This window comes from Cellulosimicrobium funkei (assembly GCF_004519295.1).
GTDB classification, from domain to species: domain Bacteria; phylum Actinomycetota; class Actinomycetes; order Actinomycetales; family Cellulomonadaceae; genus Cellulosimicrobium; species Cellulosimicrobium funkei.
This window is the reverse complement of record NZ_SOZH01000013.1, coordinates 1-56,571: the sequence shown is the minus strand read 5'-3', so window position 1 is coordinate 56,571 and position 56,571 is coordinate 1. Positions and strand designations below refer to the sequence as shown.

54 protein-coding genes and 4 tRNA genes (1 of these 58 only partly in view) are annotated in these 56,571 nt (G+C 75.6%); 32 read left to right on the top strand and 26 right to left on the bottom strand.

Annotated elements, in window-relative coordinates:
• The 10 genes from E1O70_RS19030 to E1O70_RS18985 all read left to right on the top strand — a co-directional run.
• Positions 1-4 carry the final stretch of a toxic anion resistance protein gene (locus E1O70_RS19030; RefSeq protein ID WP_061268561.1) on the top strand. 1,214 nt of this gene lie to the left of the window's left edge, so the window shows 4 of its 1,218 coding nt (coding positions 1,215-1,218); its start codon lies off the left edge, out of view; it ends in the stop codon at positions 2-4.
• Positions 5-57: 53 nt separating this feature from the next.
• Complete coding sequence (locus E1O70_RS19025) at positions 58-624, top strand: hypothetical protein (RefSeq protein ID WP_061268560.1); 567 nt, start codon at positions 58-60, stop codon at positions 622-624.
• Positions 621-2,300 (top strand): AAA family ATPase, encoded by a 1,680-nt coding sequence (locus tag E1O70_RS19020; protein WP_082774654.1) that lies wholly within the window; start codon positions 621-623, stop codon positions 2,298-2,300. Before E1O70_RS19025 ends, E1O70_RS19020 begins: the two co-directional genes overlap by 4 nt.
• Positions 2,297-3,655 carry a hypothetical protein gene (locus E1O70_RS19015; protein WP_061268559.1) on the top strand — a complete coding sequence of 453 codons (1,359 nt, stop codon included), beginning with the start codon at positions 2,297-2,299 and terminating at the stop codon, positions 3,653-3,655. The genes E1O70_RS19020 and E1O70_RS19015 overlap by 4 nt, the downstream gene beginning before the upstream one ends.
• The gene (locus tag E1O70_RS19010; RefSeq protein WP_061268558.1) at positions 3,652-4,692 is read left to right on the top strand and encodes a glutamate ABC transporter substrate-binding protein; all 1,041 of its coding nucleotides are present in this window, start codon (positions 3,652-3,654) and stop codon (positions 4,690-4,692) included. Before E1O70_RS19015 ends, E1O70_RS19010 begins: the two co-directional genes overlap by 4 nt.
• Positions 4,689-5,795, top strand: a complete 1,107-nt coding sequence (locus E1O70_RS19005) for a hypothetical protein (RefSeq protein ID WP_061268557.1) — start codon at positions 4,689-4,691, stop codon at positions 5,793-5,795. Before E1O70_RS19010 ends, E1O70_RS19005 begins: the two co-directional genes overlap by 4 nt.
• Positions 5,792-8,143: a serine/threonine-protein kinase gene (locus E1O70_RS19000; protein WP_061268556.1), complete on the top strand. Its 2,352-nt coding sequence runs from the start codon at positions 5,792-5,794 to the stop codon at positions 8,141-8,143. The genes E1O70_RS19005 and E1O70_RS19000 overlap by 4 nt, the downstream gene beginning before the upstream one ends.
• Entirely contained in the window at positions 8,140-9,438 is a 1,299-nt protein-coding gene (locus E1O70_RS18995; protein ID WP_082774653.1) for a PP2C family protein-serine/threonine phosphatase, read from the top strand. Before E1O70_RS19000 ends, E1O70_RS18995 begins: the two co-directional genes overlap by 4 nt.
• Positions 9,439-9,508: 70 nt before the next feature.
• Positions 9,509-10,792: a VWA domain-containing protein gene (locus tag E1O70_RS18990; RefSeq protein ID WP_061268555.1), complete on the top strand. Its 1,284-nt coding sequence runs from the start codon at positions 9,509-9,511 to the stop codon at positions 10,790-10,792.
• Positions 10,789-11,760 (top strand): FHA domain-containing protein, encoded by a 972-nt coding sequence (locus E1O70_RS18985; RefSeq protein ID WP_061268554.1) that lies wholly within the window; start codon positions 10,789-10,791, stop codon positions 11,758-11,760. The genes E1O70_RS18990 and E1O70_RS18985 overlap by 4 nt, the downstream gene beginning before the upstream one ends.
• Before the next feature lie 7 nt (positions 11,761-11,767).
• Here the strand turns inward: E1O70_RS18985 and E1O70_RS18980 are convergent, their stop codons facing one another.
• Entirely contained in the window at positions 11,768-12,253 is a 486-nt protein-coding gene (locus E1O70_RS18980) for an Hsp20/alpha crystallin family protein (protein WP_370670919.1), read from the bottom strand.
• Positions 12,254-12,590: 337 nt separating this feature from the next.
• Here E1O70_RS18980 and E1O70_RS18975 point away from each other — a divergent pair, with 337 nt between their 5' ends.
• From E1O70_RS18975 to E1O70_RS18955, 5 genes are all read left to right on the top strand, one after another.
• Positions 12,591-13,295: a biotin transporter BioY gene (locus tag E1O70_RS18975; RefSeq protein ID WP_082774652.1), complete on the top strand. Its 705-nt coding sequence runs from the start codon at positions 12,591-12,593 to the stop codon at positions 13,293-13,295.
• A gap of 20 nt (positions 13,296-13,315) precedes the next feature.
• The gene (locus E1O70_RS18970; RefSeq protein WP_061268553.1) at positions 13,316-14,713 is read left to right on the top strand and encodes a class I adenylate-forming enzyme family protein; all 1,398 of its coding nucleotides are present in this window, start codon (positions 13,316-13,318) and stop codon (positions 14,711-14,713) included.
• Positions 14,710-15,921 (top strand): thiolase family protein, encoded by a 1,212-nt coding sequence (locus E1O70_RS18965; protein ID WP_338077839.1) that lies wholly within the window; start codon positions 14,710-14,712, stop codon positions 15,919-15,921. The genes E1O70_RS18970 and E1O70_RS18965 overlap by 4 nt, the downstream gene beginning before the upstream one ends.
• A 104-nt stretch (positions 15,922-16,025) precedes the next feature.
• Positions 16,026-16,706, top strand: a complete 681-nt coding sequence (locus E1O70_RS18960) for an energy-coupling factor ABC transporter ATP-binding protein (protein WP_061268581.1) — start codon at positions 16,026-16,028, stop codon at positions 16,704-16,706.
• Positions 16,703-17,302 carry an energy-coupling factor transporter transmembrane component T family protein gene (locus tag E1O70_RS18955; protein ID WP_061268551.1) on the top strand — a complete coding sequence of 200 codons (600 nt, stop codon included), beginning with the start codon at positions 16,703-16,705 and terminating at the stop codon, positions 17,300-17,302. Before E1O70_RS18960 ends, E1O70_RS18955 begins: the two co-directional genes overlap by 4 nt.
• 110 nt (positions 17,303-17,412) lie before the next feature.
• Here the strand turns inward: E1O70_RS18955 and E1O70_RS18950 are convergent, their stop codons facing one another.
• Genes E1O70_RS18950 through E1O70_RS18940 form a run of 3 tightly spaced genes read right to left on the bottom strand, consistent with a single transcriptional unit; the run spans position 17,413 to position 20,140 of the window.
• Positions 17,413-18,735: an MFS transporter gene (locus E1O70_RS18950; protein WP_061268550.1), complete on the bottom strand. Its 1,323-nt coding sequence runs from the start codon at positions 18,733-18,735 to the stop codon at positions 17,413-17,415.
• Positions 18,732-19,355, bottom strand: a complete 624-nt coding sequence (locus tag E1O70_RS20210; protein WP_061268549.1) for an ArsR/SmtB family transcription factor — start codon at positions 19,353-19,355, stop codon at positions 18,732-18,734. The genes E1O70_RS18950 and E1O70_RS20210 overlap by 4 nt, the downstream gene beginning before the upstream one ends.
• 47 nt (positions 19,356-19,402) lie before the next feature.
• Positions 19,403-20,140, bottom strand: a complete 738-nt coding sequence (locus E1O70_RS18940; RefSeq protein ID WP_061268548.1) for a phosphatase PAP2 family protein — start codon at positions 20,138-20,140, stop codon at positions 19,403-19,405.
• 234 nt (positions 20,141-20,374) lie between these two features.
• On the opposite strand from E1O70_RS18940, the gene E1O70_RS20020 reads away from it, so the two are divergent.
• The 3 genes from E1O70_RS20020 to E1O70_RS18930 all read left to right on the top strand — a co-directional run bounded on the left by E1O70_RS20020 (position 20,375) and on the right by E1O70_RS18930 (position 21,519).
• Positions 20,375-20,515, top strand: coding sequence for a hypothetical protein (locus E1O70_RS20020; RefSeq protein ID WP_157446647.1), 141 nt, complete (start codon positions 20,375-20,377; stop codon positions 20,513-20,515).
• 134 nt (positions 20,516-20,649) lie between these two features.
• A complete protein-coding gene (gene orn, locus E1O70_RS18935) occupies positions 20,650-21,351 on the top strand; it encodes an oligoribonuclease (RefSeq protein ID WP_082774658.1) in 702 nt (233 codons plus the stop codon).
• Between the two features lie 92 nt (positions 21,352-21,443).
• Positions 21,444-21,519, top strand: a tRNA-His gene (locus E1O70_RS18930).
• Positions 21,520-21,604: 85 nt separating this feature from the next.
• On the opposite strand, the gene E1O70_RS18925 is transcribed toward E1O70_RS18930, so the two are convergent.
• Complete coding sequence (locus tag E1O70_RS18925; protein WP_061268547.1) at positions 21,605-22,246, bottom strand: LysE family translocator; 642 nt, start codon at positions 22,244-22,246, stop codon at positions 21,605-21,607.
• 230 nt (positions 22,247-22,476) lie between these two features.
• On the opposite strand from E1O70_RS18925, the gene E1O70_RS18920 reads away from it, so the two are divergent.
• The 4 genes from E1O70_RS18920 to E1O70_RS18905 all read left to right on the top strand — a co-directional run bounded on the left by E1O70_RS18920 (position 22,477) and on the right by E1O70_RS18905 (position 25,680).
• Positions 22,477-23,310, top strand: a complete 834-nt coding sequence (locus E1O70_RS18920) for an ABC transporter ATP-binding protein (RefSeq protein ID WP_061268546.1) — start codon at positions 22,477-22,479, stop codon at positions 23,308-23,310.
• Positions 23,307-23,948, top strand: coding sequence for an ABC transporter permease (locus E1O70_RS18915; RefSeq protein ID WP_043654098.1), 642 nt, complete (start codon positions 23,307-23,309; stop codon positions 23,946-23,948). Before E1O70_RS18920 ends, E1O70_RS18915 begins: the two co-directional genes overlap by 4 nt.
• Positions 23,945-24,676 carry an ABC transporter permease gene (locus E1O70_RS18910; RefSeq protein WP_061268545.1) on the top strand — a complete coding sequence of 244 codons (732 nt, stop codon included), beginning with the start codon at positions 23,945-23,947 and terminating at the stop codon, positions 24,674-24,676. Before E1O70_RS18915 ends, E1O70_RS18910 begins: the two co-directional genes overlap by 4 nt.
• Before the next feature lie 80 nt (positions 24,677-24,756).
• Entirely contained in the window at positions 24,757-25,680 is a 924-nt protein-coding gene (locus E1O70_RS18905) for an ABC transporter substrate-binding protein (RefSeq protein ID WP_061268544.1), read from the top strand.
• A 70-nt stretch (positions 25,681-25,750) separates the two neighbouring features.
• Here E1O70_RS18905 and E1O70_RS18900 read toward each other — a convergent pair whose 3' ends face one another.
• The 7 genes from E1O70_RS18900 to E1O70_RS18870 all read right to left on the bottom strand — a co-directional run bounded on the left by E1O70_RS18900 (position 25,751) and on the right by E1O70_RS18870 (position 33,410).
• Entirely contained in the window at positions 25,751-26,677 is a 927-nt protein-coding gene (locus E1O70_RS18900) for an ATP-grasp domain-containing protein (protein WP_061268543.1), read from the bottom strand.
• A gap of 59 nt (positions 26,678-26,736) precedes the next feature.
• Complete coding sequence (locus E1O70_RS18895; RefSeq protein WP_061268542.1) at positions 26,737-28,296, bottom strand: dihydrolipoyl dehydrogenase family protein; 1,560 nt, start codon at positions 28,294-28,296, stop codon at positions 26,737-26,739.
• A gap of 52 nt (positions 28,297-28,348) precedes the next feature.
• Positions 28,349-28,918 (bottom strand): AAA family ATPase, encoded by a 570-nt coding sequence (locus E1O70_RS18890; protein ID WP_240696771.1) that lies wholly within the window; start codon positions 28,916-28,918, stop codon positions 28,349-28,351.
• A 110-nt stretch (positions 28,919-29,028) separates the two neighbouring features.
• Positions 29,029-30,675 (bottom strand): solute symporter family protein, encoded by a 1,647-nt coding sequence (locus tag E1O70_RS18885; protein ID WP_021482756.1) that lies wholly within the window; start codon positions 30,673-30,675, stop codon positions 29,029-29,031.
• The gene (locus E1O70_RS18880; protein WP_021482757.1) at positions 30,672-31,022 is read right to left on the bottom strand and encodes a DUF485 domain-containing protein; all 351 of its coding nucleotides are present in this window, start codon (positions 31,020-31,022) and stop codon (positions 30,672-30,674) included. The genes E1O70_RS18885 and E1O70_RS18880 overlap by 4 nt, the downstream gene beginning before the upstream one ends.
• Positions 31,023-31,217: 195 nt before the next feature.
• Positions 31,218-32,033, bottom strand: a complete 816-nt coding sequence (gene trmB / locus E1O70_RS18875) for a tRNA (guanosine(46)-N7)-methyltransferase TrmB (RefSeq protein WP_370670918.1) — start codon at positions 32,031-32,033, stop codon at positions 31,218-31,220.
• Positions 32,034-32,090: 57 nt separating this feature from the next.
• Complete coding sequence (locus tag E1O70_RS18870; RefSeq protein ID WP_043654086.1) at positions 32,091-33,410, bottom strand: TrpB-like pyridoxal phosphate-dependent enzyme; 1,320 nt, start codon at positions 33,408-33,410, stop codon at positions 32,091-32,093.
• A 294-nt stretch (positions 33,411-33,704) separates the two neighbouring features.
• Between E1O70_RS18870 and E1O70_RS18865 the strand changes: the two genes are divergently transcribed.
• Positions 33,705-34,466 carry an SDR family NAD(P)-dependent oxidoreductase gene (locus tag E1O70_RS18865; protein ID WP_061268540.1) on the top strand — a complete coding sequence of 254 codons (762 nt, stop codon included), beginning with the start codon at positions 33,705-33,707 and terminating at the stop codon, positions 34,464-34,466.
• A gap of 123 nt (positions 34,467-34,589) precedes the next feature.
• Here the strand turns inward: E1O70_RS18865 and E1O70_RS18860 are convergent, their stop codons facing one another.
• From E1O70_RS18860 to E1O70_RS18845, 4 genes are all read right to left on the bottom strand, one after another.
• Entirely contained in the window at positions 34,590-38,330 is a 3,741-nt protein-coding gene (locus E1O70_RS18860) for a metallophosphoesterase family protein (protein WP_128957531.1), read from the bottom strand.
• Between the two features lie 364 nt (positions 38,331-38,694).
• Positions 38,695-38,767: transfer RNA gene (locus E1O70_RS18855), tRNA-Lys, on the bottom strand.
• 125 nt (positions 38,768-38,892) lie between these two features.
• Positions 38,893-38,968, bottom strand: a tRNA-Lys gene (locus E1O70_RS18850).
• A gap of 105 nt (positions 38,969-39,073) precedes the next feature.
• Positions 39,074-39,454: a GroES family chaperonin gene (locus tag E1O70_RS18845; protein WP_031316090.1), complete on the bottom strand. Its 381-nt coding sequence runs from the start codon at positions 39,452-39,454 to the stop codon at positions 39,074-39,076.
• Positions 39,455-39,527: 73 nt separating this feature from the next.
• On the opposite strand from E1O70_RS18845, the gene bcp reads away from it, so the two are divergent.
• Together bcp and E1O70_RS18835 are read left to right on the top strand one after the other, a co-directional pair.
• Entirely contained in the window at positions 39,528-40,004 is a 477-nt protein-coding gene (bcp, locus tag E1O70_RS18840; RefSeq protein WP_061268538.1) for a thioredoxin-dependent thiol peroxidase, read from the top strand.
• 92 nt (positions 40,005-40,096) lie between these two features.
• Positions 40,097-40,178, top strand: a tRNA-Leu gene (locus tag E1O70_RS18835).
• A gap of 260 nt (positions 40,179-40,438) precedes the next feature.
• On the opposite strand, the gene trxA is transcribed toward E1O70_RS18835, so the two are convergent.
• Entirely contained in the window at positions 40,439-40,822 is a 384-nt protein-coding gene (gene trxA, locus E1O70_RS18830) for a thioredoxin (protein WP_061268537.1), read from the bottom strand.
• Between the two features lie 114 nt (positions 40,823-40,936).
• Here trxA and E1O70_RS18825 point away from each other — a divergent pair, with 114 nt between their 5' ends.
• The 5 genes from E1O70_RS18825 (at position 40,937) to E1O70_RS18805 (ending at position 46,003) form a co-directional block, all read left to right on the top strand.
• Entirely contained in the window at positions 40,937-42,421 is a 1,485-nt protein-coding gene (locus tag E1O70_RS18825) for an MFS transporter (RefSeq protein ID WP_061268536.1), read from the top strand.
• The gene (locus E1O70_RS18820) at positions 42,414-44,015 is read left to right on the top strand and encodes an aminotransferase class V-fold PLP-dependent enzyme (RefSeq protein ID WP_082774657.1); all 1,602 of its coding nucleotides are present in this window, start codon (positions 42,414-42,416) and stop codon (positions 44,013-44,015) included. Before E1O70_RS18825 ends, E1O70_RS18820 begins: the two co-directional genes overlap by 8 nt.
• Positions 44,016-44,086: 71 nt before the next feature.
• Positions 44,087-44,656 carry an NUDIX hydrolase family protein gene (locus E1O70_RS18815; protein ID WP_009863909.1) on the top strand — a complete coding sequence of 190 codons (570 nt, stop codon included), beginning with the start codon at positions 44,087-44,089 and terminating at the stop codon, positions 44,654-44,656.
• The gene (locus E1O70_RS18810; RefSeq protein ID WP_061268535.1) at positions 44,653-45,315 is read left to right on the top strand and encodes a Pr6Pr family membrane protein; all 663 of its coding nucleotides are present in this window, start codon (positions 44,653-44,655) and stop codon (positions 45,313-45,315) included. The genes E1O70_RS18815 and E1O70_RS18810 overlap by 4 nt, the downstream gene beginning before the upstream one ends.
• A gap of 145 nt (positions 45,316-45,460) precedes the next feature.
• Positions 45,461-46,003 (top strand): flavodoxin domain-containing protein, encoded by a 543-nt coding sequence (locus tag E1O70_RS18805; RefSeq protein ID WP_061268534.1) that lies wholly within the window; start codon positions 45,461-45,463, stop codon positions 46,001-46,003.
• Between the two features lie 66 nt (positions 46,004-46,069).
• Here the strand turns inward: E1O70_RS18805 and E1O70_RS18800 are convergent, their stop codons facing one another.
• Entirely contained in the window at positions 46,070-47,701 is a 1,632-nt protein-coding gene (locus tag E1O70_RS18800; RefSeq protein WP_061268577.1) for an ABC-F family ATP-binding cassette domain-containing protein, read from the bottom strand.
• A 111-nt stretch (positions 47,702-47,812) separates the two neighbouring features.
• On the opposite strand from E1O70_RS18800, the gene E1O70_RS18795 reads away from it, so the two are divergent.
• Positions 47,813-48,262 (top strand): DUF3054 domain-containing protein, encoded by a 450-nt coding sequence (locus E1O70_RS18795; RefSeq protein ID WP_081896078.1) that lies wholly within the window; start codon positions 47,813-47,815, stop codon positions 48,260-48,262.
• Here the strand turns inward: E1O70_RS18795 and rdgB are convergent.
• The 6 genes from rdgB to clpS all read right to left on the bottom strand — a co-directional run bounded on the left by rdgB (position 48,251) and on the right by clpS (position 52,489).
• Positions 48,251-48,937, bottom strand: a complete 687-nt coding sequence (gene rdgB, locus E1O70_RS18790) for an RdgB/HAM1 family non-canonical purine NTP pyrophosphatase (RefSeq protein WP_061268533.1) — start codon at positions 48,935-48,937, stop codon at positions 48,251-48,253. The two genes, E1O70_RS18795 and rdgB, sit on opposite strands and share 12 nt — an antisense overlap.
• Complete coding sequence (rph, locus tag E1O70_RS18785) at positions 48,934-49,704, bottom strand: ribonuclease PH (RefSeq protein WP_043652567.1); 771 nt, start codon at positions 49,702-49,704, stop codon at positions 48,934-48,936. Before rph ends, rdgB begins: the two co-directional genes overlap by 4 nt.
• 95 nt (positions 49,705-49,799) lie before the next feature.
• Positions 49,800-50,630: an MBL fold metallo-hydrolase gene (locus E1O70_RS18780; RefSeq protein WP_061268532.1), complete on the bottom strand. Its 831-nt coding sequence runs from the start codon at positions 50,628-50,630 to the stop codon at positions 49,800-49,802.
• Positions 50,630-51,433 carry a glutamate racemase gene (gene murI / locus E1O70_RS18775; protein WP_031316087.1) on the bottom strand — a complete coding sequence of 268 codons (804 nt, stop codon included), beginning with the start codon at positions 51,431-51,433 and terminating at the stop codon, positions 50,630-50,632. The genes E1O70_RS18780 and murI overlap by 1 nt, the downstream gene beginning before the upstream one ends.
• An 88-nt stretch (positions 51,434-51,521) precedes the next feature.
• Positions 51,522-52,205, bottom strand: a complete 684-nt coding sequence (locus E1O70_RS18770) for a DUF2017 family protein (RefSeq protein WP_061268531.1) — start codon at positions 52,203-52,205, stop codon at positions 51,522-51,524.
• A complete protein-coding gene (gene clpS, locus E1O70_RS20205) occupies positions 52,202-52,489 on the bottom strand; it encodes an ATP-dependent Clp protease adapter ClpS (protein ID WP_218004297.1) in 288 nt (95 codons plus the stop codon). Before clpS ends, E1O70_RS18770 begins: the two co-directional genes overlap by 4 nt.
• A 113-nt stretch (positions 52,490-52,602) precedes the next feature.
• Between clpS and E1O70_RS18760 the strand changes: the two genes are divergently transcribed.
• Complete coding sequence (locus tag E1O70_RS18760) at positions 52,603-54,033, top strand: nicotinate phosphoribosyltransferase (RefSeq protein WP_061268529.1); 1,431 nt, start codon at positions 52,603-52,605, stop codon at positions 54,031-54,033.
• Between the two features lie 65 nt (positions 54,034-54,098).
• Here E1O70_RS18760 and E1O70_RS18755 read toward each other — a convergent pair whose 3' ends face one another.
• The gene (locus tag E1O70_RS18755; protein WP_061268528.1) at positions 54,099-55,952 is read right to left on the bottom strand and encodes a DEAD/DEAH box helicase; all 1,854 of its coding nucleotides are present in this window, start codon (positions 55,950-55,952) and stop codon (positions 54,099-54,101) included.
• Entirely contained in the window at positions 55,949-56,284 is a 336-nt protein-coding gene (locus tag E1O70_RS18750) for a DUF3039 domain-containing protein (protein WP_021482851.1), read from the bottom strand. The genes E1O70_RS18755 and E1O70_RS18750 overlap by 4 nt, the downstream gene beginning before the upstream one ends.
• Positions 56,285-56,571: the final 287 nt, after the last annotated feature.

Below are 56,571 nucleotides of genomic sequence, written 5' to 3'. Positions count from 1 at the left end.
GTGACGCGCTGTCTCTCGACCACCCCTCCCCGCACCACAGATCGGACCCCGAGCTAGATGGGCTGGTTCTCCGACGTGATCGGCCGCCTCGGCGGCCGGTCCTCCGCGCCCGAGCCCGAGCACGAGCTGCCGGCCCCGCCCACGTCGACCGACATCCTCGCGTCGGTCGAGCGGGTCGAGCAGCAGATCGAGGGGCGCGTGCCGCCCGCCGTGACGGCGCGCGTGCACCGCATCACCGGCACGGTCGAGGAGATGGTCCCGCGCCTCGACCGTCTCGGCGGCGGGTCGCAGCAGGCGCACACGGTCGTCGCGACGGCGACGAGCTACCTGCCCGAGGCCGTCGGCGCCTACCTGCGCCTGCCGCGCGACTTCGCCGACCGACGGGTCGTCGCGCAGGGCAAGACGTCGCTCATGCTGCTGTGCGACCAGCTCGACCTGCTCGGCGTGACGCTCGACAAGATCTCCGACGCCGTGTCGCGGGCCGACGCTGCGGCCCTCGTCGCGCACGGCGCGTTCCTCGCGGAGAAGTTCCGCGACTCGTCGATCGCGCTCGACCCCGGCGCGGGCCGGGGCACGCCGCAGCCGGGTCCGCCGTCGGAGCCCGGACGACTGGAGGCACCGTGACCACCCCGGACACCCCGACCCTCGCGGCGGCGCTCGACGCGCTGGACGCCGCCGCGCGTGCCGCGGGCGTCGACGAGGAGGCCGCCCGCGACGAGGGCGCGCGCCTCGCCGCGGCCGTCGCCGAGTCCTCCCCGGGCGCCCCGGCGGCGTGGCTCGCCGCGCTGGGCCACGACCCGGCGGCGACGGGCGCGTTCTTCACCGCGGCGTCGAGCGCCCGGCGCTGGCGCACGTCCCCGACCGACGTCCTCGCCGCCCTCGGGGCGGCGCGCTCGAAGCACGCGACGGCGTACGGGCAGGCGCTCGCCGACGTCGCCCGCGCGGCTGCGCGCCTCGGCTCCCCCGGCCCGCACGTCGCCGGGGCCGCCGCCGCGACCGCCGCCGTCCAGCAGGCCGGAGCCGGCCCGGTGGCCGCCCCTGCTGCGACCCACGCGCCAGCAGGCCCGACGCCCGCCGCGGGCGGCCCGCTCGCCGCTCGCCGCGCGACGGGCGGCGCGGACCCGTTCGACCTCGGCGACCTGCTCGCCGCGCAGGGCTCGCTCGACGCGCTGCGCCGCCCGGCGCCCGAGCTCCCGTCCGTCGCGTCGATCCTCGACGCGCTCGGTGCTCGCGGGACCGAGGGCGGAGCCGCGCCGTCCGGCACGACGCACGCCCCGGCGTCGGGCACGACGGCGGGCGCGACCGCCGGGAGCGCGGAGACGGCCACGGAGACCGCCGCGGAGGTGGCGGTCGAGGAGGAGCCCGCGCGCTCGATCGAGGAGCTGCTCGCCGAGCTCGACGCGCTCACGGGCCTCACGCGCGTCAAGGACGAGATCCACCGCCAGACCGAGCTGCTGCGCGTCGAGAAGCTGCGCACCGAGGCGGGCCTGACCCGCCCCACGCTCACGCGTCACCTCGTGTTCCTCGGCAACCCGGGCACGGGCAAGACGACGGTCGCGCGGCTCGTCGCGGGCATCTACCGCGCGCTCGGTCTGCTCGAGAAGGGCCACCTCGTCGAGGTCGACCGCTCGGAGCTCGTCGCGGGCTACCTCGGTCAGACTGCCGTGAAGACGTCGGAGGTCGTCACGACCGCGCTCGGCGGCGTCCTGTTCGTCGACGAGGCGTACGGGCTCGCGGAGGACCAGTACGGCGCCGAGGCGATCAACACGCTCGTCAAGGACATGGAGGACCACCGCGACGAGCTCGTGGTCATCGTGGCGGGCTACCCCGGCCCGATGGCCGACTTCCTCGCGACGAACCCCGGCCTCGAGTCGCGGTTCTCCACGACCATCACGTTCGAGGACTACGCCGACGCCGAGCTGCGCGACATCTTCGCGAGCATGGCCTCCCGGGCGGACTTCGAGCCGACCCCCGAGGCGCTCGACGTCTTCGCCCGGCTCGCCGCGGCGCAGCCGCGCACCGAGGGGTTCGGCAACGCCCGCTGGGCCCGCAACGTGCTCGACGCCGCGATCGCGCGCCACGCGTGGCGGCTCAAGGACGTCGCCGCCCCGACGATCGACGAGTTGCGCCTGCTCCTGCCCGTCGACCTCGTGGACGGCGAGGGCGCTCCCGCGCTCCTCGCGACGCTCGAGCCGCCCGCACCCGAGGACGCGCCGGCCGACCCGCCTGCCACCGAGACCACCGACGGCACCGACGACGCACCAGACACCGCACCCTCCAGCGCCGAGGAGAACGCATGACGACCACCCCGGTCCGCCCGGCGGGCCAGCAGATCGTCCCGGCCGGCGGCCCCGCGCCGGGCGGTGCCCTGACCGCCCCGGGCGGGGGCGCCGTCGTCCCGCAGGGGTCGCAGAGCGCCGCCGTGTCCCGTGCGCGCGGCGCGCTGCGACGGACGCCCGGCAAGCTGCGCCTCGTCATGGCGCTGTGCGTGCTCGCCGCGCTCGCGCTCGGCGTCCTCGGGTTCCAGGCCGGCAGCCTCCAGTCGCGCGCCCTCGCCGCGGCGAGCGAGGACGCGGCCCAGCTCGTCGGGGTCCAGGAGGTCCGCAACGCGCTCGTCGCCGCGGACGCGACCGCGACCGGGGCGTTCCTCGTCGGGGGCCTCGAGCCCGCCGACCAGCGCGCGCGGTACGACGAGCTCGTCGACCAGGCCGCGAACCGCCTCGCCACGCTCTCGGGCAGCAACGAGGCGGACGCCGCGCTGCTGGGCCAGGTGGCCGCCGACCTCACGGTCTACACGGGCCTCGTCGAGCAGGCGCGCGCCACCAACCGGCAGGGCTTCCCCGTCGGGTCCGCGTACCTCGACCAGGCCTCGACGATCCTGCGCGAGCAGATGCTCCCCGCGCTCGACGAGGTCGTGCTCGACGACGCCGACCGCGTCGCCGCGGACTTCTCGGGCGTGCGCAACGCGCTGTGGGTGCTCGCGGCCGGCCTGCTGGCCCTCGCCGTGCTCCTCGCGAGCCAGGTCTGGCTCGCGCGGCGCACGCACCGCGTGCTCAACGTGGGGCTCACCGTCGCCACGGCCGTGCTGCTCGTCGTGGGCGTCGTCTCGACGGTCCTGCTCTCCCAGGCGAGCGCCCGCGCGCACGACGTGCGGACCGGCCCGTACGCCGCGACGCTCGCCGCGTCGCAGGCCTACTCGCTCGCGAACGACGCGAAGTCCATGGAGGCGTTCACGCTCATCAAGCGCGGCTCGGGCCAGACGTACGAGGAGTCGTTCGTCGCCGCGACGGACGACGCGGCGGCACGCCTCGACACCGCGGCGTCCGAGGGCAACCTCGACGGGACGACGGCGCAGGCGCTCGACGCCTGGGTCGCGCGGCACGCCGAGATCCGCGCGCTCGACGACGCGGGCCAGTGGGACGACGCGGTCGCCCTCGCGACCGCGACCGACCCCGAGAGCCCCAACGCCGCGTTCGACGCGTTCTCGGCCGCGGCGCGCGACGACATCGAGACCCACGCCGCCGCGACGAGCGACCGCCTCGACGGCGCGGCGACGACGGCCACCGTCGCGGGCTGGCTGCTGCTCGCGGCAGGGCTCGTCGCGGCACTGCTCGCGTGGCGCGGCGTGACGGCACGACTGGAGGAGTACCGGTGACCACGACGCCCGCCCCCCACGCCCGGCCCGCCGGGACCCGCCGCACCGGCACGCGCGCGCGCCGCACCGGCGTCGTCACGACCGGGCTGGCCTCGGCGCTCGTCGCGCTGCTGACGCTCGGCGCGTGCTCCGGGCCGTCCGGCGCGGAGGACCTGCGCCTGACGACCACCCCGCAGGACGAGTCGGCCACGGAGTCCCCCGCGGCGCCCGCCGCACCGGCCGAGTGCGCCGACCCGCTCGCCTCGTACGCGCCCGAGGGCGCTCTGCCCGGCCCGGACGCCCTGCCCGGCGGCAGCACCATGGCCGCGATCCGCGACCGCGGCACGCTCGTCGTCGGCGTCTCCGCGGACACGCTGCTCATGGGCGCGCGGAACCCGCTGTCCGGCCAGATCGAGGGCTTCGACATCGACGTGCTGCACGAGGTCTCGCGCGCGATCTTCGGCGACCCCGACCGGCTGCAGTTCCGCGTCATCACGTCGGGGCAGCGGCTCGAGGTGCTCGAGAACGGCGAGGTCGACCTCGTCGCGCGCGCGTTCACCATCAACTGCGAGCGCTGGGAGTCCATCGCGTTCTCCGCGGAGTACTACCACGCGGGGCAGAAGGTGCTCGTCACGCGCGACTCGACCGCGAACGGGATCGCGGACCTCGAGGGCCAGCGCGTGTGCGCGCCCGAGGGCACGACGACGCTCACGCGCCTCGAGCAGTTCTCCGGCATCGAGCCCGTCCCGGCGACCACGCACACGCAGTGCCTCGTGCTGTTCCAGCAGGGCAAGGTCGACGCGATCACCGGCGACGACACGATCCTCGCGGGCTTCGCGGCCCAGGACCCGTACGCGAAGGTCGTCGGCGAGGCGATCAGCGACGAGCCCTACGGCATCGGCGTCCCGGCGCAGAACGTCGACATGGTGCGGTTCGTCAACGGCGTCCTGGAACAGATGAAGGCCGACGGGCGCTGGGCCGCGATCTACGGCGAGTGGCTCGGCGGCCTGGGCCCCGCCCCGACCCCGCCGGCCGCGGTGTACGGCCGCACGCCGTGACGCGCTCCCCCGCACCCGAGGCGCCGGGACGGCTCGGCGAGGCGATCCCCGCCGCCGACCTCCTGGCGTACCTCGGCGCGCTCGAGACCTGGCTCGACGAGCGCCGCACCGAGCTCGACCGTCTCGACGCCGCCGCGCAGGCCGCCGCGACGCCCGACGCCTACACCGCCGACCTCGTGCTCGCCCTGTCGCTGTGGCAGGCGATCCGCTCGCGCGCCGACGAGATCCGGCCCGTCTGGGACTCGGGCCGGGCCGACGCCGTCGCGCGCGAGAAGATCTCCCAGCTCCTGTGGGGCCGGCTCGACTCGGGCTCGGGCGCCGCGCTCGTCTCGCTCGTCGAGGCGGTCAAGCTGTGCGACGCGCTCGTCGTGCAGCTGCGCACGCGCCTGTCCTTCGACCCGCACACGGCCGACCAGGTCGCACGGCTGCGCGGCGTGCGCGCCGAGCTCGTGCGCTGCGAGGACCTCGCGGGCTCGGACGCCGACGCGCGCGGGCGCGTCGAGACCCTCCGCGGGCGCCTCGACCACCTCGTCGCGCAGGCTGCGCGCGGCGCCGACGTGTCGGGCCCGCTCGCGGAGCTCGAGACCGAGGTCGCGCGCGCCGAGCGCGACCTCATCGTCGCGTCCGCGCAGCGTCGTGAGCTGCGCCGGGACCGCGCCCGCACCGAGGAGCAGCGCGCCGCGCTCGAGGCGCGCGAGCCCGCCCTGCGCGAGCTCGTCGCGCGCTGCCGCCGCGAGATCGCGCACCCGCCGCGGCTCGCCGTCCCCGACGTCTCGCGCCTCGGCCCCGTGCCGGACTCGCGGTTCGAGCTCGACGCCTACGCGGCCCGGCTCGCGACCGTGGCCCGCGCCGTCGAGACCGTCGAGGACGCCTACACCCGTCCCCTGCGCGCGCGCGCCGAGCTGCGGTACAGCCTGGAGCGGCTCGCCGCGCGGGCCGACGTCAACGGCCGCTCGGCGTCCCCCACGGTGCGCTCGGGCCTCGCCGAGGCGCGCGAGGCCGTCGAGACGACGCCGTGCGACGTGACGCTCGCGCGGTTCCTCGTCGAGCAGTACCAGTTCCTCACCCGCGACCTGCCCACCCCGGAAGGAGCGTCGTCGTGACGACCACCGCGACCGTCCCGTGCTCGGAGCCCGGCTGCCCGGGCACCATCGAGGACGGCTACTGCAACGTCTGCGGCGCGCCCGCGGGCGGCTCCGGCACCACGCCGACGCCCGCCGCGAGCGGCATCACCGGCGTGCCCGCGCCCGGGAGCGCGGCCGCCGCCTCGCCGTCCGCCATGCTCGGCACCGGGTTCGTGCAGGGCCGCCCGGGCACCGCCGGGGCGGGCGACCCCGACGCCGAGCGCTCCACGCGCACCGGCCGCACGAGCTCGAGCCGCCTCGCGTCGACCGCGCTCGGCTCCGCGCGCACCGCCGCGACCGGCTCCAAGGCGACCCGCCGCGTCGGAACGTCCTCGACGCGCCTGCGCGGGCGTGGCCTCGGCGCGGGCCTCACGACGGTCCCGTCGGTGCCCGTCCGGGACCCGCTGCAGTCCGTCATGGCCGTGCCCGAGGTCGCCGAGCGCAAGCGCTTCTGCCCCGCGTGCGGCGAGAAGGTCGGCCGCGGGCGCGACGGCCAGCCCGGCCGCACCTCCGGGTTCTGCCCCCACTGCGGCAACCGCTTCGACTTCACCCCGCAGCTGAAGCCGGGCGACCTCGTGGGCGGCCAGTACGAGGTCGTGGGCTGCCTCGCGCACGGCGGCCTCGGCTGGATCTACCTCGCGCGCGACCAGAACGTGTCCGGCCGGTGGGTCGTGCTCAAGGGCCTGCTCAACTCCGGCGACCCCGACGCGTACGCGGCGGCGATCTCGGAGCGCCAGTTCCTCGCGGAGGTCGAGCACCCGCTCATCGTCGAGATCTACAACTTCGCGATGCACGACGGAGCCGGCTACACCGTCATGGAGTACGTCGGCGGCGAGTCGCTCAAGGAGATCCTCCAGCAGCGCCGGGAGGACAACAACGGGGTCATCGACCCGATGCCCGTGGACCAGGCCCTCGCCTACGTGCTCGCGATCCTGCCCGCGTTCGCGTACCTGCACGACCACAACCTGCTGTTCTGCGACTTCAAGCCGGAGAACGTCATCCAGCAGGGCGACGGCGTGAAGCTCATCGACCTCGGCGGCGTGCGCCGCACCGACGACCTCACCTCCGCCATCTTCGGCACGGTCGGCTATCAAGCGCCCGAGGTCGCGGAGGTCGGGCCGTCGGTCGCCTCCGACATCTACACGATCGGACGCACCCTCGCGACGCTCGTCCTCGACTTCCGCGGGAACACGACGACGTACGTCGCGTCGCTCCCGCCCGTCGCGGACACCCCGGTGTTCCAGCAGTACGACTCGTTCTACCGCCTGCTCGCCAAGGCGTGCGCGCTCGACCCGGCCGACCGGTTCGCGACCGCCGACGAGATGCGCACCCAGCTCCTCGGCGTCCTGCGGGAGGTCGTGGCGGCGGACGCCGGCCCGGGCAACCCGGCGCTGCACTCGGCGGCCTCGGTCCTGTTCGAGGCGCCGGTCGCGGACGTCGCGTCCCGCCCGCTCGCCTGGGACGAGCTGCCGACGTTGCGGCGCGACGACCACGACCCCATGGCGAGCTGGCTCGCCGGGGTCAACGTCGTGGACCCGGACGCGCGCCTCGCCGCGCTCGCCGACGCGCCCGAGGACACGGTCGAGGTGCGCCTCGCCCGGGCGCGCGCCGCGATCGAGGCGGAGCGGTTCGACGTGCTGCGCGACACGATCGCGACCATCCTCGCGGACGACCCGTGGGAGTGGCGCGCCGCGTGGATCGGGGGCCTCGGCGAGCTCGCGCAGGGCGACCCGGTCGCGGCGCGCGCGTCGTTCAACGCCGTGTACGGGCAGGTGCCGGGCGAGCTCGCGCCCAAGCTCGCGCTCGCCGCGGCCTGCGAGCTGAGCGGCGAGCCCGACATCGCCGAGTCGCTCTACGTGATCTGCGCGCGCACCGACGCGAACTACACCGCGCCGGCCGCGTTCGGGCTCATGCGCGTGCGCGAGGCGCGCGGCGACCTCGACGGCGCGCTGCACGCGCTCGACCTCGTCGGCCCGACGCGCGGGTCGTACGTCGAGTCCCGCACGCTCCGCGCGCACCTGCTCGCCGCCTCGGGCCGCGGGCTGCCCGCGCTCGCCGACGCCATGGCGAGCGTCTCGACCGTCGCGATCGCGCCGCGCGAGCGGGCCGAGCTCGCGGTGCGCGTCCTGCGCTCCGCGCTCGACACCGTGACCACCTCCGGCCCGGAGCCGACCACGCGCATCGCGGGCGTGCCCGCCGACGAGCCCGCGCTGCGCGACGCGCTCGAGGGCGCGTACCGCGAGCTCGCGTCGCTCACCGACTCGCGGGACGAGCGCATCACGCTCGTGGACCGCGCGAACGAGGTGCGCCGGTGGACGATCCGATGAGCGACTCCCCCGCGCCCGCGCCCGCACCGGTGCCCGGCGGCACGGTCGCGGAGCCTAGCGGCGTGCTCGCCTGCCCGGCGTGCGGGGAACCGTCGCCCGAGGGCGCCCGGTTCTGCGAGGCGTGCGGCACCCCGCTCGCCCCGCTCCCGACCGCGACGGGCTCGGACGCCGGGACCGGAGCTGCCGCGGACCTCGCGACCGACGCCGCGACGGACCCCGCAGCAGCCGGGACCGGGGACGGCGGGCCCGGGTCCGACGACCAGACCGCCGCCGGGACCACCGAGCCGTCGGGCGAGGCCTCCGCCGAGACCGACGGCGACGGCACCGAGAGCGGCGCGCGCCCCTGCGTGCGCTGCGGCGGCCGGGTCGCCGAGGACGGGTACTGCACCGAGTGCGGCGAGCCCGCGGCGTCGGAGCGCGACCACTGGGCCGAGCGGCCCGCGAGCTGGGTCGCCGGCGTGTGCGACCGAGGTGTGCGGCACTCGCGCAACGAGGACGCGATGGCCCTGGCGGCGAGCCCGTCCGCGACCGCCGAGCGGGCGTTCGCGGCGCTCGTCGTGTGCGACGGCGTGTCCTCCGCGCCCGACTCCGACGTCGCGAGCCTCGCCGCGGCGCGCGCCGCGCGCGACGTGCTCGCGGCGCGCGGCCCCGACGGTCCCGACCCCGTGACCGGCGAGGCCTCGGCGCGCATGGGCGCGTGGTCCGCGCTCCTCGGCGACGCGTCGCGCGCCGCGCAGGACGCGATCCTCGCGACCGTCGGCACGATGGCCGACCGCGAGAACCCGCCGTCGTGCACGTTCGTCGCGGCCGTCCTCGACGGGCCGCTCGTCGTGGCGGGCTGGGTGGGCGACTCGCGCGCCTACTGGATCCCGGACGACGGCGACGCGCACCAGCTCAGCGTGGACGACTCGTGGGCGCAGGAGATGATCGCGCAGGGCGTGCCGCGCGCCCAGGCGGAGACGTCGCCGCAGGCGCACGCCATCACGCGCTGGCTCGGCCCCGACGCCCCCGACCCGGTGGCCCGCACGGCCGCGACCCTGCCCGACCGCGACGGCTGGCTGCTCGTGTGCTCGGACGGCCTGTGGAACTACTGCTCCCCCGCGGCCGACCTGGCAGCCCTCGTGCGCAGCACGCAGGACCGCGTCGGCGACGACCCGCAGGTGCTCGCGGGCGCGCTCGTCGACTGGGCGAACGCCCAGGGCGGCCGGGACAACATCACGGCGACGCTCGCCCGGTTCTCCCGGGCGTCGTCCGCGACCCCGCCGCCGCCCCCGGCGGACCCCGCCACCGCCTGACGCGCACCGCGCGTCGGGCCCCGACGACCCGATAGCCTGCACGAACACCCGCACCACCGAAGGAGCCCCCATGGCCGAGTTCGCCGCCGAGGTCTACCAGAACGAGTTCCTGTCCGAGGGCGCGACGGACGTCCACGCGATCGTCACCGTGACGTGCCGCGGCGCCGGGAGCGCGGGGAGCGCCGGCGGCGCGGGCGGGGTGGCCGAGATCATCATGGTCGACACGTCGGGGTCGATGTCGGGGCGCAACATCGAGGCCGCGAAGCACGCGGCCCAGGTCGCGGTCGACCAGATCCTCGACGGCACGTGGTTCGCGATCGTCGGCGGCAGCCACGTCGCGAACCGTGCGTTCCCCTACCCGAACGCCCGCATGGCCATGGTGCAGATGGAGCCGGGCGCGCGCGCCGAGGCGAAGCGCGCGATCTCGATGCTCACGCCCGGCGGCGGCACGGCGATGAGCACGTGGCTGCGCCTCGCGGACCAGCTCTTCGCGACGGTGCCGCAGGCGACGCAGCGGCACGCGATCCTGCTCACCGACGGCAAGAACGAGTCCGAGCCCCGCGCCAATCTCTCGGCCGCGGTGCGGGACGTCACGGGCCACTTCCAGTGCGACGCGCGCGGCGTCGGCTCGCGCTGGCAGGTCGACGAGCTGCGCGAGATCTCCACCGCGCTGCTCGGCACGGTGGACCTCATCGCGGACCCGAACGAGATCGCCGCCGACTTCGAGAAGCTCATGCAGGCGTCCATGGCGCGCGGCGTCGCCTCGGCCGACCTGCGCGTGTGGGCCCCGCAGGGCTCGCAGGTGCTGTTCGTGCGCCAGGTCGCCCCGACCGTCGCGGACCTCACGCACCGCCGGGCCGAGGTCAACCCGCTCACGGGCGCGTACCCGACCGGGTCGTGGGGCGACGAGTCGCGCGACTACCACGTCGCGGTGCGCGTGGCCTCGAAGCCCGTCGGCTCCGAGCAGCTCGCGGCGCGCGTCCAGCTCGCCGTGAACGGCGAGGTCGTGTCCTCGGGCCTGGTCAAGGCGAAGTGGTCCGACGACGAGTCGCTCACCACGCGCATCAACCCCGAGGTCGCGCACTACACCGGCCAGACCGAGCTCGCCGCGGCGATCCAGGAGGGCCTCGCGGCCAAGGCGTCGGGCGACGAGGCGACGGCGACCGTCAAGCTCGGCCGCGCCGTCCAGCTCGCGCAGCAGACGGGGAACGAGGAGGCGACGTCGCGCCTGCGCAAGGTCGTCGAGATCGACGACGAGGAGCACGGCACCGTGCGGCTCAAGCGCAACACCTCGACGCTCGACGAGATGGCGCTCGACACCGCCTCGACGAAGACGACGCGGGTGCGTCGGTGAGCGCCGTCGTCTGCCCCAACGGGCACCCCTCGGAGTCGACCGACTACTGCGACGTGTGCGGCGAGCCCATCGCCGCGGCGTCGGCACCCGCGGCGCCCGCGGCGGGCGCGGCGTCTCCTGCTCCGGGCGGGGCCTCCGCACCGGCTCGGGCCCTCGAGTGCCCGAACTGCGGCTCGCCCGCTCCTGCCGGCGCGCTGTTCTGCGAGAACTGCGGCTACGACTTCACCACCGGCGCCCTGCCCGACCCGGTGGAGCCTGCGTCGGCGCTCTCGCTCGACCCGCCGTCGCGCCCCACGCCGGCCACCCCGGCCGCACCCGCCGCTCCCCCTGCCGCACCGGAGGCGAGCCTCGCGTCGGGCGTGACGCCGCCCCCGCTCCCGGCTCCGGCCGCGTCCCCGGCGTCCGCGGCCACCCCGCCGCCGGGCGCCTCCGCGCCGCTCGAGGCTCCGGCGTCGACGCCGGCCACCGGGACGGGCACGGGCGAGCAGCCCGCCGGTGCGTCTGCGGACCCGGCCGGCCCCGCGCCGTCGGGCGCGCACCTGCCGACGCCGCCCGTGCCCGGGCCGGACCAGTGGGTCGTCGAGATCTGGATCGACCCGGACTGGTACGCGGCCCAGCAGCCCGAGGACCCCATGCCGTCGGCGGGCCTGCCGGGGCTCGTCGTGCTGCGCGAGCGCAGCGTGCTCGTGGGGCGCCCGTCGGTCTCGCGCGGCATCCACCCGCAGGTCGACTGCGGCGCGGACACCGGGGTCTCGCGACGGCACTGCCAGCTCAGCACGGACGGGCAGCGCTGGTGGGTCGAGGACCTGCAGTCCTCGAACGGCACCTACGTGAGCCCCGCGGGCGAACCGCTCCCGACGGACCCGATCCCCGCCGGCCAGCGACGCGAGCTGGCCGACGGGGACCGCGTGTACCTCGGGGCGTGGACGCGCCTCGTCGTCCGCAAGGCGCTCCCGGGCGAGGCGTGAGCCGGGCTCAGCCCTCGGACGTCTGAGGCTCGGCCTCGGCCGTGATCTGGGTCGCCGCGCCGCCCGCGCGGTGCGCGACCTCGATCCGGCGGGGCCGGGCCTCCTCGGCCACCGGGATCGTCAGCGTCAGCACGCCGTCCTCGTACGACGCCGTGATCTTGTCGAGCGCCAGGCCGCGCCCCACCGTGAGCTGGCGCGCGTACGTGCCGGACGGCCGCTCCCGGGCGAGCCACTGGACGTCCGGGTCGGTCTGCGGGCTGCGCTCGGCGCGGATGGTCAGCGTGCGGTCCTCGACGGACACGTCGATCGTGCCCGGGTCGACGCCCGGGAGGTCCATCGTCAGCACGTAGTGGTCCCCGGCGCGGAACAGGTCGAGCGGCATGCCGCCCGAGGCCGCCGAGGCGGCGGTCGCGCGGGCGCCGGACGCGAGCTGGCCGACCAGACGGTCCATCGCGTCGAAGGTGCTCGTGAAGGGGTCGGTCATCGCAGCCACACCTCTCACCTCCTCGTCGCACGGTCCCGGACGGTCCGGGACCGGTCGGTGCTCCCGCGAGGCAGGCACCCCGCGGGCGGCTACAGCTCCTGTTTTAGCACTCTCCCCCCGAGAGTGCCAAGAGGTGCGACGAGCCGTGTCGACCGGCCGGGCAGGCCGCGTTGTGCGGCTCCCACACCGACCCCGCACCCGCGCCCGGCGCGGTTGGAGGATCCCTCCAACGCCTTGTGCGATCCGTGCACGGCGGGCCGCGGAGGTGGTCGCGAGCGCCGTCGCCCGAGGGCCGCCGTCCCGGCCAGAGTGGACACGCCCGACCACCGACATCAGGGAGCCCGCGATGACCGACGCCCGCACGGAGACGCCCGCCGCCACCCCGTCCGCCACGGCGCCCACCGCCCCGGACGCGCCGCGCGGCGCACCGCGGGACGTGCCCGACCGTCGCCGCGGCCGGTTCGCGCTCGACGCCGGCGACGCCGCGCGGGTCGCGACGTTCGCCGCGCTCCTGGCCGCGCTCGGCCTGCCCGGATCGATCGCGCTGTTCGGCAACGCGGTGCCCGTGACGCTCCAGACGCTCGGCGTCATGCTCGCGGGGGCGATCCTCGGCGCGTGGCGCGGTTCGCTCGCCGTCGCGACCTTCCTCGCGCTCGCCGCGGCCGGGCTCCCCGTCCTCGCGGGCGGGCGTGGCGGGCTCGGGGCGTTCGTCGGGCCGTCCGCGGGCTACCTCGTCGGGTTCCTCGCCGGCGCGGCCGTCGTCGGCCTGCTCGTCGACCGGCTCCGGCGCGTCACGTTCGCGCCCGTGCTCCTCGCGTGCGTCGTCGGCGGGATCGCGGTCGTCTACGCCGTCGGCATCCCGGTGCAGGCGCTCGGCACGGGCGTGCCGTTGCCCACGACCGCGCAGCTCTCGCTCGCGTTCCTGCCCGGCGACCTGCTCAAGGCGCTCGCCGCAGCCGCGATCACGGTGGGCGTCGTGCGGGCCTACCCCGCGGCCCGTCCGGTCGGGCGCACCAGCCGCGCCGCGGCCGACGGCCGCCCCGCCTCCTGAACACCTGCGAGAGTGTCCGCGTGCCCGTCGCCCACCAGGTCCTGACGCACGCCGCCGACCCGGCCGCGCGCGACCGTCCCGCCCTGCGCACGCCCGAGCGGTCGCGCACCTACGCCGCGCTCGCCGCGGACGTGCGCGCGGGCGCGACGCACCTGCGCGCGTCGGGTACGCGACCGGGCGACCTCGTCGCCGTGTCGCTGCCGGACCCGCTCGACCTGCTCACGGCGATGCTGGCCGTCGACCACCTGGGCGCGACGCCGCTCGTGTGCGACGCCGCCTGGCCGCGCGCCCACCGCGCCGAGGTGCTGCGCACGCTCGCGCCGCGCACGTTCGTCGAGGTGCCGCTGCCGCGCGGGACCGGCACCGCTGACGGCGCAGAGCCCGCGCCGCCGCACGTCCCCGGCCCCGACGACCTCGCGTGGGCCGGGTTCTCGTCGGGGAGCACCGGCCGCCCGCGCGCGGTCGTGCGCACGCGCGCGTCGTGGGCGGGGTCGTTCGACGCGGTCACCCGTCTCCTCGGGCTGCGACCCACCGACGCGGTCCTCGTCCCCGGCCCGCTCGCGTCGTCGCTGTACTGCTTCGCCGCCGTGCACACGCTCGCCGTCGGGGCGTGCGCCGTCCTCACCCGCACGCCGGCCGCGACGACGGCGGCGCTCGCGACGAGCGACGTCGTGCACCTCGTGCCGCAGGTCCTCGACGACGTGCTCGACGCCGTCGCCGCGGGCGCGCCCTCGCGGCTGCGGCACGCGGTCGTCGGCGGGGCGTCGCTCGCGCCCGGGGCGCGGGAGCGGGCGCGGGACCTCGGCGTCGACCTGCTCGCGTACTACGGCGCCGTCGAGCTGTCGTTCGTCGCCTACGACCCCGACGGGTCGGGGCTGCGCGCGTTCCCCGGCGTGGACCTGGCGGTCCGTCCGCTGCCGTCGGCGAGCGTCGGCGAGGTGTGGGTGCGCTCGCCGTGGGTGTCGCGCGGCTACCTCGCGCGCGCCACGGGACCGCTGCGGCGCGACGGCGCGTGGCACACCGTCGGGGACCTCGCCGACCCGGGGCCGGAGCCGCTCGTGCTGCGCGGCCGGGGCGACGGCGCGATCCTCTCGGGCGGGTCGACGGTCGTGCCCGAGGACGTCGAGGTCGTGCTGCGGGCCGTGCCCGGGGTGCGCGACGTCGTCGTGCTCGGCACGGCGCACCGGCGCCTCGGGGCGGTCGTGACGGCCGTCGTGGAGTGCGACGACCGGTCGGGGCTGCGCGCGCACCTCGAGCGGGTCGCCCGCGCGGCGCTCGCGCCGGCCCAGCGACCGCGGCGCTGGTACGGCACGCGCGCGCTGCCGAGGACGCCGTCGGGCAAGTCCGCGCGCGGCGCGGTGAGCGAAGCCCTGGGCGGGACGGACCTCGCGCGGTCGGGCCTGGAGCCGCTGCGGTGAGCCGGCGGATGTTCGGGGCGACGAACGGCGCGCCCGACGCGACGCCCGTGGTGGTCGCCGCGCGCCGCACGTGGGTCGGCTCCGCGGGCCACGGGCACCGGGCGCTCACCGAGGTGGACCTCGCGGCCGCGGCGCTGCGCCCGACCCTCGACGACGCGCGGGCGCACGGCGTCGACGGTGACGTTGCGGACGTCGTGCTCGGGTGCTGCACGGGCCCCGGCGGGGACGTCGCGCGCGTCGCGGCGCTCGCCGCCGGAGCGGGCGTCGGCGTGCCGGGGCTCACCGTCGACCGGCAGTGCGCGTCGGGCCTCGCGGCCGTGCTCGGCGCGGCGCAGCAGGTCCGCGCGGGCGAGGCGGCGCTCGTCCTCGCGGGCGGCACCGAGAGCGCGACGCGCTCGCCCGCGCGGGCCCACCGCACGCCCTGGGGCGACGTCCCGTACGCGCGCGCGGCGTTCGCGCCCGTGCCGTGGGCCGACCCGGGGATGGGCGCGGCGGCCGACGAGCTCGCCCGACGACGCGGCGTGACCCGCGAGCGCCAGGAGGCGTACGCGGTGCGCAGCCACGCGCGCGCCCGCGCGGCGCACGACGCCGGGCGGTTCGCCGCGGAGACCGTGCGCGTCGGCCCGCCGGGCCGTGCCCTGGAGCGCGACGAGCGCGCGCGCCGCCTCGACCCGGCCGTCGTCGCGCGGCTCTCCCCCGCGTTCACCCCCGACGGGACCGTCACGGCGGCGACGTCGAGCCCGGTGAGCGACGGCGCCGCGGTCGTCGCGGTGGTTCCCGAGGCGGTGCGCCGCGACCTGGGCCTCGCGGGCCTGCGGGTCGTCGCGTCGGCCACCGTGGGCTGCGACCCGGCGCTGCCCGGGTGGGGCCCGGTGCCCGCGGTGCGCGCGGTGCTCGACCGCGCCGGCGCGCGGCTCGACGACGTGGCCGCGGTCGAGGTCGTCGAGGCGTTCGCGGCCCAGGTGCTCGCGGTCACCGACGCGCTCGGCCTCGACCCGCTGGGCGACCCGGCGGACGACGCCCGCGTGTGCGCCGACGGCGGCGCGCTCGCGCTGGGCCACCCGTGGGGCGCGAGCGGCGCGGTGTCCGTGGTCCGGCTGTTCTCCCGGCTCGTGCGCGGGGGCGCGCGGGCCGGGACGCTCGGGCTCGCGACGGCGGCGGTCGGCGGCGGCCAGGGCGTCGCGGTGCTCGTGGAGGTGGCGCGGTGATCGCGCGGGCGGCGCGCGCCCTGCGGGGGCGACGCCGGGACCGCCCGCCCGAGGTCGCGGCACCCGCGCCCGAGCTCCCGCCGCAGGACGGCGCAGCGGGCTGCGTGGTGCGGCTCGAGGACGTGCACGTGCGGCTCGGCGAGCGCGACGTCCTGCGCGGCGTGAGCCTCGAGCTGCGCGAGCGCCGGGTCGGCGTGGTCGGGGCGAACGGCTCGGGCAAGAGCACCCTGGCCCGCCTGCTCAACGGGCTCGTCGTGCCCACCGCGGGACGCGTGCTCGTCGACGGTCTCGACACGCGCCGCCAGGGCGCGGCGGTGCGACGGCGCGTGGGGTTCGTGTTCACCGACCCGGACGCGCAGATCGTCATGCCGACCGTGGCGGAGGACGTCGCGTACTCGCTGCGCGGCGTCCCCGCGGACGAGCGCGCCGCGGTCGTGCGGCGCGCGCTCGCCGCGCGCGGCCTCGCCGAGCACGCTGACCATCCCGCGCACCTGCTCTCGGGCGGCCAGAAGCAGCTCCTCGCGCTCACCTCCGTGCTCGCGGCGGGACCGCGCCTCGTCGTGGCCGACGAGCCGACCACGCTCCTCGACCTGCGCAACACGCGCCGCGTCGCCGCCGAGCTCGCGTCCCTCCCCCAGCAGGTCGTGCTCGTCTCGCACGACCTCGCGCTCATGGACGCGATGGACCGCGTGCTCGTGGTCGACGGCGGGCGGGTCGTGGCGGACGACGCGCCGGGCCCGGCCGTCGCGCACTACCGGCGCCTGGTCGACGCGGGGCCGGGATGACGCCGGGCGGCTACCGGCCGGGCACCTCGGTGCTGCACCGCCTCCCGGCCGGGGCGAAGCTCGTCGGCCTCGCGACGGCGTCGGGCGCGGTGCTGCTCGTGTCGTCACCGGTCGCGGTGGGGGTCGTGGTCGTCGTGGTCGCGGTGCTCTACGCGCTCGCGGGGGTGGGGGCCCGCGCGGCGTGGGAGCAGGTCCGACCGCTGCGGCTCGTCGTGCCGGTGCTCCTCGCGGTGCAGTGGTTCGCGCTCGGTCCCGCCGCCGCGGTGGTCCTCACGACCCGCCTCGTGGCGCTCGTCGCGCTCGCGGGCCTCGTGCTGCTCACGACCCGCACGGCCGCGGTGCTCGCGGCGATCGAGCGCGGGCTGCGCCCGCTCCGCCGCGCGGGGGTCGACGTCGGCCGGGTCGCGCTCGTCCTCTCGCTCGCCGTGCGCTCCGTCCCGGTGGTCGCGGCGCTCGCGCAGCGCGTGCGGGACGCGTGCCGCGCGCGCGGCCGGGAGCACGACGTCCGGGCCTTCGCCGTCCCGCTCGTCGTGGGCGCCCTGCGCCAGGCGGACGCGCTCGGCGACGCGCTGCGCGCCCGCGGCCTCGACGACTGAGGCCGCCCCGGCGTCGTCTCGCCGGTGGTCCCGGTGCTGCGCCCCGCCGTCGTCCCCCCGCTGTCGTGCCCGCTGTCCCGGCCCCGCCGCTGTGCCGCCGGTCGGTCCCGCTAGCGCGCGCCGGCGACGGCGCGGCGGCCACGCAGGGCGAGCGCCGCGGCGACGGCGATGCCCGCCACGGTCACGACGAGCAGCACCCGGTAGTCCACGACCCCGACGAGCGCGGCCCCCACCACGGTGAGCAGGAGCTGGGGCACGTTGAGCAGCATGGTGCTCGCCGCGGCCACCCGGCCCTGGAGCGCGGGCGGCGTGCGGAGCTGGCGCTCGGTGACGAACCCGACGATCGCCCACGTGACGCCGAGGCCGACGCCGCCCAGCCCGACGACGACCGCCACCACGCTCGTGCCGGTCGCCGGGACGATGCCGAGCGCGAGCACGACCAGCCCCAGCGCGACGAGGCGCTGCGCGCCCCACCGGGCCGCGAGCCGGGCGGCGGTGAGGCCGGCCACGATCGCGGTCACGGCCTGGACGGACGAGACCGGGCCGAGCAGCGCGGCGGGCAGGCCGAGGCCGTCCTCGACGATCGCGAGGCTCACGGCGTTGAGCAGGCCCACCGCCCCGAACGCGACGACGAGGGCGACGGTGAGCACGCCGAGCGGGGCCGTCCGCGCGAGGTGCCGGAAGCCCGCCGTCACCTCGGCGAGGTACGGCTCGCGCTCGTCGGCCGGCGGTGTCTCGCGCACCCGCACGCGCGCCACCACCGCGGCCGCGACGACGAACGCGCCCGACGCGGCCAGGACGAGCGGCCACACGCCCGCCATCGCGTAGGCGCCCGCGCCGACGACGGGCATGAGCAGGCGGAACACCTGGTCGATCGTCGTGAGACGGCCGTTCGCGGCGGCGAGCGCGTCGTCGGGCAGCATGTCGCGCACGAGCCCGGACTGCGCCGCGGACGTCGCGAACCCGACCCCCGAGTACACGACCGTCACGAGGAGCACGAGCCACACCTGTCCCGGGCCGCGGACGAGGAGGAGCGCGAGCAGCACGGCCGCGCCGACGAGGTACGTCGCGACGAGCATCCGGCGGCGGGACACCCGGTCGGCGAGCTGGCCGAGGAACGGCGACGCGAGCGCGGGCAGGCCCAGCGCGGCGAACACGAGCCCGGCCGCACCGTTCGATCCCGTGAGGTCCTTGACCCACACGGCGAGGATGATCGCGAGCACCGAGTCGGCGAAGTTGGTGAAGCCCCACGCGACGGAGAGCAGCCGGAAGGGGCGCCCGCGGAGCGCCGCCCGTGCGTCCGGTCCCGGCGTCGTGCTCTCGCGCTGCGGCGCGGACGCCCCGGTCGCCCTCTCCCCGGTCGCCGTCGGCGCGGCGGTCGACGTCGGCGCCGCGGCCTGGTCCGTGGCCGCCGGCTCGGACGGCGCGGTCACCGGGGGTCCGCGGGCGGGTCGGCGTTGACGACGGCGAACAGCCGCGCCGGTCGCGCGCCCTCGGGGCGCAGCGCCGGGTCCTCCCAGCGCCCGGCGAACCGGTCGGTGAGCGCCTCGACCTCGCGCGCGAGCGCGTCGAGCTCCTCGCGCGTCGCGTAGAACGACGACGAGCTGAGCGTGGAGGCGAGCAGCCACCGCGGGTCTTCCGCCGCGGCGCCGGCGAGCCACGCCCGCACGCGCGCCGCCTCCTGGCCGAGCACGAGGTCCGCCACGGCGCTCGCCGCGGGCAGCGACTCGGGCACGTCGGGGTCGAAGCGGGTCTGGCGGCCGCGCCCGACCGTCCGCCACGGGCGCTCCTTGCCGCGCCGCTCGGCGGCCTCGACGTAGCCGTACTTCGCGAGCATGCGCAGGTGGAACGAGCAGCTCGCGACCGACTCGCCCGTGACCTCGGCGCAGCGCGTGGCCGTGACCTCGCCCTCGTCGTCGAGCAGCGCGAGGATCCGCAGGCGCAGGGGGTGCGCGAGGGCGCGGATGCTCGCCGGGTCGGTCGCGACGACCGGCTCCGGCGGGGTCGTGCTCGCGGGGGTGCCCGGCGCGGGGCGGTCGGCAGCGGTCGTCATGGCGACGACGCTACGTCACGAAAGATATCTTGCGCAAGAGTTCTTTCTTAAGATTCCTCGGGCGGCGCCTCGACGCGCCGCGGGGATGCCTCCGGTCGAGCCAGCAGGTCGTGCACCCGGCTGACCGCGACCACGACGCCGAGCACCGCCACGGCCAGGCAGAGCCCGGCGAGGACGTCCGTGAGGAAGTGGTACCCGAGGTAGAGCCGGCTCAGCGCCACGGTCCCGACGACGAGCACCGACGCCACGACCCAGACCGTGAGCACGCGCGCGTCGCGGTGGCGGTGCCACACGAGGTAGCCCCCGACGAGCACGAGCGCCGCCGCGCCGATCGTGTGGCCCGACGGGAACGAGAACGACCGCTCCACCCCGGCCACGACCATCGAGACGTCCGGGGGGCGCGGTCGCGCGATCACGGCCTTGAGCACGCTCGAGACGAGGGTCGCGAGCACCATCGCCCCGGCGAGCAGGCCCGGCTCCCACCACGTCCCCGAGCGGCGGGCCCACACGACGCACCCCACCGCCACGAGGACGGGCAGCACGAACGGGCCGAACACGTTCGTCACGACCGTCAGCACCCCCGTGGCGACGGGAGTCCGGTGCGCGACCATCCAGGCCAGCAGCGGCTCGTCGAACCGCCAGAGGTCGTCCCGCTCCCGGACGGAGTCCAGCAGGCCGGCGAAGCCCAGGACGCCGACCAGGACCAGGAGCACCCCCGGCCAGACGCTCACGAGCACCGCCCGCGGCGACGTGCCCTCCTTCGACCCGCTCGTCGTCGCACCCATCCCCGGAGGCTACGGAACGCGGGCCGACGACGCAGCGCGGCACGGTCCCGGGCCGACCCTCCGACGGACCGGACGGGCCCCCGGGCGGTCCTGGCGAAAATCCCGTGCGCCCCCGGCGCCCGGCGTGGTCGTATGAGCACACACCGCGGTGGCGTCCGTCCGGTCCGTACCGGGCGGTGGAGGGTCAGGCCAGACCCACGAACCCAGCGTCACGAGAGCAGCACCATGCATCCCTTGATCACGTACGACGTGGCGGCCCTCAGCCGTCGCGAGCAGCTGCAGGAGCAGACCCTGCGCCGGTCGCAGCTGCGCCGCACCACGACCCGCGTCCCGGCGCACACCCGGCAGGCCCGCCTGTCGCGCCGCACCGCATGACGCGCACCGAGCGCTCGTCGCACCGGGGGCACACCCCGCCGGGCGAGAGCGCGACCCGTCGAAGGCCTCGGCCGTCCGGACCCTCCGTGGACCGGACCGCCGGGGCCTTCCTCGTGCGCGGCTAGGCTGTGGGCGTGAGCCCTGTGAACGCGAACGAACGCATCGTCTGGATCGACTGCGAGATGACCGGGCTCGACCTGGGCGCCGACGCCCTCGTCGAGGTCGCCGCGGTCGTCACCGACTCCGAGCTCAACGTGCTCGGCGACGGGGTCGACGTCCTGGTCCGCCCCCCGGCCGAGGCGCTCGAGCAGATGGGCGACTTCGTGCGCCAGATGCACACGACGTCCGGCCTCCTGGACGAGCTCGACGAGGGCCTGACGCTGGCCGAGGCCGAGCAGCGCGTCCTGGACTACGTCCGCACCTGGGTGCCGGAGCCCGGGAAGGCGCCCCTCGCGGGGAACTCCGTCGGGACCGACAAGGCGTTCCTCGACCGCGACATGCCGGCCCTCATGAGCCACCTGCACTACCGGATCATCGACGTCTCCTCCGTCAAGGAGCTCTCGCGCCGCTGGTACCCCCGCGCCTACTTCTCCTCTCCCGAGAAGCACGGCGGGCACCGCGCGCTCGCCGATATCCTCGAGAGCATCGACGAGCTGCGCTACTACCGCGCCGCCGTCTTCGTGCCCGCGCCGGGCCCGGACTCGGCGACCGCCCGCAAGATCGCGGAGCAGGTCGTCACGACGAGCGTGACCCTCGGGCGCACGCGCCCCGCGGAAGGCACGGACGCCACCGACGACCCGGCCGTGGCGACCGTCACAGGAGCCGGCGAGGTCTGACGCGAGAAAGGCGTCCAGGAGCACCCCGCGGACCGGGTACACTTTTCGACGGCCGGTGCTCCAGGCGCCGGTCCGTGAGCACGGCTCACATGGTGGGTATAGCTCAGCTGGTAGAGCACCTGGTTGTGGTCCAGGGGGTCGCGGGTTCAAGTCCCGTTACTCACCCCAGACGGCGAGGGCCGGTCTCCGTACGGAGACCGGCCCTCGTCGCGTCCCGTGCCCGAGGAGCCCCCGTCGGCGCGCTCCGGGCCGCTCAGGGTGCGCGGTGCGACGCGACGGCGAGGACGCCACCGAGGCCGATCATCATCCCGCCGCCCGCGGCCCGCACCGCGCCGAGCCGTCGGGGCGAGGACGCGAACCACGAGCGGGCCGCGCCCGCCGCCAGCGCCCAGACGCTGTCGCACACGAACGCGATGAGGGTGAAGACGAGCCCGAGCACCACCATCTGCGCGGGCACGCGGCCCGCGTGGAAGTCGGTGAACTGCGGCAGCACCGCGACGAAGAACACGATCGTCTTGGGGTTGGTCACCCCGACGGCGTAGCCCTGCCGCACCACGCGCCACCAGGGCTCGCGGACGGGGGCGGCGTCGACGGTGACGGTCCCGTCGCGCCGGTGGCGGACCGCCTGGACGCCGAGCCACACGAGGTAGGCGGCCCCGACGAGCTTGACGACCGTGAAGATCGCGACCGACGTCGCGACGACCGTCCCGACCCCGAGCGCCACCGCGACCACGAGCGTGAGCGCGCCCAGCTCGTTGCCGAGCACGCTGAGCACGCCGCCGCGGTGGCCCAGCGTGAGCGAGCGGCCGACGACGAAGAGCACGCTCGGGCCCGGGATCGCGACGAGCACGAGGGAGGCGAGCGCGAAGGCGAGGAGGGCGTCGAGGTGCGGCACAGCGCCACGATAGGACGTGGCGTGACGCACGTCACGGGCGAATCCGCGCGGCCCGCCGGACGCGCGCGGGCGGCCGCCGCACCCGTGCGGAGGCTGCCCGCGCGGTCCGGGTGCGGCGTGTCGGTGGTTCGTCGTACGGTCTGGGGGACGCGCGGCATTGCGCTTGACGAGCCGAACCGCGGTCGTGGTTGGGTGGAGGCCGTTCACCGACTGTCGGGAGGCAGCGCCCCATGATCGAGTTCCGATCGGTCACGAAGACGTACCCCGACGGCACGGCCGCGGTCGCCGACTTCGACCTCGTCATCCCACCCCACCGCACCACGGTGCTCGTCGGCTCCTCCGGGAGCGGCAAGACGACGCTCCTGCGCATGATCAACCGGATGGTCGAGCCCACGTCCGGCACGATCGAGATCGACGGCAGCTCCGTCCTCGACCGCGACCCGGTGAAGCTGCGGCGCAGCATCGGGTACGTCCTGCAGAACGGCGGGCTGCTCCCCCACTACAAGGTCGTCGATAACGTGACGACGGTCCTGCGGCTCGAGGGCACGCCCCGGAGGCAGGCGCGCGAGCGCGCCCTCGAGCTCCTCGACACGGTCGGCCTCGACCGGGCGCTCGCCGACCGCTACCCGAGCCAGCTCTCGGGGGGCCAGCAGCAGCGCGTGGGCGTCGCCCGCGCGCTCGCCGCGGACCCGAACATCCTGCTCATGGACGAGCCGTTCGGCGCGGTCGACCCGATCGTGCGGGCCGAGCTCCAGACCGAGACCATCAGGCTGCAGCGGGAGCTGGAGAAGACGGTCGTCTTCGTCACGCACGACGTCGACGAGGCCTTCCTGCTCGGCGACCAGGTCGTGATCCTCGAGAAGGGGGCGCAGATCGCGCAGATCGGGTCCCCGAGCGAGATGCTCGAGAACCCCGCGAGCGAGTTCGTCGCGAGCTTCATCGGTGCCGAGCGCGGCCGTCGTGCGCTGCGCACGAAGCGGACGGACCACGGCACGGTCCTCGTCGACGGCGCGGGACGGACCCAGGGCGTGCTCGTCGGCGACGCCCCCGAGGACGGCGCATGACCTGGGTCCTGGACAACGTCGACCTCATCGGCCGGCTGACCGTCGAGCACCTGCGCCAGTGCGTCGTGCCGATCGTGCTGGGGTTCGTCGTCTCGATCCCGCTGGGCTGGCTCGCGTTCCGGTTCCGCCTCACGCGGGGTCTCGTGCTCACGCTCGTCGGGCTGCTCTACACGATCCCGTCGCTCGCGCTCTTCGCGCTGCTCCCGCCGCTCCTCGGCATCAGCTTCCTGTCCGAGGTCAACCTGGTGGTGGCACTGACGATCTACGCGGTGGCAATCATGACGCGGTTCGTCGCCGACGCCCTGGCTTCGGTCGACCCGACGGTCCGGCAGGCAGCCCTCGCCGTCGGGTACGGGCCGTGGCGACGCTTCTGGCAGGTCGACCTCCCGCTCGCCGGCCCGGTGGTGCTCGCCGGGCTGCGCGTCACGGCCGTCTCGACCATCTCGCTCGCGACGGTCGGCATCCTCATCGGGATCGACAACCTCGGTTACCTGTTCACCAACGGCTACCAGCGGCAGATCGTCCCCGAGATCCTGGCCGGCGTCGTCGCGGTCGTCGTCATCGCCCTGCTCGTCGACCTGCTGCTCGTGCTCGCCGGGCGAGCGGTCATGCCCTGGTCCCGGAAGGTGCGCGCATGAACGTCTTCTCCGACGCGGTCGCCTGGATCTTCTCCCCCGACCGGCTCACCGGCGCGCTCCCGCTGCCCGAGGCGATCTGGACCCACCTCGCGTTCACGTTCGTGGCGGTGCTGATCGCCGCGGCGATCGCTATCCCCGCAGGCTGGGCGATCGGCCACACCGGGCGCGGGCGGGAGATCGCGGTCGCCCTCTCGGGCGCGGCGCGCGCCGTGCCCTCGTTCGGGCTCGTCCTGCTGCTCGTGCTCGTGCTCGGGGTGACCCACAAGGTCGCCGCGTCGATCACGGCGTTCGTGCTCCTCGCGATCCCGCCCATCCTCGCGGGGGCGTACGCCGGTATCGAGGCCGTCGAGCGGCGCGTGGTCGACGGCGCCCGGTCCGTCGGCATGACCGGGTGGCAGGTCCTCCTCAAGGCCGAGGTTCCTCTCGGGCTGCCGCTGCTCATCGGCGGGCTGCGGTCCGCGACGCTCCAGGTCGTCGCCACCGTGACGCTCGCAGGCTACGTCGGCAACTGGGGACTCGGCTTCTACATCGTGCAGGGCATCCAGATCCGCGACTTCTCCCAGATCCTCGGGGCGGCGCTCGTCATCGTCGTGCTGGCCGTCGTGCTCGACGCACTGTTCGCGATCCTCCAACGGGTCGTCGTGCCGCGCGGCGTCACGGCGGGCCGGTCCGCGGAAGACTCCCCGTCCCGGCGGCGCCGCCGCGCCCCCGAACCCACCACCGCCTGACACGCGGACGGCGCTCCCCCGCCGCACGCGCCGAACCGACCCCTCCCGGTCCCCGGGACGGCCCTCAGAAAGGCAGACACATGCGCACCACCCGACGCACCGCCGCCCTCGTCGCCACCGCGGCGACCGCCGTCCTCGCCCTCACCGCCTGCGGCGGCGGGTCCGACCCGCTCGCCGAGGACACCACGAGCTCCGACGGCGGCGGCAGCGCCTCGTCCGACACGATCGTCGTCGGCTCGCAGGCCTACTACTCGAACGAGATCATCGCGGAGATCTACGCGCAGGCGCTCGAAGCGGAGGGCTTCACGGTCGAGCGCAACTTTTCGATCGGCCAGCGCGACGCGTACATGCCGGCGCTCGAGAGCGGCGAGGTGCAGCTCTTCCCGGAGTACACGGGCAACCTGCTGCAGTTCTTCGACCCGGAGACCACGGCGACGTCGCCCGACGACGTGTACGCGGCGCTCCAGGAGGCCCTGCCCGACGGCCTCACGGTCCTCGACCAGTCGACCGCCACGGACCAGGACTCCTACAACGTCACCGAGGCGTTCGCCACGGAGAACGACCTCACGAGCCTGTCCGACCTCGCCGGCCTCGACGTGCCGCTCACGCTCGGCGGCCCTGCGGAGCTCGAGCAGCGCCCCTACGGCCCGCAGGGGCTCAAGGACGTCTACGGGGTCGACGTGTCGTTCGTCGCGACGGGCGACACGACCGTCCAGGACCTCGTCGCCGGGACCGTGAACATCGCGAACGTGTTCAGCGCGGACCCGCGCATCCAGACGGAGAAGCTCGTCACGCTCGAGGACCCGGAGGGCCTGTTCCTCGCCTCGAACGTCGTGCCGCTGGTCAACGCGGACATCGCCGACGAGATCGCGGACGTCATCAACCCGGTGAGCGAGGCGCTCACCCCCGAGGGCCTCGTCGCCCTCAACGTGGAGTCCACGGTCGACCAGCGTTCGCCCGAGGACATCGCCGCGGACTGGCTGTCGGAGAACGGCCTCGCCTGACCGCACGACGACGGCGGCCCGTCCCGGGATCGGGACGGGCCGCCGTCGTGCGTGGACGGGCCTGTGCGGGTCAGCGCGCGACGCGCGCCGCGATCGCGTCGGCGAACCGGTCGAGAGACCCCGGGGAGAGCGCGAGGAACAGCGACGGCTCGGTGAGCTCGAGCTCGATGACCACGACGCCGCCGTCGTCGTTGCCCGTGACGACGTCCACGCGCGCGTAGAGGAAGCTCGCCGGGTCGCCGCCGCCGACGGCGTCGGCCGCCACGGCCAGGGCCCGCCGCGCGACGTCGAGCTGCTCGTCGGACGCGGTGAACGGGCTCATCTCCTCCTGCTGGTACAGGCCGCGCGTCGGGCGGTGCGGGCCGGTGAGCAGCGCGTTCTTGCGCACGGCGTGCGAGAACTCGCCGTCGACGAAGACGAGGCCCGTCTCCCCCGCGGTGTCGACGCTCGTCACGTAGGGCTGCACCATGACCTCGCGCCCGGAGACGAGCAGGTTCTTGGCGTGCTGGATCGCGAGTCCTCGCGAGTGCGCCTCGCCCGCCTGGTACCGGCCCGTGTCCTTCGCGCCCGCGCTCACCACGGGCTTGATGACGAAGTCGCCCTGGGCGGGCAGGCGCGTGTGGATCGCGCGCGAGGAGAGGTTGCGCGCCGGGTCGAGCCACAGCGTCGGGATGACGGGGATGCCCGCGCCCTCGAGCTCGCGCAGGTACCCCTTGTCGGTGTTCCAGCGCAGCACCTGCTCCGCGTTGAGGATGCGGGGGACCCGGCTCGCCCACGCGACGAACTCGTCGCGCCGGGCCGAGTAGTCCCAGGTCGAGCGCACGACGACGGCGTCGAACGCGGCCCAGTCCACGTCGGGGTCGTCCCAGACGGCGGGCTGCGCCGCGACGCCCCGGGCGTCGAGCGCCCGCACGAGCGGCGCGTCGTCGGGGTCGAGCTGCGGGAGGACGGAGCACGTCGCGAGGGCGACGCGCGGGGCGGAGTTCTCGGTCGTCACGTCCCCGAGCCTAGGCGACCGGGCCGCGGCGCGGGCGCCGGGCCCGCGCCGGGCGGTCCCTACAGCCCGTACTCCTCGAGCAGCCGCAGCCAGACCTCGCTCACGGTCGGGTACGACGGCACGGCGTGCCACAGCCGGCGCAGCGGCACCTCGCTCACGACGGCGATCGTCGCGGCGTGCAGCATCTCGGCCGCGTCGGGGCCCACGAACGTGGCGCCGACGACGACCTCGCGCGCGGCGTCGACGACGAGCTGCGCGCTGCCCGCGTAGTCGGCGGAGCGCACCGAGGATCCGGCGACGTTCGCGAGGTCGTAGCGCACGACGCGCACGTCGAGGCCCGCGTCGCGAGCGGACGCCTCGGTGTGCCCGACGGCCGCCACCTCGGGACGGGTGAACACGACCTGGGGCGAGGCCACGGCGTCGGCCGTCGCGGCGAACCGCGACCACGGCTCGGGCCGGGCACCGACGGCGGGCGGCCGCTCGCCCGCGGTGGGTGCGCCGTCGGCGTCGGGGTCACCGAAGCGCGCGGCGACGACGTCGCCCGCGACGCGGCCCTGGTACTTGCCCTGGTGGGTCGTCGCGACGCGACCGGTGACGTCGCCGGCCGCGTACAGCCACCCGGTACCGGCCTGCGACCCGAGACCCTGGACGAGCATCGTGTCGTCGACCTCCAGCGCGCGGCCGGGCGCGAGCCCGACGGAGTCGACGCCGAGGTCCTGCGTGCGCGGCACGCGGCCCGTCGCGACGAGCACGCGCTCGACGGTGACGGGCGACAGGTCGGGCGCGTCCCCGCCGTCCTCGGGACCGGCGGCCGCGAGGACGAGCCGCACGCCGCCGTCGGGCAGGGGCTCGACGGCCTCCGTCGCCACGCCGAGCCGCACGTCGACCCCCAGCTCCCGCAGCGACGCGGCGACCGCCTCGCCCGCCCACGGCTCGGTGCGCCCGAGCAGGCTGCCGCGCGAGAGCACGGTCACGCGCGCCCCGAGGTCGGCGAACGCGACCGCCATCTCGGTGGCGACCACGCCCCCGCCGACGATCGCGAGCGACTCGGGCACGTCCTCGACCGCGGTCGCCTCGCGGCTCGTCCACGGGTTCGCGTCCGCCAGCCCGCGGACGTCGGGCAGGACGGGCACGCTGCCGGTCGCCACGATCACCGCGTGGCGGGCCGCGAGCCGCCGGGTGCGCGGGAGGTCGTCCGGGTCGGCGTCGGGCTCCTCGGCGACGACCTCCACGAGCCGCGGGCCGACGATCCGCCCGAGCCCGCGCACGAGCGTGAGCCCCGCGCCCTCGACCCAGGAGACCTGGCCGGAGTCGTCCCAGTCGGAGACCATCTGGTCGCGGCGCGCGAGGACGGCGGCGACGTCGAGGTCGTCCCCCACGGTGACGCCCGGGACGCCCCGCGCCTCGGCCCGCACGGCCCCCGGGCGCAGGAGCGTCTTGGACGGCATGCACGCCCAGTACGAACACTCGCCGCCCACGAGCTCGGCCTCGACGAGCGCCACGCTCAGGCCGGTGCGCGACGCGCGGTCGGCGGCGTTCTCGCCGACGGGCCCGCCGCCGATCACGATCACGTCGTACGTCTCGTCAGGGGTGGCCTCGGGCTGCGCGTCGGACGTCATGGGCCCATCCTCGCGCGACGGCCCGGTCGCCGCCCGGCGGTGCGACGGCGGGTCAGGCGACGCGGGCCTCGTCGAGCCGGTCGAGCACGTGCCGGACGGTCTGCGCGTCGGTCCACCCGGTCGTGTCGACGTGCAGCCCACCGGGCGTCGCGCGGGCCGCGGCGGCGAACTCCTCCGGGGTCCAGGCGCCGTACGCCTGCTTGTGGCGACCGGCGTCGCGCGCGGCGAGCGTGGCGGCGTCCGGCGTCAGCACGACGGCGTAGCACGGCCGGGTGCGCACGCGCGCCGTGAACCGCGCGAGGTCGGGACCGAGCAGGATGTCCTGGACCACGGCCGTGACGCCCGCGGCCGCGTACGTGTCGGCAACCTGCGCCGCGAGCGCCTGCCGCAGGTCGAGCTGGGCCCGGGCCGCGGCGGACAGGGGCGGCGCCGTCGACGCCTGGCCGCTGACCACGAACCGCCGGAACTGGTCGCCCCGCACGTGCGCGGCGAGCGGGAACGTGCGGGCGAGCGCGTCGGCGACCGTGGACTTCCCCGAGGCCATCGCCCCGGTGACGACGAGGACCGGCGTCTCTCCGCCCGGGACGGCGAGGGCTGGGGTCGCTGGGGTCGCTGAGGTCACGGCGCGACCGTACGGCGTCGTCGACGTGCCGCGCGACGGAAATTGCCGCGCACGGACGCCCCCGGTTCGCGCCGGGGGCGTCCGCACGCTCCGCGGGGGCCGCCGTCGGGCTAGTGCACCGTCGCCTTCTCGGCGCCCGCCCCGGTGAGCGAGCGCACCTCCATCTCGGCGAACTTCTCGGGGTGCGGCTTCTCCCTGCTGAGGAGCGTCCCGACGATCCCGAGGAGGAACGCGAGCGGGATCGACACGATCCCGGGGTTGCTCAGGGGGAAGATCGCGAAGTCGATGTCCGTGTTCTTGATCATCGACAGGCTCGCGCCCGTCACCGGGTCGACCTTCCCGGACACGACGGGAGAGAACGCGATGAGCACGACGCACGAGATCAGGCCGCCGTACATGCTCCACAGCGCGCCCGCGGTGTTGAACCGCTTCCAGAACAGCGAGTAGAGGATCGTCGGGAGGTTCGCGCTCGCCGCGACGGCGAACGCGAGCGCCACGAGGAACGCGACGTTCTGGCCCTGCGCGAAGATGCCGCCGAGGATCGCGAGGATCCCGATGACGACGACGGTGATGCGCGCGACCTTGACCTCGCCGTCGGGCTTGACCTCGCCGCGCTTGATGACGTTGGCGTAGATGTCGTGCGCGAAGCTCGCCGCCGCGGTGATGGTGAGCCCGGCGACGACGGCGAGGATGGTCGCGAACGCGACGGCGGAGATGAAGCCGAGGAGGATCTCGCCGCCGAGCGCGAACGCGAGCAGGGGTGCCGCGGAGTTCACGCCCCCTGGAGCGGAGCTGATCGTCTCCGGCCCCACGAGCGCGCCCGCCCCGTACCCGAGCACGAGCGTGAACAGGTAGAAGATGCCGATGAGCCAGATCGCCCACACGACCGACCGGCGGGCCTCCTTGGCGGAGGGCACGGTGTAGAAGCGCATGAGGACGTGCGGCAGGCCGGCGGTGCCGAGCACGAGCGCGAGGGCGAGCGACAGGAAGTCGAGCTTGGTGGTGCCGGTGGCGCCGTACTGCTTGCCGGGCTCGATGAGCGCCTCGCCGCCCGGGCCCGCCTTGTCGATCGCGCCCTGGAGCAGGTCGGACAGGTTGAAGCCGAACTTCGCGAGGACCCACACGGTCATGACGGCGGCGCCCGCGATGAGCAGCACGGCCTTGATGATCTGGACCCAGGTGGTGCCCTTCATCCCGCCGACCAGCACGTAGAGGATCATCAGCGCGCCGACGACCGCGACGACGACGCTCTGGCCCGCCGTGGAGTCCACGCCGAGCAGCAGCGCCACGAGCCCGCCGGCCCCGGCCATCTGCGCGAGCAGGTAGAAGAACACGACGGCGAGGGTCGCGAGCGCGGCGGCCATGCGCACGGGCCGCTGCTTGAGCCGGAAGGACAGCACGTCGGCCATCGTGAACTTGCCGGTGTTGCGCAGGAGCTCGGCGACGAGCAGCAGCGCGACGAGCCACGCGACGAGGAAGCCGATCGAGTAGAGGAACCCGTCGTAGCCGTTGATCGCGATGGCGCCGCAGATCCCGAGGAAGCTCGCGGCGGACAGGTAGTCGCCCGCGATGGCGGTCCCGTTCTGCGGCCCGGTGAACGACCGTCCGCCCGCGTAGTAGTCCGCGGCGGACTTGTTCTGCCGGGACGCGCGCAGCACGATGACGAGGGTCACGGCGACGAACACGGCGAAGATCGCGACGTTGACGACGGGGTTCCCGACGTCCGTGGCCTCGGCGGCCAGGAGGTGCGCGCTCACAGCTCGTCCTCCTCGATCTCCCGGCGGAGCTCGTCCGCCTGGGCGTCGAAGCGCTTGTTGGCCCAGCGCGCGTAGATCATGGTGATCGCGAACGTGGACACGAACTGGCCGAGCCCGAGGAGCAGCCCGACGGTGACGTTCCCCCACACCCGGACGCTCATGAGGTCGTGCGCGTAGTTCGCCAGCAGCACGTAGACGAAGTACCACACGAGGAACAGCGCGGTCATCGGGAACACGAAGTTCCGGAAGCGTCGGCGCAGGTCCTGGAACTCGGGCGAGCGTTGCACCCGCTGGTAGTCGGTCTCTTCGGCGGGCCCCGGTCCGGGGGCGGCCGTCACGTCGGTCATGACGCCTCCGTTGGCTCATTCCGTGGACAGACAGAGAGCCCGCACCCCGCGGACGGTCGCCTGTCGACGCGACCGCACGCGACGCTGCGTGCCCGGGGCGACGTTCCACCCCCGGCACAATGTGCCGTAGATCACTGTTGTCCGCAAGGACCGCGCGCGGCCGGTCGCGAGGCCGGTCGCGAGCCCTGCCGCGGGTCAGACGCGCACGTACTCCAGGTCCGTGATGACGCGTCCCGCGGCCTCGCCCTTGCGCTCGAACCCCGTGAGCACCCGGCCCTCGAAGCGCGGCGCGGCGTTCCCCGGGCCGTGCACGTTGCGCAGCCCCGGCGCGGCGTCCAGCACCTCGAGCATCTGCTCCGCGTACTCGGCCCAGTCGGTCGCGAGCCGCAGCGTCCCGCCGGGGCGGCCGTCGTCGCCCTCCCCCGGCGCGCGCAGGACGCGCTCGGCGAGCGCCGCGAACGACGGCGTCACGAGACGGCGCTTGTGGTGGCGGGACTTGTGCCACGGGTCGGGGAAGAAGACCCACAGCTCGTCGACGCTCCCCGCGGGCAGCGTGGTGGCGAGGACCTCGGCCGCGTTCGCCTGGACGAGCCGCACGTTGGTCAGGTCGCGCTGCGACGCACGCAGCACGGTCTGGGCCAGCCCGGGCGCGTAGACCTCGACGGCGAGGAAGTCCGTGCCCGGCTCGCGCTCGGCCGCGGCGACGACGGCCTCGCCCTGGCCCGAGCCGATCTCGACGACGAGGCGCGCGTCACGCCCGAAGGTCGCCGCGACGTCGAGCACGTGGTCCGGGTCCACGGACGTCCGCGCGACGTCGCGAGGCACGTCGACGACGTAGCGGTCGCGGTACGCGTCCCACGCGCGCTGCTGGCGCGGGGCGAGGCGGCCGCTGCGCCGCACGAACGACACGGGCTGGGTGCGGTAGCGCGGGCGGGCGTCGCCCGCCCCCGGGGTCGCGGAGGGGGCGCCGGTCACGGGCTCGTCGAGGGTCTCGGGGGTCGGTTCGGGCACCGCACCAGGGTACGGGCGCCTCGCGCGGGGGTCGTGCCGCGCGAGGCGCCCGGCCCGTCAGACGTACGCCGCGTACGCGGGCAGGTCGAGCACCCCGTTGCCCGACAGCCCGAGGACGATCACCTCGGGCTCCGTCGCCGCGCGCGCGTGCGCGACCGCCGCCGCCACGGCGTGCGTCGACTCCGGCGCGGGGATGATGCCCTCGCTGCGCGCGAACAGCGTCCCGGCCGTGAACGCCTCGTCCTGGTCGACCGCGACGGCGTCCATGAGCCCGAGGTGCACCGCGTGCGACACCATCGGCGACATGCCGTGGTAGCGCAGGCCGCCCGCGTGGATCGCCGGCGGGACGAAGTCCTTGCCGAGCGTGTGCATCTTGAGCAGCGGCGTGAGGCCCGCGACGTCGCCGAAGTCGTAGCGGTACTCGCCCTGCGTGAGCGAGGGGCACGCGGCCGGCTCGCACGCGACGAGCCGCGTCGTCGTGCCCTCGCGCAGGTTGCGGCCGAGGAACGGGAACGTCAGGCCCGCGAGGTTCGACCCGCCGCCCGCGCAGCCGAACACCACGTCCGGCGCGCCCTCGCCCGCCTCGTCGAGCTGGACGAGCGCCTCCTGGCCGATGACGCTCTGGTGCAGCATCACGTGGTTGAGCACGCTGCCCAGCGCGTAGTGCGCCGCGGGGTCCTTCGCGGCCGTCTCGACCGCCTCGCTGATCGCCATGCCCAGCGAGCCGGTCGTCTCGGGGTCCGCGGCGAGCATCGCGCGCCCTGCCTCCGTGAGGTCCGACGGCGACGGGTGGCAGATCCCGCCGTAGACCTCCATCTGCGCGCGCCGGTACGGCTTGGAGTCGTACGACGCGCGCACCTGCCACACCTCGACGTCGAGCCCGAGCAGCGCGCCCGCGAACGACAGCGACGCGCCCCACTGGCCCGCGCCCGTCTCGGTCGTCAGCCTCGTGGTGCCCTCGAGCGCGTTGTAGTACGCCTGCGCGACGGCGGTGTTCGGCTTGTGCGAGCCGACCGGGCTCACGCCCTCGTACTTGTAGTAGATCCGGGCCGGCGTGCCCAGCGCCCGCTCGAGGCGTCGCGCGCGCACGAGCGGCGACGGCCGCCACAGCGCGTAGATCTCGCGGATCGTCTGCGGGATCTCGACGTAGCGCTCCGTCGTCACCTCCTGCTGGACGAGCGCGAGCGGGAACAGCGGCGCGAGGTCGTCGGGCGTGAGGGGCTCGCGCGTGCCCGGGTGCAGGTGCGGGGGCACGGGCTCGGGGAGGTCGGCCGCGAGGTTGTACCAGTGCGTCGGGACGGTCGAGGGCACCTCGGCGCCCGTCGGCTCGAGGGACCGGACGGGCAGGGCCGTCGGCGGGGTCTGCGGTGTCGTCATGCTCGGCTCCAGCTCAGGGGGACGGCCGCTGGGCCGACGACGCGCGCACCGGGTTCACCGAGGCCGCCCACGTCGTCGGGGCACGGCCGGATGAGGTCACCGGCCGTCAGGCGGCCGGCCACCAGGGGGTCACGGACGGGTGCGTCACGAGGCCGACCCTACCCCCGGGCGCGGGCTCGGGACCACCGGCGTCCGGGCGAGGACGATGGGCTCTCGCGCGCCCGGGCGCGCGGGCGCTGGGATGGGAGCAGACGCCGGTCGACGGCAGTGCCGGCGCGGACGGAAGGAGCCGTCATGGTCAGCAACCACGTCCCGGGCAGGTTCGAGGGCCGCACGGCGATCGTCACCGGCGCGGGCGCCGGCATCGGCCGCGCGACGGTCGAGCGGCTGCTCGCGGAGGGCGCGCGCGTCGTCGCCACCGACGTGCGGGAGGACCGCCTCGACAAGCTCGTCGCCGACGTCGGCACGGACGCTCTCGTCACCGTGGCGGGCGACGTGAGCGCGCAGACCACGGTCGACGCAGTGGTCGCCGCCGCGGGCGGCCGGGTGGACGCCCTCGCCAACGTCGCCGGGATCATGGACGGCTTCCTGCCGACCGCCGAGCTCGACGACGCCACGTGGGACCTCGTCATGACCGTCAACGTCACCGCGGTCATGCGCCTCACGCGTGCGGTCCTGCCCCTCATGCTCGAGGCGGGGAAGGGCTCGATCGTCAACGTCGGCTCGGAGGCGGGCTCGCGCGCGTCGGCGTCGGGCACCGCGTACGCGACGTCGAAGCACGCGATCGTCGGCTTCACGAAGAGCACGGCGTTCTTCTACACGCCCCGGGGCGTGCGGGCGAACGTCGTCTCCCCCGGGGCCGTCGCGACGAGCATCGAGGCGCCCTTCCGCTCGCCGTACGCGGGCGAGCGGCTCGGCCCGGTCATGGCGACGACCGTCCCGCCGGCCGCGAGCGCCGAGGAGCTGGCCGCAGCGATCACGTGGCTCCTGTCGGACGACTCGGCCAACGTCTCGGGCGCCGTCCTGCACAGCGACGGCGGGTGGGCCGCCGTCTGACCGTCCCGCTCCCCCGGCGGACCGGGCGGGCGACGCAGCGGCCCCCGGACCGTCCGGTCCGGGGGCCGCCGTCGTGCCGTCGGCACCGCGTCAGCGGCGCGACGCCGGCGGATCAGCGCGGTGTCAGCCGCACGCGAGCGCGTCGTACGCGACGTCGGCGGCGAGCGACCGGCCGTCCCCGCTCGCGGCGACGTGCGCGGTGCCCGCCGCGACGTCGGCCGCCCGGACGGAGAACGCCTGGTACGCCGACGCGCCGGGCCGCACGCCCGTGACGGTGCGCTCGCCGAACGGCGTGCTGAGCGTGGCGTCGACCGGGACGGTGTCCGCGTTGCGGGCCCGGACGGCGACGTAGGCCGTGCCGCCGAGGCACTGCGTGCGGGCCGTCGTCTCGACGACGAGGCCGTCCTCGGCGGGCGCCGTGGTGAACGTGCTCACCGGCGAGACGGCGGTGCCGCCGCCCGTGCTGGTGGCCGTGACGGTCCACGCGTGCGCGGCGCCCGCCTCGAGCCCGTCCCACGTGACGGTCGCGACCTCGCCCGACGGCACGGTTGCCCGGCCGATCTCCTCGCCCGGGGCGTAGAGCGACACGGCGTCGGTCGCCAGGCTCGTGACGCGCGACGTGAGGTCGACGGGGACTGTGAAGTCGTCCTCGCGGCCGTCGTAGCGCTGCTCGTCGTCGTACTCGGTGGCGCCGAAGTTCTCGAGCCACGGCGAGTAGGTGTCGACGATCATCTCGGAGCGGTCGACGTCGAACTGGAGCAGGCGCAGGAAGCTCGCGCCGAGCCGCAGACCCTCGTCGGGCGCGTAGCCGCCGATCTCGGTGAGGCCCGCCTCCTCGGCCGTGACCTCGTAGAACTGGTAGTCGGCCAGCAGCTCGACGACGCCGCTGCCCGGCGCGCCGACGTCCTGGCGCACGTTGATGCCCACGCCGTGCCGGTGCCCCGCGAGGACGAGGAAGACGTTCGGGTTGGGCTCGACGACCTTGGCGTGCACGAGGCGGCCGTCGGGCGTCGAGATCTCGGAGTCACGACCGTCGGGGTTCGTGCTCGGCACGAGGTAGTCGTGCGTGAGCACGATCGCGTTGCGGTCGGGGAACTGCTCGAGGACGCTGTCCGCCCACGCGGCTTCCTCGTCCGTCACCCCGTACGACAGGTACACGGCGACGAAGTCGAGCCCGCCCGCGCTGAACAGGTCGTAGTGGTTCTGGTTGTCACCGTCGCGCCACGGGCCGCCGTAGGAGGCGTTCTCCCACCCCGCGGACAGGGCCTCGTAGCGCTCGGGACCGTAGAACTCGTTGAACAGCGCCCCCGGCCCGTTGTCCTGGCCCGTGAGGTTGTCGTGGTTGCCGGCGAGGACCCCGTTGGGGATGTTCGCGTCGTCGAGGATCCGCTGCGCGGACGAGGAGAACTCGTACTCGCCCCGGACCTGGGCGGCCATCGCGTCGTCGGCCGGCAGGCGCGTGTAGTTCTCGTTCACGTCGCCCGTGTGACCCACGTACGCGATCCCGCGCGCCTCGGCGTTGTCCACGACCCACTGGGTGAGGTCGGTGTAGGCCTTGCCCCAGACGGCGCGCTCCTCGGCCGTCTCCTGCTCGACCGCGCCCTCGGTGAGGTACTGCGTGTCGGTGAGGTGGACCAGCGAGAAGTCGTAGTCCTCGCGGGGCGCGAAGTTGGTCTCGTCGCGCGACCCGCCTGCCGCGATGTCGTCCGCGAAGGGGTCGGTGCCCGTCACGAGCACGTGCACGGTCCCGTCGGTGGCGGCGCCGTCGCGGAGCACGGTGCTCAGCGACGTCGTGCCCTCGACCACGCCGCGCGCGGACGCGAGCGGCTCCCACCGCTCGCCGTCCCACACGTGCAGCGTCGCGAGCCGCTGCGGGTCGACGACCCCCTCCCAGCGCACGACCTGGCCGGCGGTCGAGCCCTCGGCGGGCAGCTCGAAGCGCTGGTAGGTGACGTCACGGCTCTGGGGCGAGTCGAGCGTCAGGTCGTCGCCCGGGGCGAGCGCGTCCGCCGCGGCGGGCTGCTCGCCCTCGACCGGGAGCGTCGTCGGGACCTCGGCCGACTCGCCCTGCGCGACGAGCGCGGGGGCGGTGACGTCGCCGCGGGAGAACGTGGCGGTGACGTCGCCGCCGCCGGGCGCCGCGACGCGCGCGGACAGGTCGACGCTCCCCGCGACGTCGCGCGTGCCGTGCGCGGGCGCGAGGTCGGTCGGGACGTCGGGCACGCCGAGGCTCGAGAACGCGATCTCGTGCGTGCTCGCGTTCCCGAGCACGTCCGACGCGGTGACGACGAGCGTGTGCGCACCCGGGGCGAGCCCCGGGCCGACGGGCGCGCCGAGCTCGAGCGGCTCGCCGTCGAGCGTGACGTCGGGACCGGACAGGACGCCGGACGCGTCCGCGAGCTCGACCGCGAGGCTCGTCGCGCTCGCGAGCTCCGCGCCCGCCGCCGGCGTGCTGGACACGATCGCGGGACCGGTGTTGTCGGTGGTCACGGTCCGGCGCGCGGCCGCACCCGCGGCGGTCGCCGCCGTGATCGTGTGCTCGCCGTCGGCGAGCGTCGTCGTGTCGACGTCGGCCCGCAGGCCGGTCGCGGGCGCGTCGGCGTCGCGCGTCACGTCGAACGCGAGGTCGACCTCGCGCGGCTTCGTCGTGCTCGTGCCGCAGTCGCCGTCGCCCATCGAGTACGACGGCGCGATGCCCACGCCGGTCGCCGTGCCGTCGGTGACGTCGAGCGCGATCCCGGAGATCGCGAAGTCGTCGCGGTTGTCGCCGCACGCCGTCGGGTACGTGCCCGTGACGAACCGCACGACGTTGCGGCCCGGGGACAGGAAGGCGTTCGGGACGTCGATCCGCACCGTCTCGCTCACGTAGTCGCGGTCCACGAGGTCGATGCGCTGCCCGTTGACGAGCAGGTGGTTGGTGTAGCGGGCCTCGATCGAGTTCGAGCCCACGGTGAAGACGAACCGCGACGAGCCGGTGCCGAGCGTCGCGACGGTGGTCAGCGGGGTGCCGTCCAGCTCGATGCCGACGGGCGGCTCGCCCCCGGCGGGCGGTGTGGCGAGCACGGTCTGCGGGCCGTGCAGCAGCGCGCCGTCGGCAGGGAGGATCACGGGCGCCCCCGGGGCGCCGTTGTTCACGGTGACCGCGCTCGTCGCGGTCGCGCCCGACGCGGTCGTCGCGGTGAGCGTGTGGGCGCCGTTCTCGAGCGTCCTGGTGTCGAGCTCCGCGGCGAGGCCGGTCGTGGCGGCCGGGTCCTGGTCGAGGTCGAACGTGAGGTCCGCCGAGAGGACGCGCGCCGTGTTCGTGCCGCACGAGCCGTCGCCGAACGCGTAGGAGAAGCTGTTGGCGGAGCCGTCGGCGGTCTCGCCCAGGAGCTCGAGGGACACGTCCGTGAGGTCGTAGTCGTCGTAGTTCGTGCCGCACGACGTCGTGACCGCACCGACGACGAACCGCACCCGGTTCTCGCCCGGCACGAGCCACCGCGCGGGTACGTCGAGCGCGACGCGCTCGGACACCATGTCCCGGTCGAGCTCGAGACGCTCGCCGTTGACGAGCACGTGGCTGCCGTACCGCTTCTCGATCGAGTTGCTGCCGACGTCGAACAGCAGGCGCGCCGTCGCGGGCGTCGGGGAGGCGTCGAGGGCGGTGCCGTCGACCGCGAGCGCCGTGACGGCGTCGCCCGCGCGGACGGGGTCGGCCGCGACGCGCACCGTGCCGTCGAGGAACGTGCCGGTCGTCGGGCTCAGCACCGGCCGGGTCTCCGGGGCGGCCCCGGTGGACCGGGCGGCCGTCCGGTCGAGGGTCGGGGAGGCTCCCGGGGCGGTCGCGGCGGCGGCGCCGGGCGCGAGCAGGCCGGTGACCAGCACCGCCCCGAGCGCCCCGGCGACCGCGGCGCGGCGCCGCGCCCCGCCGTCGGTCCGTCTCTCGGCGCGTCTCGCGGTGCGTCTCTCGGTGCGTCGCGAAGTCCTGTGCGTGGGCACGGACGTGTCCATCGTGGTTCCCTTCCGTGGCGAACGGGTCGACGGGCGGCGCTGCCGAGCGGCGACGACGCCCGCACCGGACCCTTCCCGGCGGGGGTGAACGGGAGGACGGCGGCGGGCGAACTCCGGCGAAACGGACGGCGACGGTTGCGGCGGGCGACCTGCACGGGTGGAGCCGGAGGGCGGATCGCCCGGGCGGCGGACGACGAAGGCCGCCCACCACGAGGGTGGACGGCCTGGTCAGGAAGGGTGCGCCATCAGGGACTCGAACCCCGAACCCGCTGATTAAGAGTCAGCTGCTCTGCCAATTGAGCTAATGGCGCGCGAGAGGGAACACTACCAGCGGCCAGAACCGCCGATCTCCGCGAGGAGACCGGGCCCGCCCGCCGCGCCGGCTCTCGACCGGCACGGCTCGGGCCGCCCGCCATGCGGACGGCCCGATCGGTGGTGGTGCGCCATCAGGGACTCGAACCCCGAACCCGCTGATTAAGAGTCAGCTGCTCTGCCAATTGAGCTAATGGCGCGCGAGAGAAAACACTAGCAGCCGCGGGCGCGCCGGGAAAATCCGTTCCGCCCGCCCTCGTGTGACGTCGGCGACACGGCCCGGCGAGCCCGCGCGGCGGCCCTGGCTAGAGGTACAGCCCCGTCGGGCCGTCCTCCTCGACCTCCTGCGAGACGGCGTGCACGTCACGCTCGCGCAGCAGCACGAGGTCCTTGCCGCCGAGCTCGACCTCGGCGCGCTCGTCCGGGTCGAACAGCACGCGGTCCCCCACCGCGACCTGTCGCACGTGCTCACCGGCCGCGACGACGACGGCCCATGCCAGCCGCTTCGGGCCCACGGCCGTCGCGGGGATGACGAGCCCCGCCGAGCTCTGCCGCTCGCTCGCGTCGACCTCCGGGTCCACGAGCAGGCGGTCGTGCAGCATCCGGATCGGGAGGTCGCGGGCGGCCGACCGGGACGGCGACGGGCGGGACGAGGCGGTGGCGGGGGCGGACGTCGTCTTGCTCACAGCGACAACGCTACCGGTGCCGCCCACCCTCACCTACGCTCGAACCACACCTTGGCCGGACCGAAGGAGATCCATGTCCACGCGCCTCACCGTCGGCGACACCGCTCCCGACTTCTCCCTGCCCGCCGCCGACGGCAGCACCGTCACGCTCTCCGACCTGCGCGGCAAGCACGTCGTCGTCTACTTCTACCCCGCGGCCGGCACGCCCGGCTGCACGACGGAGGCGTGCGACTTCCGCGACAACCTCGCCTCGCTCCAGGGCGCGGGGTACTCGGTCGTCGGCGTCTCCCCCGACCCGGTCGACAAGATCGCCGCGTTCGTCGAGGCCGAGCACCTGACCTTCCCGCTCGTGTCGGACGAGGACAGGTCCGTCCTCGAGGCGTACGGCGCGTGGGGCGAGAAGAAGCTCTACGGCAAGACGGTCGTGGGCGTCATCCGCTCGACGGTCGTCGTCGACCCGGAGGGCAAGGTCGAGCTCGCGCAGTACAACGTGAAGGCCACGGGCCACGTCGCGAAGCTCCGTCGCGACCTCGGCATCGACCCGAGGTAGCGCACCCGGGCGGCGCCGTCCTGGCCCGGTGCGCGTCGAGCGACGCGCACCGGCCGCCGGGGCCGCACCGCCCGCCGTAGACTGACCACCGCGCGCGAGTGGCGTAACTGGCAGCCGCGCCAGGTTTAGGTCCTGGTGTCCTCGGACGTGCGGGTTCGAGTCCCGCCTCGCGCACCCTCCCCGACCCTGCCGGAGTCCCCGTCGTGACGGCGCGGCAGCACTCCCCGGATTCACCCGCACCCGACCTGGACGACCGTCCAGTTCGGTGTCTACCGTGGTGGCAGAGCCGGTGCCCGCACCACTTGCCCCCTGCCGGTACGGGCACCGGCTCCACACCCGCCACGCAGCGCCCGCCCGCGTGACGGGCCTGCGACAGCGACGACGACGGCCCGGCACCCTCGGAGGGTGCCGGGCCGTCGTGGTGTCGTGCAGGCTCAGGCGTCCTGCGCCGGGGAGCCGTCGCTCGCCGCGGCGATCTGACGACGCACGTCCTCCATGTCGAGGCCCTTCACGGCGTCGACGACCTGCTTGAGCACCGGGGCCGGGAGCGCGCCGGGCTGGGAGAACACGAGGATGCCCTCGCGGAACGCCATGAGCGTCGGGATCGACGTGATGTTGGCGGCGGCGGCCAGGCCGCGCTCGGCCTCGGTGTCGATCTTGCCGTGCACGACGTCCGGGTTCTCCTCCGAGGACGCCTCGAAGACGGGCGCGAACATCTTGCACGGTCCGCACCAGTCGGCCCAGAAGTCGACCAGGACGATGTCGTTCTCCTTGATCGTCTGCTCGAACGTGGACTCGGTGAGCGTCTGCGTGGCCATGGATGTTCCTCCTGGGGGCTTGGGGGGTCTGCTACGTAGAGCACACACCCTGCCCGGAGTATTCCCCGCGCACGACCGCGCAGGCCCGGCCCGCGCACCCTCTACGCTGCCCCTGTGACGCACGACACCACCGCGCACCGGCTCTCGCGCACCACGATCGCGGGCTACGCCGCCGGGTCCGTCGGCACCGGCGGGTTCGGCACCCTCCCCGGCCTGGTCCTGCTCGTGTACCTCACCGACGCGCTCGCGGTGCCCGCGACGGCCGCCGGGCTCATCGTCACGGGCGCCAAGGTGTGGGACGTCGTCGTCGACCCGTTCATCGGCTACGGGTCGGACCGCGACCTGGCCCGCACCGGGTCGCGCCGTCGCTTCATGACCCTGGGCGCCCTCACCCTGCCCGTCCTCTTCGCGCTGACGTTCGCCGTCCCCGCGGCCGCCGGGCCGACCGCCGCCGCGATCTGGGTGCTCGTCGCGTTCCTGCTCGCCGCGACGGCGTTCTCGCTGTTCCAGGTGCCGTACATCGCGCTGCCCGCGGAGCTCGACCCCACGTACGACGGCCGCACCCGCCTGCTCGCGTGGCGCGTCGCGACGCTCGCGTTCGCGATCCTCCTGTTCGGGGCGGGCGGACCGGCGCTGCGCGGAGGCGGGGACTCGACGACGGGGTACCTCGTCATGGGCGTCGTGTCGGGCGTCGTCATCGGCGCCGGGATGCTCGTGGCCGCGCGGGTCGCGCCGCGCGCACCCCGCGGCGCCGGCACGCCCGCTCCCCCGGCCGGCACGACCACGGCCTCGGCCGGAGCCACCACCGCCTCGCCCGGCACCGCTGCGGGGTCGACCGCCCCCGCCTCGGCGTCGCGCGCCTGGACCCTCGCGGTGCGCGAGGCGGTCGACGCCCTGCGCCGCTCGCGCCCGTTCCGCACCCTGCTCGCCGCGTTCGTGCTCCAGGCCGTCGCGACGGGGCTCATGCTCGCCGGGGCGGCGTACGTCGCGCGGTACGTGCTGCGCGACGAGGCGGCCGTCAGCTACCTGTTCGCGGCGCTCGTCGCGCCCGCGCTGCTCTGCATGCCGCTGTGGACCCGGCTCGCGCGCCGCGACGGCAAGGAGCGCGGGTTCGTCGTCGCGACCGTGATGTTCGCGGTCGCTGCGCTCGGGATGGTCCCGCTCGTGTGGGCACCCGGTGCGTGGGTCTACGTCCCCACCGCGCTCGCCGGCGTCGCGTACGCGGGCATGCAGGCGCTGCCGCTCGCGATGCTCCCCGACGCCATCGCGCACGACGCGCGGACGCACGGCGAGGGCCGCGGCGGCGCCTTCGGCGGCGTGTGGACGGCGGGCGAGACGACGGGCATGGCGCTCGGTGCCGCGGTGCTCTCGCTCGTCCTCGGGATCACCGGGTACGTGTCCACGCGGGCGGGCGAGACGGTCGCCCAGCCGCCCGCCGCGGTGGACGGGATCGCGCTCTCCTTCTCGGTCGTGCCCGCCGCGCTCGTCCTGCTGAGCCTCGTCCCGCTCGTGCGATACGGTCTGCGCAGGGGGGACATCGACGACACAGCACCGGAGCTGCCGCGTGACCACGCCCCGACCGACCGAGCCCGTGACTGACACGGGATCGACCGCCCCCGGCGCCCTGCCGCGGCCCGCCGACGCGGTGCCGCTGCGCACCGACGGAATCCTCGACCGGCTCGCCGCGCTCCGCGCGGCCGACGCCCCGACGCACGGCGGACGCGTCCTGTCCTACGTCTACGACCCCGGTCTCGCCGAGCTCGACGAGCTCGCCGCCGCCGCCGCGCGCGCCGTCCAGCCGGTCAACGGGCTCGACCCCACGACGTTCACGTCGGTCGCCGTCATGGAGGGCGAGCTCCTCGGGTTCGCACGCACGATGCTGCACGGGCCGGCCGACGGGCCCGACGCCGTCGTGGGCTCGGTGACGTCCGGCGGGACGGAGAGCTGCCTGCTCGCGGTGAAGATCGCGCGCGAGGGGTTCCGCGCCGAGCACCCGGACGTGCGGCCCCGCGTCGTGGCCCCCGTGAGCGTGCACGCGGCGTTCCGCAAGGCCGCGCAGCACCTCGACGTGGACCTGACGCTCGTCCCCGTCGACCCGGCCACGGGGACGCCCGCCGCCGCCGACCTCGTCGCGGCGCTCGACGCCGAGGACGTCGCGCTCGTCGTCGTGTCCGCGCCGTCGTACCCGCAAGGCGTCGTCGACCCGGTCGCCGAGGTCGCCGCGGCCGCCGCCGCGCGCGGCGTGCCCGTGCACGTGGACGCGTGCGTCGGCGGCTGGGTGCTGCCGTTCTGGGTCGCGGCCGGGGGCGAGGAGGTGCCGCCGTTCGACTTCTCCGTGCCGGGCGTGACGAGCATCTCCGCGGACGTGCACAAGTACGGCTACGCGCCCAAGGGCGCGTCCGTCCTGCTCGTGCGCGGGCGCGACCGCCAGCGCCGGCAGTTCTTCGCGACGACGGGCTGGCCGGGGTACCCGGTCGTCAACCCGACGCTGTCCGGGTCGCGCTCCGCCGCGCCGCTCGCCGCGGCGTGGGCCGTGAGCCAGGCCCTCGGCACCGCGGGGTACTCGGCCCTCACCGCGCGGTGCGTGCGCGCGACCTACGCCCTGCGCGCGGCGGTGGACGCGATTGACGGGCTCCGCGTCGTCGGCCGCCCCACCGGCCCGCTCGTCGCCGTGGCGACCGACGAGTCCGTGCCGCCCGAGCGGCGCGTCGACCCGCACCTGTGGGCCGACGCCGTCCGGTCCCTCGGGTGGGTGCTCCAGCCGCAGCCCGGGCTCGTCCAGGACGACGGCACGCGCCTGCCGCACACGACCCACCTCACGGTCACGCCCGTCACCGAGGCCGGGCTCGACGGCCTCGTCGCCGCGCTCGGCGCGGGCGCCGACGCCGTCCGCGGCGCCGGGCGCCCTGACGTGAGCGGGGTGCTCGCCGCGCTCGCCGGGGGGTTCGCACCGGGGGCCGCCGCACCCACCGCCGACGAGATGTGGGGCGCGCTCGTCGGGGTGCTCGCCGCGGACGACCGCGGGCCCGAGGGCGACGACGACCCGAGCCCGCGCGGCTCGGTCCTGCCCGACCGCCTCGCCCCGCTCATGGCCCTCATGGAGGTGCTGCCCGCACCGGTCGCGGAGCAGGCGCTCGTCGAGATCGTGGCGCGCGTCTCCGAGCCGCACGCCGAGGCGCCCGGCACGGCGTGACGGCCGCACGACCGGGCAGTGGCGCCCGGGGCGGACTCGCCCCGCCGCACCGCTCGGGGTAGAACAGTCGCGTGACCGACACCGCCGACTTCCCGCCCGACGACTTCTCCCACGACAACCCGCGCCCCGCGGGCTGGCTCAGCGCCGAGGAGATCGCGGTCGCGCGCGCCCAGCTCCCGCTCGTCTACGTCGACGCCGTCCCCGTCCGGGTCGACGACTCGGGCGACGTCGTCGCGGTCGGCCTCCTGCTGCGCGTGACGCCCGAGGGCATGATGACGCGGGCCCTCGTCTCCGGGCGGGTCATGTTCCACGAGCGCATCCGCGACGCGCTGCTGCGCCACATCGAGAAGGACCTCGGCCCGGTCGCGCTGCCGCAGGTGCCCGCGTCCCCGCAGCCCTTCACGGTCGCCGAGTACTTCCCGACGCCGGGCATCACGTCCTACCACGACCCCCGCCAGCACGCGGTCTCGCTCGCGTACGTCGTGCCGGTGACGGGCGACTGCCGGCCGCAGCAGAACGCCCTCGAGCTCGCGTGGCTCACGCCCGAGCAGGCGTGCAGCGACGAGGTCCAGCTCGAGATGCGCGGCGGCCAGGGGGTGCTGCTGCGCCAGGCGATGGCGTACGTCGGCCGCCTGCCGTGACCGACGCGCCGGGCGTCCGGGCCGACGCGGGCCGGCACCTCGTGGCCCGCACCCTGCACGCGCTCGTCGCCGTCGCGGCGCTCACGGGCGTCGTCCTGGAGGTCGCGATCGCGCTCGTCGACGGTCCCGGCACGGCCCCGAGCCAGGCCGAGCGCCTCGTGCGCCTGTTCTCCTACTTCACGATCCAGTCGAACCTGCTCGTCGGGGTCGTCTCCGTCCTGCTCGCGGCGCGACCCGCGCGCGACGGGACCGTCTTCCGCGTCGCGCGCCTCGACGCGCTGCTGTGCATCGCGGTGACCGGGATCGTCTACAACACGGTCCTGCGTGGTCTGCAGGACCTGACGAGCGCCGGCCAGGTCTCGAACCTCCTGCTGCACCTCGTCGCGCCGCTGCTCGCCGTGGCCGCGTGGGGACTCGTGGGCCCGCGCCCGCGGGTCGACGCCGCGACGGTCTGGTGGTCCGTCGCGTACCCGCTCGCGTGGATCGCGTACACGTTCGTCCGGGGCGCCGTCGTCGGCTGGTACCCGTACCCGTTCCTCGACGTGGGCGAGCTCGGCCTCGGCCGGGCGCTCGTGAACACCGCCGTCGTGGCGGTCGTCTTCCTCGCCCTCGCGTGGCTCGTGCGCGTCGTCGACTCCCGCCTGCGCCCCGCGCCCTGACCCTCTCGCGCCCCGGCAGTGCGCCCGGGACCAAGGGCCCGCACGCTCGTTCCCGTCGGCCCTGGGCCTCGCGCCCTCGGAGCCGGACGCTGGAGGGAGGGGACCCGTCCGGTCCGGACGGGCGGTCGACGAAGGGGTGAGCGCGATGGACGCCGCAGTGATCTACGAGTCGATGTACGGCAACAGCGAACGCGTCGCGCAGGCCATCGCGGAGGGGCTGTGCGAGACGGTGCGCGTCGAGGTCGTCGACGTGACCGACCCGGCCGCCCACCCGGACGCCCTGCGCCACGTGCAGCTGGTGGTCGCCGGCGGCCCGACGCACGCCCTGGGCATGACGCGCCCCGCGACCCGCGCCGAGGCGGTGCAGCGCGCGACGGGCCCGGTCTCCGACCGGGCCACCGGGCTGCGCGAGTGGGTGGAGTCCCTCCCGCCTCAGGAGGAGGGGCGGCTCGCCGCGACGTTCGACACGCGCGCGACGAAGGTCCGCTCGCTCCCGGGCTCGGCAGCCCGCGGCGCCGCCAGGGCGATGCGCCGCGCGGGGTTCCGGCTCGTCGTCCCGTCCGCGTCGTTCTACGTCGGCGACGTCGAGGGACCCCTGGACGACGGCGAGCTCGACCGGGCGCGCGCGTGGGGTCGCGCGCTGGGCAAGGTGCTCGTCCCGGCGGAGAGCCCGGCCGAGGGCCGCTGACCAGCCGGGCCCGCCCGCCCCCTGGCCACGACGCTCCGGCCGGTCCGGCGCTGAGGGCGCAGCGGGTCAGCCGAGCTCGAGCCGGGGCCAGTCGTCGAGGTCCTCGCGCATGCGGCGGTCGTGCGTCGCCACGACGACCGCCGCGGGCGTGACGCGCAGCGCCTGGGTGAGCTCGTCGACGAGGTCGATCGACAGGTGGTTGGTCGGCTCGTCGAGCACCAGCACGTGCGGCGCCGCGAGGAGCGCGCGGGCGAGGTCGAACCGCCGGCGCTGCCCCGCGGACAGCTCGCGCAGCGGTCGCTCGAGGTCCTCCTCCGTGAGCAGGCCCAGGAACGCGACGGGGACGAGGTGGTCCGGGTCGAGGCGGCCCGCGTCGAGCAGGTCGAGCGCCTCGCGCGCGTACTCGTCGAACCCGGTGCGGTCCTCCGCCTCCGGGGGAAGCGCCGGGCCCTCCTGCGCGACGACGCCCAGCCGCGCGCCGTCGACCACGGACCGGGTGCCGCGGTCGAGGGGCACCAGGCCCGCGAGCGCGGCGAGGAACGTCGACTTGCCGCTGCCGTTCGGCCCGGTCACGAGCAGCCGCCCCGAGGGCGGGAGCGCGACCCGGGTCCCCGGCAGGTCGAGGCGCGCGCCGCCGTCGGGCCCGACGCGCGGGCTGCGCAGCTCGAGCACCGGGTCGCCCGGCTCCCAGCCCGGCGACATCGCGGGGAGCTCGGGGAACACGAGCTGGAGCGGCGGCACGGGTACCTCGACGGCCTCCGCCTCGAGCTGCTGGAGGCGCCGGTCCGCGGCCTTGACGTGGATCCGGGCGCGCGTCGCGCGGCGGTGCTTCTGGCTGCCCTTGGGCGGGCGCCACTCGTCGGACAGCCCCTCGTACGACGCGTCGAGGACCGCCGCGAGCTTCTCCGCGCGCTTCTGCTCCGCCCGGAACCGCTGCCGCCACCGGTGCAGCGCCTGGTTCTTCGCGAACCGGTAGGAGAGGTACCCCGACTGCCCGTAGAGCACCGGCTTCCCGTCCATCGCCGGGTCGAGGTCGAGGATCTCGGTCGCGACGTCGTCGAGCAGCTGGCGGTCGTGCGTGACCATGACCACGCCGCCGCGCCACGCGACGAGCTCACCGGTGAGGAAGTCGATCCCGCCGGTGTCGAGATGATTGGTCGGCTCGTCGAGGAGGAGCAGGTCGGCGCGCTCGGCCAGCCGGCACGCGAGCCGCACGCGGTAGCGCTCGCCGACGGACAGGGTCGCGAGCTCGCGGTCCCGGTCGCGGCACGCGCCGAGGCGCGAGAGCGCGACGTCGACCCGGCGGTCCGCGTCCCACACCGCGATGTGCTCGGCGCGGGCGAGGATCTCCGTGAGCTCGGCGAGGTCGCCCGCCTCGTGGTCGAAGTCCCGGGCCGCCGCCTCGAGCTCGGCAGCGACCGCCCGCAGCCCGCTCAGCGTCGCGGCGACGAGCGTGCCGACCGTCTGGCCCGGCGCGATCGCGAGCTCCTGCTCGACGAGCGCGAGCGAGCCCGCGCGGCGCACCTCCCCGCGGCCGGGCGCGAGGTCGCCGGAGAGCACGTGCAGGAGCGTCGACTTGCCCGTGCCGTTCTCCCCCACGACCCCGAGCCGCGTCCCCGCGGCGACGCGCAGCCCGACCCCGTCGAGGACGGGGCGTCCGGGGTAGGCGAAGGCGAGGTCGTCGGCGGCGAGGTGCACGGGGACCACCCTATGTTCCTGGGGATCGACCCTCCGCGTCCCGGGATCGACCCGCCAGGGCCGGTCCGGGCCGTGCGGAGACGGTCCCGCGGGCGGGGTACCGTCGGGAGCATGACCGACCTCGCGCCCACCGGACCGCGCCCTCGTCGCCCCGGGCTCGTCGTGCTCGCCGCGCTGGCCGACGTCGCGTGCGTCCTCGCGCTGGCGACCGGCGGCCTCGCGACGCACTCCGCCGACGAGGGCCTGACGCGGCTGCTCGTCGTGGCGTGGCCGTTCGCCGCGGGCGCCGCGCTGGGCTGGCTCGTCACGCGCGCGTGGCGTCGGCCGTGGGCCCTGTGGCCGACGGGCGTGGTCGTCTGGGGCTGCACGTGGGCGCTGGGCGTCCTGCTGCGCGTGCTCACCGACCAGGGCGTGGCCCCGGCCTTCCAGCTCGTGTCGTTCGGGTTCCTCGCGGTGACGATGCTCGGCTGGCGCGGCGTGGTCGCGCTCGTCGGCGTCCTGCGGCCGGGCGACCGCCGACGCCGCGAGCGCGAGCTCGCCGGCCGCCCCCTACCGCGCTGAGAGCGCCGCGACGACGTCCGGCGCGAGAGCGCGGAACGCCTTGCCGCGGTGGCTGATCGCGTTCTTCTCCGCCGGGCTCAGCTCGGCCGCCGAGCGGGCCGTGCCCGCGCCGGGCTGCTCGTCCGGCAGGAGGATCGGGTCGTAGCCGAACCCGTTCGCGCCGCGCGGCGCGGTGAGCAGGGTCCCGCGCATCTCCCCCGTCCGCACGACCTCGGTGCCGTCGGGCGTGACGAGCGCCGCCGCGCACACGAAACCGGCCGCGCGGTGCTCCGCGCGCACGTCGCCGAGCTGCGCGAGCAGGAGCTCGAGGTTGGCGACATCGTCGCCGTGCCGCCCCGCCCAGCGCGCCGAGAAGATCCCGGGTGCGCCGCCCAGCACGTCGACGGCGAGACCGGAGTCGTCCGCGACGGCCGGCAGCCCGGTGGCCGCGACGAGGGCGCGCGCCTTGATGAGCGCGTTCTCGGCGAAGGTCACGCCGTCCTCGACGGGCTCGGGCGCGCCGACGTCGCCCGCGCCGACGATCGCCTCGGGCGCGAGCTCGAGCCCCGGGTGCGCGTCGAGCTCGGCCGCGAGGATCGCGCGCAGCTCGGCGATCTTGCCCGGGTTGTGCGTCGCGAGGACGAGTCGCGCGCCGTCGGGCACGACGACGCCGGTCGCCTCGGGCGTGCCGCTCACCGCGGGTCCGCCGCGAGCGCCGCGCGCTGGATCGCCGTGAGGTCGGCGGTGCCGGCCACCGCGAGGTCGAGCAGCGCGTCGAGCTCGGCGCGGTCGAACGGGGCGTGCTCCGCGGTGCCCTGCACCTCGACGAACGTCCCGGAGCCCGTGACGACGACGTTCATGTCCGTCTCGGCACGGACGTCCTCGACGTACGGGAGGTCGAGCATGGGCGTGCCGTCGATGATCCCGACGCTCACGGCCGCGACGGAGTCGGTCAGCACGGGCTTGCCGCCCTTGATGTGGCCGTGCCGCTGGCCCCACGCGACGGCGTCGGCGAGCGCGACGTAGGCGCCGGTGATCGCGGCGGTGCGTGTGCCGCCGTCGGCCTGGAGGACGTCGCAGTCGAGCACGATCGTGTTCTCGCCGAGCGCGGAGACGTCGATGATCGCGCGCAGGGACCGGCCGATGAGCCGCGAGATCTCGTGCGTGCGCCCCCCGATCTTGCCCTTGACCGACTCGCGCTGGCTGCGCTCGTTCGTCGCGCGCGGCAGCATCGCGTACTCGGCGGTGACCCAGCCCTCGCCCGACCCCTTGCGCCAGCGCGGCACGCCCTCGGTGAACGACGCCGCGCACAGCACGCGCGTGCGGCCGAACTCGACGAGCACGCTGCCCTCGGCCTGGTCGAGCCAGTGGCGGGTGATGGTCACGGGGCGGAGCTGGTCGGGCGTGCGGCCGTCGGCGCGGAGGGGCGCGGCCGTGCCCGGAGACGAGGAGGGGATGGTCATGCCGCCACCCTACCGACCCCCGGCCCACCGCTGAGCGCGGTGGATGGTCACATCTTCCCGCGCTGCCGACGGTGGCTCGTCCCCGCGCTCAGCGGTCAGAGGTCGAAGACCGCGCCCGTCGTGGCGACGTCGACCGGGCCGGTGTACGTCTCGCGCGCCTCGGCGCGCGAGCGCTCGGGGTCGTTCCACGCGGGCAGGTGCGTGAGCACGAGCCGGCGCGCGCGGGCCGCGGTCGCGACCTCGCCCGCGCGCCGCCCCGTGAGGTGGATGCCCCGCTCGACGCCGTCGTCGCGGCCCTCGTGGAACGCCGCCTCCGACAGGAGCAGGTCGGCGTCGCGCGCGAGCTCGACCACGCCGTCGCACGCGTCCGTGTCCCCCGTGTACGCGAGGACGGCGCTCTCCCCCGGGCGCAGCGTCGACGGCCCGGTGACGCGCACCCCGTACGCCTCGACCGGGTGGAACACGCGGTACGGCTCGAGGACGAGCGGGCCGACCCGGACCGGCGCGCCCGGCTCCCACGCGCGCACGTCGAGCTCCTCCGTCACGCCGTCGCCCGGCTCCGCGCCGTACGCCGCCTCGATGCGAGCGGCCGTGCCCGCCGGGCCCAGCACGGTGAGCCGGCTCGGCACGCCCGTGCGGGTCGAGCCGCGGACCGGGTGGTAGCGCAGGTACACGTACAGGCCGCAAACGTCGACGAAGTGGTCGGGGTGCAGGTGGGACAGTCCCACGGCGTCGACGTCGAGCGGCTCGACGAACCGCTGCAGCGCGCCCAGCGACCCGTTGCCCAGGTCCAGCACGACGTTCCAGTCGCGCGCCTCGAACCCCGCGGCCGCGGCCTCCGCGGCCGGGACCTGGACCAGGTACGACGACGCGGGCGACGCCGGGCCCGCGAACGAACCCGAGCACCCGACCGTGACGAGACGCATCAGGCCGCCTCCACGCTCAGCACCTCGGGGCCGAGGAACCGGCGCGCGAGGTGCTCGAACGGCTCCGCGCTCCCCGTCGCGAGGAACCGGTGCCGCGGCGGCCCCGCGTCGCGCGAGCGCTCGAGGTCGTGCGCGACGAGCGTGCGGTACACGTCCTTCGCGGTCTCCTCCGCGCTCGACACGAGCGTGACCTCGTCGCCCATGACGTACGAGATCGCGCCCGTCAGCAGCGGGTAGTGCGTGCACCCGAGCACGAGCGTGTCCACGCCCGCGGCCTTCACCGGGTCCAGGTAACGGTGCGCGACCTCCAGCACCTCGGGGCCCGACGTCACGCCCTGCTCGACCAGCGGCACGAACTCGGGGCACGCCTGGGTCGTCAGGGTCAGGCCGGGGGTCACGGCGAACGCGTCCTCGTACGAGCGCGACGTGATCGTGGCCCGCGTCCCGATGACGCCGATGCGGCCCGACCGCGTCGCGGCCACGGCGCGGCGCGCCGCCGGGAGGATCACCTCGACGACCGGGAGCCCGTGGCGCTGCGTGTACCGCTCGCGCGCGTCGCGCAGCACCGCGGACGACGCGGAGTTGCACGCGATGACGAGCATCTTCACGCCGTCGTCGACGAGCTGGTCCATGATCGCCAGCGCCATCGCTCGGACCGCCGCGAGCGGCTTCGGCCCGTACGGGCTGTTCGCGGTGTCCCCGATGTAGAGGAGGGCCTCGTTGGGGAGCTGGTCGAGGATCGAGCGTGCCACGGTCAGGCCACCCACGCCCGAGTCGAAGATCCCGATGGGAGCGTCGTTCACCCGGCCGAGCCTACTGTCGCCGCCCCGCGCGAGGCGCCCCGAACCACGCGCACGCCGCTGTGGCAGCGCCCACAGGTCCCCGCCACGCTCAGCCTCGCGGCTCGGGACGCGGACCGCCCCGCCCCGCCCGCAGGTCCGCGAGCATGCCGTCGACGAGCGACTCCTGGAGCAGCCCCGTGAGGAGGAACACGCTCACGAGGAAGCGGCGCGGCGCACCCCCCACCTCGCCGTCGTCCGGGCCGTCTTCGCCCTCCCGGTCCAGCTCGTCGTACAGGCCCTCGACCTGCTCGTCCGTGCGCAGGTCCAGGCGCTCGGCCAGGACGAGGCGCACGTCGGTCAGGGCGCCCGCGACGTCCTGCGCCTCCTCGCGCCCGACGACGAACGGCGCCGCCTCGGCCGGCTCGGAGTCCACGAGCATCCGGCCGAGCAGCACCAGCCGCCCCACCTTGCGCGCCGCGAGGTCGTCCTGCGTGAAGCGCCGGAACTCGTGCGCCACCTCGACGTCGTCCGACGCGTCCGGGAGCAGACGGCGCACGGCCGGGTCCGGCGGCGGCGTCGCGTCCGACCCGCCGCCACCGGGCGTCGGGCCCGTCCAGCCCGGGGGCGACCACGCGTCGTCGGGCGCGGACCGGCCCGGCGCGTCCGACGCCCGCCCGGGGACGCCCTCCTGGAGCATCTGCGCGACGTCGCCCGCGAGCTGCGCCAGCACGATCCGCTCCGACGGCTCGAGCTCGGCGACGTACCCGTGCGCCTCCGCGCGGAACGGCCTCACTGCTCGCCGTCCTTCTGGAGCGTCGCCCACAGCCCGAACGAGTGCATCGCCTGCACGTCGACCTCCATGCGCTCGCGGTCACCCGTGGACACGACGGCCCGGCCCTCCTGGTGCACCTGCAACATCAGCTCGTGGGCACGCGCGGTGGAGTACCCGAAGTACGACTCGAACACGTACGCGACGTAGCTCATGAGGTTGACCGGGTCGTTCCACACGAGGGTGACCCACGGGCTGTCGAGCCGGGTCGCCTCCTCGGTGCGGACCGCCTCCTCGGGCACGGTCAGGGAGGCCCGCGCGGCAGCGGGGCGGGTGAAGATGGGGTGGGGTCTCACGTCACCACTCTATTCGCGGGCCTGTCGGCGCCCACCGCGGCGGTCGCTGCCCTACGGTATTCCGCATGAGCCTCGCCGACCCGGGCAGCGTCGCCCTCCCCGCGACCGACAGCGCTGCCCCCTCCGCCTCGCCGACGCAGCGGCCGTCGTACCAGCCGACGTACCAGCCCGGTGCGTCGACCGCGCTCCTCACCGACCGCTACGAGCTGACGATGCTCCAGGCGGCGCTCGCCGACGGCACCGCGGGCCGGCACTGCCTCTTCGAGGTCTTCACGCGCCGCCTCCCGCCGGGTCGGCGGTACGGCGTCCTCGCCGGGACCGGGCGGGTCCTGGAGGCGCTGTCGTCGTTCCGCTTCTCCGCCGCCGAGCTCGACTGGCTGCACGCGCAGTCCGTCGTCGACGACCGCACCCTCGAGTTCCTCGCCGGCTACCGCTTCACCGGGACGATCACCGGGTACCCCGAGGGCGAGGTCTTCTTCCCCCAGTCGCCGGTGATGACGGTCGAGGGCACGTTCGCCGAGGCGGTGCTGCTCGAGACCCTCGTCCTGTCGATCCTCAACTACGACTCGGCCGTCGCGTCCGCCGCGTCCCGCATGACGAGCGCCGCCGTCGAGCGCCCGTGCCTCGAGATGGGGGCGCGGCGCGCGCACGAGCAGGCGGCCGTCGCCGCGGCGCGGGCCGCCGTCGTCGGCGGGTTCGCCGGGACGTCGAACCTCGAGGCGGGCCGCCGGTACGGCCTCGAGACCATCGGCACCGCCGCGCACGCCTTCACGCTCCTGCACGACGACGAGAAGTCCGCCTTCGCGTCGCAGGTCGCGTCCCTCGGACCCGGCACCACGCTGCTCGTCGACACCTACGACGTGCGCCGCGGCGTCGAGAACGCCGTCGAGGCGGCCAGCGGCCGCCTCGGTGCCGTGCGGCTCGACTCCGGCGACCTCGGCGTCCTCGCCGTCGAGGTGCGCCGCCAGCTCGACGCCCTCGGCGCGCACGACACGAAGATCACCGTGACCTCCGACCTCGACGAGTACGCCATCGCGTCGCTCGCCGCCGCGCCCGTCGACTCCTACGGCGTCGGCACCTCCCTGGTCACCGGCTCCGGCGCCCCCACGTGCGGCATGGTCTACAAGCTCGTCGCCCGCGCCGACTCCAGCGGCGTGCTCCAGCCCGTCGCCAAGGCGTCCACCGCCAAGACGAGCACGGGCGGCCGCAAGTGCGCCGCCCGCCGCTACGACGCCGACGGGCGCGCGGTCGAGGAGGTCGTCGTCACGGGTGCCGACCTCGCCGTGCAGGAGTGGGAGCCCGACGACGTCGACCTGCGTCGGCTCCAGGTGCCCCTCGTCGTCGACGGCGCCGTCGACTCGCGCTGGGTCGGGTCGTACGGCGTGGAGAACGCCGCGCACCGCCACCGCGAGGCCCGCGCCGAGCTGCCCCGCGGCGCGCGCCGCCTCTCCGCCGGCGACCCGGCGATCCCGACGGTCGTGCACACGCTGCCCTGACTCCCCGACCGGGCCGCGACCCGGTCGCGGCCGGGCGCACGGCCCGGCCGCCGAGATCACGGGGGCTACCGCTTCCCGACGAACCAGCCGCGCACCGTCGCGACCCGGGCGTCGAGCTGCTCGACCGTCGCGAGCGGGACCTCGGGCCCGCCGCAGCGGCGCCGGAGCTCGGTGTGCACCGACCCGTGCGGCTGCCCGCTGCGGCGCGACCACGCCGAGACGAGCTGCTGGAGCTCCTTGCGGAGCTCCGCGGCGCGCCGATGGTCCATCTCGGCCCGCTCGCGCTCCGCGGACTGCGTGGTGCGCGAGCGCGCGCTCATCTGGTCGGCCTGCCGCTGACGCAGGAGGGTCGTGACCTGGTCCGCGTCGAGCAGGCCGGGCAGCCCGAGGAAGTCGAGTTCCTCGTCCGAGCCGACGTCCGCGCCCGTGCCGAACTCGCCGCCGTCGAACAGCACGCGGTCGAACGACGCCTGGGCCTCGAGCGCCTCGAACGAGCCCTGGACGAGCTCGCCCGACGCCTTGTCCTCGCGGTTCGCCTCGGCGAGCAGGGCGTCCTCGGGGTTGAACCCCTCCCCCTGCTCCTCCGCGGTGAGTGGCCGGTCGAGCGCGTGGTCGCGCTCGATCTCGAGCCCGTTCGCGAGCTCGAGCAGGTGCGGCACGCTGGGCAGGAACACCGACGCCGTCTCCCCGCGCTTGCGGGCACGCACGAACCGCCCGACGGCCTGCGCGAAGAACAGCGGCGTCGCGGTCGAGGTCGCGTACACGCCCACCGCGAGCCGCGGGACGTCGACGCCCTCCGACACCATCCGGACGGCGACCATCCAGCGCGCGTCGCCGTCGGAGAACTCCTCGATGCGGCTGCTCGCGCCGTCGTCGTCCGAGAGGACGACCGTCGGCGACTTCCCGGTGATGCGCGCGAGGTGGCCCGCGTACGCGCGCGCGTCCGTCTGGTCGGTCGCGATGACGAGGCCGCCCGCGTCGGGGATCGCCCGCCGGACCTCGGTCAGCCGCTTGTCCGCCGCCGCGAGGACCGACGGGATCCACTCGCCGTTCGGGTCCAATGCGGTGCGCCACGCCTGGCCCGTCATGTCCTTGGTGAGCGCCTCGCCGAGACGCGCGCTCACCTCGTCGCCGGCCTTCGTGCGCCAGCGCATGTTGCCCGAGTAGGACAGGAACAGCACCGGGCGCACGACGTGGTCGCGCAGCGCGTCGCCGTACCCGTACGTGTAGTCGGCGCGCGACCGCCGGATGCCGTCGGGACCGCGCTCGTACTCGACGAACGGGATGGCCGCGGTGTCCGAGCGGAAGGGCGTGCCCGTGAGCGCGAGGCGCCGGGTCGCGTCCTCGAAGGCCTCACGCACCGCGTCGCCCCACGACAGCGCGTCGCCGCCGTGGTGCACCTCGTCGAGGATGACGAGCGTGCGGTCGGCCGTCGTGCGCGCCGCGTGCAGCGCCGGCTTCGCGGCGATCTGCGCGTACGTGAGCGCGACGCCGTCGTAGTGCGCGCCGTGCCGGCCCTGGCTGTTGCGGAAGTTCGGGTCGATCCGGATGCCGACGCGCGCCGCGGCGTCGGCCCACTGGTGCTTGAGGTGCTCGGTCGGGGCGACGACGGTCACGCGCCGCACCACGCCCTGCTCCAGGAGCTCGGTCGCGACGCGCAGCGCGAACGTCGTCTTGCCCGCGCCGGGTGTCGCGACGGCGAGGAAGTCGCGCGGCGCGCGCGTGCGGTACAGCTCGAGCGCCTCGGCCTGCCAGGCGCGCAGCTTGGACGCCGAGCCCCACGGGGCGCGCCGCGGGAACGCCGGCGAGAGGTGCGACGCCGCCGCGGAGGACGGGCTCTGGGGTGCCGGCGGCGAGGTCCTGCTACGGGAGTCGGGGGCGGAGTAACCGGTGGACGTCGTGTGGTGCTCCGCGCTCACTTGCCGGAGTCACCCTCGCCGTCCTGCGGGTCTCGCAGTCCCTCGTAGATCTCCTTGCACGTGGGGCACACGGGGAACTTGTTCGGGTCACGGCCGGGCACCCAGACCTTGCCGCACAGCGCGATCACCGGCTTGCCGGAGAGCGCCGACTGCATGATCTTCTCCTTGCGCACGTAGTGCGCGAAGCGTTCGTGGTCGCCGGGCTCGGTCTGCTCGCGCGTCTCCTCGCGCTCGAGCACCCCGGTCGACGTGCCGGTCGTCGGCTCGGTCGCAGGAGTCCGGAACGGGTCCTCGGGACCCCCGGGTGGCGTGCTCGCGCGGAGTTCGATCATGGAGTGAAGTCTACGTCGCGACGCCCACACGTCGGGCGGCCGTCGCCGCGGCCGGTCCGCGCGCCGTGCGACACCCGCCGCGCGGACCACGGGCCGCGGGACGGGAGACGACGAAGCCCGCCGACGCACGGTCCAGGGGCGTGGACCGCGCGCCGACGGGCGGCTCGGTGTCGCGGGAGCTCCCGCGAGGTGTCGTCGACCCGTCGGGTCAGAGGCCCTGCCAGTCGGGCTTGGACGCGTACGTCTGGCGGTAGTAGTCGCCGAGCTGCAGGCGCGAGGCCGCCGCG

Bases quoted from the DNA above. Each gene is read 5' to 3' on its own strand.
- E1O70_RS18780 (WP_061268532.1), bottom strand. From the start codon at position 50,630: ATGCGTCTCGTCACGGTCGGGTGCTCGGGTTCGTTCGCGGGCCCGGCG.
- E1O70_RS18865 (WP_061268540.1), top strand. From the start codon at position 33,705: ATGGTCAGCAACCACGTCCCGGGCAGGTTCGAGGGCCGCACGGCGATC.
- E1O70_RS18795 (WP_081896078.1), top strand. From the start codon at position 47,813: ATGACCGACCTCGCGCCCACCGGACCGCGCCCTCGTCGCCCCGGGCTC.
- E1O70_RS18750 (WP_021482851.1), bottom strand. From the start codon at position 56,284: ATGATCGAACTCCGCGCGAGCACGCCACCCGGGGGTCCCGAGGACCCG.
- E1O70_RS18975 (WP_082774652.1), top strand. From the start codon at position 12,591: ATGACCGACGCCCGCACGGAGACGCCCGCCGCCACCCCGTCCGCCACG.
- E1O70_RS20210 (WP_061268549.1), bottom strand. From the start codon at position 19,355: ATGACGACCGCTGCCGACCGCCCCGCGCCGGGCACCCCCGCGAGCACG.
- bcp (WP_061268538.1), top strand. From the start codon at position 39,528: ATGTCCACGCGCCTCACCGTCGGCGACACCGCTCCCGACTTCTCCCTG.
- E1O70_RS18905 (WP_061268544.1), top strand. From the start codon at position 24,757: ATGCGCACCACCCGACGCACCGCCGCCCTCGTCGCCACCGCGGCGACC.
- E1O70_RS18990 (WP_061268555.1), top strand. From the start codon at position 9,509: ATGGCCGAGTTCGCCGCCGAGGTCTACCAGAACGAGTTCCTGTCCGAG.
- E1O70_RS18940 (WP_061268548.1), bottom strand. From the start codon at position 20,140: ATGGGTGCGACGACGAGCGGGTCGAAGGAGGGCACGTCGCCGCGGGCG.
- E1O70_RS18760 (WP_061268529.1), top strand. From the start codon at position 52,603: ATGAGCCTCGCCGACCCGGGCAGCGTCGCCCTCCCCGCGACCGACAGC.
- E1O70_RS18870 (WP_043654086.1), bottom strand. From the start codon at position 33,410: ATGACGACACCGCAGACCCCGCCGACGGCCCTGCCCGTCCGGTCCCTC.
- E1O70_RS18995 (WP_082774653.1), top strand. From the start codon at position 8,140: ATGAGCGACTCCCCCGCGCCCGCGCCCGCACCGGTGCCCGGCGGCACG.
- E1O70_RS18955 (WP_061268551.1), top strand. From the start codon at position 16,703: ATGACGCCGGGCGGCTACCGGCCGGGCACCTCGGTGCTGCACCGCCTC.
- E1O70_RS18805 (WP_061268534.1), top strand. From the start codon at position 45,461: ATGGACGCCGCAGTGATCTACGAGTCGATGTACGGCAACAGCGAACGC.
- E1O70_RS18895 (WP_061268542.1), bottom strand. From the start codon at position 28,296: ATGACGTCCGACGCGCAGCCCGAGGCCACCCCTGACGAGACGTACGAC.
- E1O70_RS18920 (WP_061268546.1), top strand. From the start codon at position 22,477: ATGATCGAGTTCCGATCGGTCACGAAGACGTACCCCGACGGCACGGCC.
- E1O70_RS18910 (WP_061268545.1), top strand. From the start codon at position 23,945: ATGAACGTCTTCTCCGACGCGGTCGCCTGGATCTTCTCCCCCGACCGG.
- E1O70_RS18880 (WP_021482757.1), bottom strand. From the start codon at position 31,022: ATGACCGACGTGACGGCCGCCCCCGGACCGGGGCCCGCCGAAGAGACC.
- rph (WP_043652567.1), bottom strand. From the start codon at position 49,704: ATGACCATCCCCTCCTCGTCTCCGGGCACGGCCGCGCCCCTCCGCGCC.
- trxA (WP_061268537.1), bottom strand. From the start codon at position 40,822: ATGGCCACGCAGACGCTCACCGAGTCCACGTTCGAGCAGACGATCAAG.
- E1O70_RS19015 (WP_061268559.1), top strand. From the start codon at position 2,297: ATGACGACCACCCCGGTCCGCCCGGCGGGCCAGCAGATCGTCCCGGCC.
- E1O70_RS18915 (WP_043654098.1), top strand. From the start codon at position 23,307: ATGACCTGGGTCCTGGACAACGTCGACCTCATCGGCCGGCTGACCGTC.
- E1O70_RS19025 (WP_061268560.1), top strand. From the start codon at position 58: ATGGGCTGGTTCTCCGACGTGATCGGCCGCCTCGGCGGCCGGTCCTCC.